Origin of the sequence: Kitasatospora sp. NBC_00070 (assembly GCF_045041205.1) — a bacterium.
Lineage (GTDB): Bacteria > Actinomycetota > Actinomycetes > Streptomycetales > Streptomycetaceae > Kitasatospora.
Window position 1 is genome coordinate 342,366 of the sequence record NZ_CP108247.1, and the last position, 54,700, is coordinate 397,065.

57 protein-coding genes and 3 tRNA genes (2 of these 60 only partly in view) are annotated in these 54,700 nt (G+C 73.0%); 34 read left to right on the plus strand and 26 right to left on the minus strand.

What is annotated here, in order from left to right:
* Positions 1-74 carry the 5' end (the start) of a class II aldolase/adducin family protein gene (locus OHV05_RS01610; protein ID WP_405015938.1) on the minus strand. Its footprint begins 730 nt before the window's first position, so the window shows 74 of its 804 coding nt (coding positions 1-74); its start codon is at positions 72-74; its stop codon lies off the left edge, out of view.
* A 132-nt stretch (positions 75-206) separates the two neighbouring features.
* On the opposite strand from OHV05_RS01610, the gene OHV05_RS01615 reads away from it, so the two are divergent.
* The gene (locus OHV05_RS01615) at positions 207-818 is read left to right on the plus strand and encodes a TetR/AcrR family transcriptional regulator (RefSeq protein ID WP_405015939.1); all 612 of its coding nucleotides are present in this window, start codon (positions 207-209) and stop codon (positions 816-818) included.
* Between the two features lie 107 nt (positions 819-925).
* On the opposite strand, the gene OHV05_RS01620 is transcribed toward OHV05_RS01615, so the two are convergent.
* The gene (locus tag OHV05_RS01620) at positions 926-1,954 is read right to left on the minus strand and encodes a S66 peptidase family protein (protein WP_405015940.1); all 1,029 of its coding nucleotides are present in this window, start codon (positions 1,952-1,954) and stop codon (positions 926-928) included.
* 154 nt (positions 1,955-2,108) lie between these two features.
* On the opposite strand from OHV05_RS01620, the gene OHV05_RS01625 reads away from it, so the two are divergent.
* Entirely contained in the window at positions 2,109-2,465 is a 357-nt protein-coding gene (locus tag OHV05_RS01625; RefSeq protein WP_405015941.1) for a S26 family signal peptidase, read from the plus strand.
* 57 nt (positions 2,466-2,522) lie between these two features.
* On the opposite strand, the gene OHV05_RS01630 is transcribed toward OHV05_RS01625, so the two are convergent.
* Positions 2,523-3,107, minus strand: coding sequence for a TerD family protein (locus OHV05_RS01630; protein ID WP_184923645.1), 585 nt, complete (start codon positions 3,105-3,107; stop codon positions 2,523-2,525).
* 182 nt (positions 3,108-3,289) lie between these two features.
* Here OHV05_RS01630 and OHV05_RS01635 point away from each other — a divergent pair, with 182 nt between their 5' ends.
* Positions 3,290-4,180, plus strand: coding sequence for an NAD(P)-dependent oxidoreductase (locus OHV05_RS01635; RefSeq protein WP_405015942.1), 891 nt, complete (start codon positions 3,290-3,292; stop codon positions 4,178-4,180).
* A gap of 117 nt (positions 4,181-4,297) precedes the next feature.
* A complete protein-coding gene (locus OHV05_RS01640) occupies positions 4,298-5,224 on the plus strand; it encodes a TIGR03619 family F420-dependent LLM class oxidoreductase (RefSeq protein WP_405015943.1) in 927 nt (308 codons plus the stop codon).
* A gap of 5 nt (positions 5,225-5,229) precedes the next feature.
* Here OHV05_RS01640 and OHV05_RS01645 read toward each other — a convergent pair whose 3' ends face one another.
* Positions 5,230-7,422 (minus strand): LPXTG cell wall anchor domain-containing protein, encoded by a 2,193-nt coding sequence (locus tag OHV05_RS01645; protein ID WP_405015944.1) that lies wholly within the window; start codon positions 7,420-7,422, stop codon positions 5,230-5,232.
* A gap of 336 nt (positions 7,423-7,758) precedes the next feature.
* Here OHV05_RS01645 and OHV05_RS01650 point away from each other — a divergent pair, with 336 nt between their 5' ends.
* Both OHV05_RS01650 and OHV05_RS01655 read left to right on the plus strand, forming a co-directional pair.
* Positions 7,759-8,370, plus strand: coding sequence for a hypothetical protein (locus tag OHV05_RS01650; protein WP_405015945.1), 612 nt, complete (start codon positions 7,759-7,761; stop codon positions 8,368-8,370).
* A 105-nt stretch (positions 8,371-8,475) separates the two neighbouring features.
* Positions 8,476-8,907 carry a VOC family protein gene (locus tag OHV05_RS01655; protein WP_405015946.1) on the plus strand — a complete coding sequence of 144 codons (432 nt, stop codon included), beginning with the start codon at positions 8,476-8,478 and terminating at the stop codon, positions 8,905-8,907.
* 16 nt (positions 8,908-8,923) lie between these two features.
* Here OHV05_RS01655 and OHV05_RS01660 read toward each other — a convergent pair whose 3' ends face one another.
* Positions 8,924-9,490, minus strand: coding sequence for an RICIN domain-containing protein (locus OHV05_RS01660; protein ID WP_405015947.1), 567 nt, complete (start codon positions 9,488-9,490; stop codon positions 8,924-8,926).
* Between the two features lie 55 nt (positions 9,491-9,545).
* A complete protein-coding gene (locus OHV05_RS01665) occupies positions 9,546-10,412 on the minus strand; it encodes an oxidoreductase (protein WP_405015948.1) in 867 nt (288 codons plus the stop codon).
* Between the two features lie 131 nt (positions 10,413-10,543).
* Here OHV05_RS01665 and OHV05_RS01670 point away from each other — a divergent pair, with 131 nt between their 5' ends.
* From OHV05_RS01670 to OHV05_RS01685, 4 genes are all read left to right on the plus strand, one after another.
* On the plus strand, positions 10,544-11,470 hold the full coding sequence (locus tag OHV05_RS01670; RefSeq protein ID WP_405021370.1) for a DUF5937 family protein: 927 nt from the start codon (positions 10,544-10,546) through the stop codon (positions 11,468-11,470).
* A 38-nt stretch (positions 11,471-11,508) separates the two neighbouring features.
* Positions 11,509-12,306, plus strand: a complete 798-nt coding sequence (locus OHV05_RS01675; RefSeq protein ID WP_405015949.1) for a hypothetical protein — start codon at positions 11,509-11,511, stop codon at positions 12,304-12,306.
* A gap of 140 nt (positions 12,307-12,446) precedes the next feature.
* The gene (locus tag OHV05_RS01680) at positions 12,447-12,848 is read left to right on the plus strand and encodes a YciI family protein (RefSeq protein WP_405015950.1); all 402 of its coding nucleotides are present in this window, start codon (positions 12,447-12,449) and stop codon (positions 12,846-12,848) included.
* Between the two features lie 4 nt (positions 12,849-12,852).
* Positions 12,853-14,109, plus strand: coding sequence for an RNA polymerase sigma factor (locus OHV05_RS01685; RefSeq protein WP_405021371.1), 1,257 nt, complete (start codon positions 12,853-12,855; stop codon positions 14,107-14,109).
* 7 nt (positions 14,110-14,116) lie between these two features.
* On the opposite strand, the gene OHV05_RS01690 is transcribed toward OHV05_RS01685, so the two are convergent.
* Positions 14,117-15,031, minus strand: a complete 915-nt coding sequence (locus OHV05_RS01690) for a LysR family transcriptional regulator (RefSeq protein WP_405015951.1) — start codon at positions 15,029-15,031, stop codon at positions 14,117-14,119.
* A 121-nt stretch (positions 15,032-15,152) separates the two neighbouring features.
* Here OHV05_RS01690 and OHV05_RS01695 point away from each other — a divergent pair, with 121 nt between their 5' ends.
* Entirely contained in the window at positions 15,153-16,538 is a 1,386-nt protein-coding gene (locus OHV05_RS01695; protein ID WP_405015952.1) for an MFS transporter, read from the plus strand.
* Positions 16,539-16,543: 5 nt separating this feature from the next.
* On the opposite strand, the gene OHV05_RS01700 is transcribed toward OHV05_RS01695, so the two are convergent.
* The 6 genes from OHV05_RS01700 to OHV05_RS01725 form a co-directional block, all read right to left on the minus strand.
* The gene (locus OHV05_RS01700; RefSeq protein WP_405015953.1) at positions 16,544-17,680 is read right to left on the minus strand and encodes a N(5)-(carboxyethyl)ornithine synthase; all 1,137 of its coding nucleotides are present in this window, start codon (positions 17,678-17,680) and stop codon (positions 16,544-16,546) included.
* Positions 17,681-17,813: 133 nt separating this feature from the next.
* Positions 17,814-19,379 (minus strand): DEAD/DEAH box helicase, encoded by a 1,566-nt coding sequence (locus tag OHV05_RS01705; RefSeq protein WP_405015954.1) that lies wholly within the window; start codon positions 19,377-19,379, stop codon positions 17,814-17,816.
* A 278-nt stretch (positions 19,380-19,657) separates the two neighbouring features.
* Positions 19,658-19,861, minus strand: coding sequence for a cold-shock protein (locus OHV05_RS01710; RefSeq protein ID WP_030918248.1), 204 nt, complete (start codon positions 19,859-19,861; stop codon positions 19,658-19,660).
* Positions 19,862-20,139: 278 nt separating this feature from the next.
* A complete protein-coding gene (locus OHV05_RS01715; protein ID WP_405015955.1) occupies positions 20,140-20,808 on the minus strand; it encodes an NUDIX domain-containing protein in 669 nt (222 codons plus the stop codon).
* Complete coding sequence (locus OHV05_RS01720) at positions 20,805-21,182, minus strand: DUF4406 domain-containing protein (RefSeq protein WP_405015956.1); 378 nt, start codon at positions 21,180-21,182, stop codon at positions 20,805-20,807. The genes OHV05_RS01715 and OHV05_RS01720 overlap by 4 nt, the downstream gene beginning before the upstream one ends.
* A 53-nt stretch (positions 21,183-21,235) precedes the next feature.
* On the minus strand, positions 21,236-22,021 hold the full coding sequence (locus OHV05_RS01725) for a DeoR/GlpR family DNA-binding transcription regulator (protein ID WP_405015957.1): 786 nt from the start codon (positions 22,019-22,021) through the stop codon (positions 21,236-21,238).
* Positions 22,022-22,166: 145 nt separating this feature from the next.
* On the opposite strand from OHV05_RS01725, the gene OHV05_RS01730 reads away from it, so the two are divergent.
* Both OHV05_RS01730 and OHV05_RS01735 read left to right on the plus strand, forming a co-directional pair.
* The gene (locus OHV05_RS01730) at positions 22,167-22,619 is read left to right on the plus strand and encodes a hypothetical protein (protein WP_405015958.1); all 453 of its coding nucleotides are present in this window, start codon (positions 22,167-22,169) and stop codon (positions 22,617-22,619) included.
* A gap of 137 nt (positions 22,620-22,756) precedes the next feature.
* Positions 22,757-24,280, plus strand: a complete 1,524-nt coding sequence (locus tag OHV05_RS01735) for an LCP family protein (protein WP_405015959.1) — start codon at positions 22,757-22,759, stop codon at positions 24,278-24,280.
* Between the two features lie 4 nt (positions 24,281-24,284).
* On the opposite strand, the gene OHV05_RS01740 is transcribed toward OHV05_RS01735, so the two are convergent.
* Positions 24,285-25,193, minus strand: a complete 909-nt coding sequence (locus OHV05_RS01740) for a DUF4232 domain-containing protein (RefSeq protein ID WP_405015960.1) — start codon at positions 25,191-25,193, stop codon at positions 24,285-24,287.
* A 203-nt stretch (positions 25,194-25,396) separates the two neighbouring features.
* Between OHV05_RS01740 and OHV05_RS01745 the strand changes: the two genes are divergently transcribed.
* The 3 genes from OHV05_RS01745 to OHV05_RS01755 all read left to right on the plus strand — a co-directional run bounded on the left by OHV05_RS01745 (position 25,397) and on the right by OHV05_RS01755 (position 28,285).
* Positions 25,397-26,287, plus strand: a complete 891-nt coding sequence (locus tag OHV05_RS01745) for an ion transporter (protein ID WP_405015961.1) — start codon at positions 25,397-25,399, stop codon at positions 26,285-26,287.
* Positions 26,288-26,443: 156 nt separating this feature from the next.
* The gene (locus tag OHV05_RS01750; protein ID WP_405015962.1) at positions 26,444-27,865 is read left to right on the plus strand and encodes a NarK family nitrate/nitrite MFS transporter; all 1,422 of its coding nucleotides are present in this window, start codon (positions 26,444-26,446) and stop codon (positions 27,863-27,865) included.
* A 111-nt stretch (positions 27,866-27,976) separates the two neighbouring features.
* The gene (locus OHV05_RS01755; RefSeq protein WP_405015963.1) at positions 27,977-28,285 is read left to right on the plus strand and encodes a putative quinol monooxygenase; all 309 of its coding nucleotides are present in this window, start codon (positions 27,977-27,979) and stop codon (positions 28,283-28,285) included.
* A 5-nt stretch (positions 28,286-28,290) separates the two neighbouring features.
* On the opposite strand, the gene OHV05_RS01760 is transcribed toward OHV05_RS01755, so the two are convergent.
* The gene (locus OHV05_RS01760; protein ID WP_405015964.1) at positions 28,291-28,539 is read right to left on the minus strand and encodes an SCO4226 family nickel-binding protein; all 249 of its coding nucleotides are present in this window, start codon (positions 28,537-28,539) and stop codon (positions 28,291-28,293) included.
* A gap of 223 nt (positions 28,540-28,762) precedes the next feature.
* Between OHV05_RS01760 and OHV05_RS01765 the strand changes: the two genes are divergently transcribed.
* Positions 28,763-29,971, plus strand: a complete 1,209-nt coding sequence (locus OHV05_RS01765) for a serine hydrolase domain-containing protein (protein WP_405015965.1) — start codon at positions 28,763-28,765, stop codon at positions 29,969-29,971.
* Positions 29,972-30,134: 163 nt separating this feature from the next.
* On the opposite strand, the gene OHV05_RS01770 is transcribed toward OHV05_RS01765, so the two are convergent.
* Complete coding sequence (locus tag OHV05_RS01770) at positions 30,135-31,022, minus strand: protein phosphatase 2C domain-containing protein (RefSeq protein ID WP_405015966.1); 888 nt, start codon at positions 31,020-31,022, stop codon at positions 30,135-30,137.
* A 237-nt stretch (positions 31,023-31,259) separates the two neighbouring features.
* Between OHV05_RS01770 and OHV05_RS01775 the strand changes: the two genes are divergently transcribed.
* The 3 genes from OHV05_RS01775 (at position 31,260) to OHV05_RS01785 (ending at position 37,093) form a co-directional block, all read left to right on the plus strand.
* On the plus strand, positions 31,260-33,077 hold the full coding sequence (locus OHV05_RS01775) for a cellulase family glycosylhydrolase (RefSeq protein ID WP_405015967.1): 1,818 nt from the start codon (positions 31,260-31,262) through the stop codon (positions 33,075-33,077).
* Between the two features lie 93 nt (positions 33,078-33,170).
* Positions 33,171-35,639, plus strand: coding sequence for a glycoside hydrolase family 9 protein (locus OHV05_RS01780; protein ID WP_405015968.1), 2,469 nt, complete (start codon positions 33,171-33,173; stop codon positions 35,637-35,639).
* Between the two features lie 35 nt (positions 35,640-35,674).
* Entirely contained in the window at positions 35,675-37,093 is a 1,419-nt protein-coding gene (locus OHV05_RS01785) for an endo-1,4-beta-xylanase (RefSeq protein WP_405015969.1), read from the plus strand.
* A 51-nt stretch (positions 37,094-37,144) separates the two neighbouring features.
* Here the strand turns inward: OHV05_RS01785 and OHV05_RS01790 are convergent, their stop codons facing one another.
* The gene (locus OHV05_RS01790; RefSeq protein ID WP_405015970.1) at positions 37,145-38,074 is read right to left on the minus strand and encodes a hypothetical protein; all 930 of its coding nucleotides are present in this window, start codon (positions 38,072-38,074) and stop codon (positions 37,145-37,147) included.
* 197 nt (positions 38,075-38,271) lie between these two features.
* The gene (locus tag OHV05_RS01795; protein WP_405021372.1) at positions 38,272-39,762 is read right to left on the minus strand and encodes an alpha/beta hydrolase family protein; all 1,491 of its coding nucleotides are present in this window, start codon (positions 39,760-39,762) and stop codon (positions 38,272-38,274) included.
* 234 nt (positions 39,763-39,996) lie between these two features.
* Between OHV05_RS01795 and OHV05_RS01800 the strand changes: the two genes are divergently transcribed.
* The 11 genes from OHV05_RS01800 (at position 39,997) to OHV05_RS01850 (ending at position 46,604) form a co-directional block, all read left to right on the plus strand.
* Positions 39,997-41,217: a sensor histidine kinase gene (locus OHV05_RS01800; RefSeq protein ID WP_405015971.1), complete on the plus strand. Its 1,221-nt coding sequence runs from the start codon at positions 39,997-39,999 to the stop codon at positions 41,215-41,217.
* Entirely contained in the window at positions 41,214-41,882 is a 669-nt protein-coding gene (locus OHV05_RS01805) for a response regulator (RefSeq protein WP_405015972.1), read from the plus strand. The genes OHV05_RS01800 and OHV05_RS01805 overlap by 4 nt, the downstream gene beginning before the upstream one ends.
* A 245-nt stretch (positions 41,883-42,127) precedes the next feature.
* Positions 42,128-42,200: transfer RNA gene (locus OHV05_RS01810), tRNA-Gln, on the plus strand.
* Between the two features lie 4 nt (positions 42,201-42,204).
* Positions 42,205-42,289: transfer RNA gene (locus OHV05_RS01815), tRNA-Ser, on the plus strand.
* 79 nt (positions 42,290-42,368) lie between these two features.
* Positions 42,369-42,448: transfer RNA gene (locus OHV05_RS01820), tRNA-Tyr, on the plus strand.
* Positions 42,449-42,529: 81 nt separating this feature from the next.
* Positions 42,530-43,135 carry a hypothetical protein gene (locus OHV05_RS01825; RefSeq protein WP_405015973.1) on the plus strand — a complete coding sequence of 202 codons (606 nt, stop codon included), beginning with the start codon at positions 42,530-42,532 and terminating at the stop codon, positions 43,133-43,135.
* 236 nt (positions 43,136-43,371) lie between these two features.
* Positions 43,372-43,521 carry a hypothetical protein gene (locus OHV05_RS01830; protein WP_405015974.1) on the plus strand — a complete coding sequence of 50 codons (150 nt, stop codon included), beginning with the start codon at positions 43,372-43,374 and terminating at the stop codon, positions 43,519-43,521.
* Positions 43,522-43,588: 67 nt separating this feature from the next.
* Entirely contained in the window at positions 43,589-43,852 is a 264-nt protein-coding gene (locus OHV05_RS01835; RefSeq protein ID WP_405015975.1) for a hypothetical protein, read from the plus strand.
* Between the two features lie 58 nt (positions 43,853-43,910).
* Complete coding sequence (locus OHV05_RS01840) at positions 43,911-44,939, plus strand: transposase domain-containing protein (protein WP_405015976.1); 1,029 nt, start codon at positions 43,911-43,913, stop codon at positions 44,937-44,939.
* 168 nt (positions 44,940-45,107) lie between these two features.
* A complete protein-coding gene (locus OHV05_RS01845; protein ID WP_405015977.1) occupies positions 45,108-45,512 on the plus strand; it encodes a hypothetical protein in 405 nt (134 codons plus the stop codon).
* 132 nt (positions 45,513-45,644) lie between these two features.
* Positions 45,645-46,604, plus strand: a complete 960-nt coding sequence (locus OHV05_RS01850) for a hypothetical protein (protein ID WP_405015978.1) — start codon at positions 45,645-45,647, stop codon at positions 46,602-46,604.
* 42 nt (positions 46,605-46,646) lie between these two features.
* On the opposite strand, the gene OHV05_RS01855 is transcribed toward OHV05_RS01850, so the two are convergent.
* On the minus strand, positions 46,647-46,943 hold the full coding sequence (locus tag OHV05_RS01855) for a WhiB family transcriptional regulator (protein ID WP_405015979.1): 297 nt from the start codon (positions 46,941-46,943) through the stop codon (positions 46,647-46,649).
* A 249-nt stretch (positions 46,944-47,192) separates the two neighbouring features.
* Between OHV05_RS01855 and OHV05_RS01860 the strand changes: the two genes are divergently transcribed.
* The 3 genes from OHV05_RS01860 to OHV05_RS01870 all read left to right on the plus strand — a co-directional run bounded on the left by OHV05_RS01860 (position 47,193) and on the right by OHV05_RS01870 (position 48,617).
* Complete coding sequence (locus OHV05_RS01860; RefSeq protein WP_405015980.1) at positions 47,193-47,558, plus strand: PRC-barrel domain-containing protein; 366 nt, start codon at positions 47,193-47,195, stop codon at positions 47,556-47,558.
* A 179-nt stretch (positions 47,559-47,737) separates the two neighbouring features.
* Positions 47,738-48,127, plus strand: a complete 390-nt coding sequence (locus tag OHV05_RS01865; RefSeq protein WP_405015981.1) for an STAS domain-containing protein — start codon at positions 47,738-47,740, stop codon at positions 48,125-48,127.
* 4 nt (positions 48,128-48,131) lie between these two features.
* The gene (locus OHV05_RS01870) at positions 48,132-48,617 is read left to right on the plus strand and encodes an ATP-binding protein (protein WP_405015982.1); all 486 of its coding nucleotides are present in this window, start codon (positions 48,132-48,134) and stop codon (positions 48,615-48,617) included.
* A 119-nt stretch (positions 48,618-48,736) separates the two neighbouring features.
* Here OHV05_RS01870 and OHV05_RS01875 read toward each other — a convergent pair whose 3' ends face one another.
* From OHV05_RS01875 to OHV05_RS01905, 7 genes are all read right to left on the minus strand, one after another.
* Positions 48,737-49,579, minus strand: a complete 843-nt coding sequence (locus OHV05_RS01875) for a SigB/SigF/SigG family RNA polymerase sigma factor (RefSeq protein WP_405021373.1) — start codon at positions 49,577-49,579, stop codon at positions 48,737-48,739.
* 203 nt (positions 49,580-49,782) lie between these two features.
* Positions 49,783-50,193 (minus strand): SsgA family sporulation/cell division regulator, encoded by a 411-nt coding sequence (locus tag OHV05_RS01880; RefSeq protein ID WP_403038807.1) that lies wholly within the window; start codon positions 50,191-50,193, stop codon positions 49,783-49,785.
* A gap of 112 nt (positions 50,194-50,305) precedes the next feature.
* A complete protein-coding gene (locus tag OHV05_RS01885) occupies positions 50,306-51,412 on the minus strand; it encodes an LLM class flavin-dependent oxidoreductase (RefSeq protein ID WP_405015983.1) in 1,107 nt (368 codons plus the stop codon).
* Positions 51,409-51,918, minus strand: a complete 510-nt coding sequence (locus tag OHV05_RS01890; protein ID WP_405015984.1) for a flavin reductase family protein — start codon at positions 51,916-51,918, stop codon at positions 51,409-51,411. The genes OHV05_RS01885 and OHV05_RS01890 overlap by 4 nt, the downstream gene beginning before the upstream one ends.
* Entirely contained in the window at positions 51,915-52,649 is a 735-nt protein-coding gene (locus OHV05_RS01895; protein ID WP_405015985.1) for an alpha/beta hydrolase, read from the minus strand. The genes OHV05_RS01890 and OHV05_RS01895 overlap by 4 nt, the downstream gene beginning before the upstream one ends.
* Positions 52,646-53,779, minus strand: coding sequence for an LLM class flavin-dependent oxidoreductase (locus OHV05_RS01900; RefSeq protein WP_405015986.1), 1,134 nt, complete (start codon positions 53,777-53,779; stop codon positions 52,646-52,648). The genes OHV05_RS01895 and OHV05_RS01900 overlap by 4 nt, the downstream gene beginning before the upstream one ends.
* A 3-nt stretch (positions 53,780-53,782) precedes the next feature.
* Positions 53,783-54,700 carry the 3' portion of an acyl-CoA dehydrogenase family protein gene (locus OHV05_RS01905; protein ID WP_405015987.1) on the minus strand. The gene runs 273 nt beyond the window's last position, so the window shows 918 of its 1,191 coding nt (coding positions 274-1,191); its start codon lies beyond the right edge, outside the window; the stop codon is at positions 53,783-53,785.

Genomic DNA, 54,700 nt, shown 5'->3' on the forward strand with positions numbered 1-54,700 from the left:
GTCGGCGGCATCGGCAGGGTGACACCGGCCTGGACCAGGCCGGCCGCGGCCAGGTCGGAGGGCGGGGTGCTCATGGCGGGCTCCAGGGGTCGGCGACGGTGCGGACACCCAAAAGATACGGAGATGTATCGGATACGTCCATGCATCCGATGGGATCCGTCTCCGATCCGGAAGCTAGGGTGAAGGCCGATGATGAAGGAGTCCCGATGCCCAAGGGTGTGACCAAGCGCCGCCCCCGCACCCGCGCCGCCCTGCTGCGGGCCGCGCTGGCGACCTTCGCGGCGCACGGGTTCCACGCCTCCACGATCGAGCAGATCTGCGAGGCGGCCGGCTACACCCGAGGGGCGTTCTACTCCAACTTCGGCAGCAAGGACGAACTGTTCCTGGCGCTCTTCGACGACCACAGCGCACGGATCGTCAGCCGGATCGCCGAGTTGATCGACGCCGCCACCGCCGAGGAGTTCACCCTCCAGGACGTCGCCGACGCGCTCTCCGACATCGAGCCGGCCGAGCGCGACTGGTACCTCGTCAGCACCGAGTTCACCCTGCACGCCATCCGCAACCCCCACGCCGCCCGGGCCCTCGCCGAGCACGACGCCCGGCTGCGCGCCGAGATCGCCCGCGGCCTGCGCGAACAGCTCACCCGGGCCGGCCGCGCCCTCACCGTGGACGCCGACGAACTGGCCCGCCTGCTCATCGCCATCCGCGAGGGCGGCCTGGCCCAGAGCTACGTCGAACCGGACCGACTGCCGCCGGGTCGGCTCGAACGCCGGTTCCTGGTCCCGCTGTTGACAGCGCTGACCACCGATCTCGGCTAGCCCTCGGGACTCCTCGGCACCACCCGACGATCCGTCAGGAAGAGGACCGGGGCCTGACCCACCGTCCACCCGTCGGCCCGCCCCCTGCGCGGGGCGGGCCGTCCCGGTCAGTCCAGCGTCTGGGTGAGCTCGCTGCGGGTCGCGGTGTGCACGACCCGGCCGCGCGCTCCGTTGACGATCGGCAGGAACGGCGGGACGTGCCCGCACTCGACGTCGGCGATGATCGGGACACCCAGCACGCCGAGCGCGTCCAGCACGGCCTGGTGCTGCGTCAGTGACCGGCCGTCGGGCGCGGAGGTCCGGCCGACCAGGATCGCGTTCGCCCGGTCGAAGAAGCCCGCCAGCCTCATGCCGTGCAGGTTCCGGCAGATCGTGTAGGCGTTGTCCTCCCCGGCCTCGACATAGACCAGCAGCCCCTCCGGCGCGTGCTCGCGGGCGAACGCCGTGGTGTCGCCGTAGGGCGTCCCGGCCAGGTTGCACAGCGTCTCGACGCAGCCCCCGATCAGGCGGCCCTCGATCTCCACGTCGCCGTCACCGTCCAGCCTGGTCCACCGGCCGACGGCGTCCAGCGAGAGCTCGCGCACCTCCGGGTCGGCCGCGAAGTCGTCCCAGCCCGAGCTGCGGTGGCGTTCCGGCGGGGTCTGGGTGAACCGGTGCCCGGTCGGCGCCGCGGTGATGTCCAGCCAGGAGGCGAGCCCTTCGGGTACCCGGTAGGGCGTGTCCATCAGGTTGGTGCCGTGCACGGTCGCGATGCCGGTGAGGAGGGTCAGCGGCGTCATGACGGTCGACAGGTCGGAGTAGCCCACCAACCAGGTCGGCTCCGCGTCCCGCAGGCGGTCCCAGTCCAGCAGCGGCAGCAGGTCGATCGCCGTCTCCCCGCCCCACGGCGGCACCACGGCCGCGATGCCGGGATCGGTCAGCATCGCCATCAGCTCGTTCGCGCGATCGGCCGCGGGCGCGCTCACGTGACCGGTCCCGTCCATGCAGCGGCCGACCACCACCTCGTACCCGCGCGCCTCCACCTCACGGATCGCCACGTCGAGCCGCCCGCGCAGCTCCTTCGCCACTCCGCTGGACGGAGAGGTGATGCCGACACGGTCACGGGGGCGCAGGGGGCGCGGGTATCGAACTGACATGGCCCGGAGTCTGGCAGGCGCCACCGCACCCCGGCAACGAATTACCAGCTCAGCCCGGTACGGCGCAGCCGCGCCCAACTGAGCTGACACCACGTCGGCGGCCCTGCCCCGATAATCCGAGCGGCGGGTCACCCGGGTCTGCCAAGATCGGCGGATGGGCATGCTGGACGGGGTGGCAGGCAGGGTGGCGGGCGGGGCGACCGTGGAGTTCCGGCCGACCGGATCCTCGATGGTCCCGCTGATCCGCAGTCGGCAGCAGGTGGTGGTCGCGCCGGTCGACCCGTCGAAGCTGGAGACCGGCGACATCGTCCTCGCCCGGGTCGCCGGGACGGTGTACCTGCATCTGGTGTCCGCCCTGGACCCGGCCAGGCGGCGGGTGCAGATCAGCAACAACCGCGGCCGGGTGAACGGTTGGACCGGTCACGACCGGGTCTTCGGCATCTGCACGTCGGTGGACGGCGTCGCCCGCCCCGGCGCGGCGGGCAAGTCCCCTGCGGCGTCGGGGCGATAGGCCCCGCCCGGCGGGGTGGGCAGCACCCCGCCGGGTCCGACCGGTCGGCCGTCCGGGCTACTTGCTCACCGCGAACCGCATCAGGTCCTTCTCGTCCCCCTGCTTGATCTTGCCGGTCTCGTTGATCACCTGCAGCTTCCAGCTCCCGCCGACCCGCATCGCCTTGGCCACGGCGCAGCCGTTGTCGTTGGTGAGCATGCTGGGCCAGATGTCGGCGACCTGCTGGCTGCTGCCGCCGGTCGCGTCGTACACCTTGAAGCTGATGTTGCGGGCGTTCTGGAACGCGCTGCGCTTCTTGTACGCGGCGGCGATGAACACGATGGAGGTGATGTTCTCCGGGACCCGCGAGAAGTCGACGGTGACCGTCTCGTCGTCGCCGTCACCGTGACCGGTCTGGTTGTCCCCACTGTGTATCAACCCACCGTTGCCCAGCGGGTCCAGGGAGTCCAGCCCGGCCAGCCGGACCGGCTCCGCGCCCTGCATCGCGATGGCGATCAGGTCGAGGTCGGTGCCGGCCTTCTGCCGGAGCTTGCCGATCAGGCCGCCGCTGCTGCCGACCGTCGGGTCCCAGGAGACGCCGATGGACAGGTGGGTCACCCCGTCGAGATCCGCCGGGCCGTCTTCCTTCTTCAAAGTGATCATGCGTGATCCTCTCGGTGGTGATCTGCTTCCCCCGAGTCTGCCTGATCACTCCTCCCTCCCCGCGCCGACCCGCCCCCGTCAACTGCGGCGCAGGTCGGAGCCCGTCCGCGCGTTCGAAACCCTTCCGTGTGACGACCGACACCCGCAGGCATGGACCGGTCGGCAGCGGGCAGGAGCCGATCATGAAAGACAGCCTCACCGTCGGTGTCCTCGGCACCGGGATCATGGGGGCCGCGATGGCCCGCAACCTGCTCCGGTCCGGACACACCGTGCACGCCTGGAACCGCACCCGGGCCAGGGCCGAACCGCTGGCCGCCGACGGCGCCCTGATCGCCGACACCCCCGCCGACGCCGTCCGGGACGCGGACGTCGTGCTCACCATGCTGCTCGACGGCCCCGCCGTGCTCGACGCCCTCCGGGCCGCGGCACCCGCGCTGCGCCCCGGGACGGCCTGGGTGCAGTCGACGACCGTCGGGATCACGGACGTCGGCGAACTGGCCGACCTCGCCCGGCAGTACCGGCTGCGCTTCTTCGACGCACCCGTGCTCGGCACCCGCGAACCGGCCGAGGCCGGGCAGTTGACCGTCCTCGCCGCCGGACCGTCCGAGGCCCGGGCGGCCGTGACACCGGTGCTCGACGCGGTCGGCGCCCGCACCCTGTGGACCGGCGAGGACGGTGCGGACGGCAGCGCCACCCGCCTCAAGCTGGTCGCCAACAGCTGGGTGCTCGCGGCCACCGTCGCGACCGGCGAGCTACTGGCGCTCGCCAAGGGCCTCGGCGTGGACCCGCAGGATTTCTTCGACCTCGTCGCGGGCGGCCCGCTCGACCTGGGCTACCTGCGGGCCAAAGCCGCCCTGGTCCTGGAGGACCGGCTCTCCCCCGCCTCCTTCACGGTCACCACCGCCGCCAAGGACGCCCGCCTGATCGTCGAGGCCGGGCGGGAGCACGGCGTCCGCCTCGACCTGGCCGCCGCCGGCGCCGACCGGTTCGGCCGCGCCGCCGCCCAGGGCCACGGCGAGGAGGACATGGCCGCCGCGTACTTCGCCAGCTTCGACGGCCCCCCGGCGCGCTGACCCGGTCGGTGACCGCCGGCCGCGTCTTCCCGTGTTGAGCGGTTGTTCATCGAACGACGATCGCCCGCTGGGACGGTGGACCGGACGTACCCGCACCGAGAGAAGACCGGTACCACCATGCACCTGGGACTCGCCGTTCCGCAGTACGGCCGTTTCGCCGACCCGAGGCTCTCCGCGCAGGTCTCCGCCGTCGCCGAGGAGATCGGCTACCACAGCCTCTGGGTCGGCGACCGGCTGCTCACCCCGGTCGCCCCGATCACCCCCTACCCGGGTGGTGACGGGACGTTCCCGGCCGAGCACCAGGTCTTCCTGGACCCGCTGACCACGCTGACCGTGGCCGCCGGCGCGACCGAGCGGGTCCGGCTGGGCAGCAGCACGCTGAACGCCTTCTGGCAGCCGCCGGTGGTGCTGGCCCGCGCGCTGACCGCGATCGACCTGGTCAGCGCGGGCCGGCTGGACGTCGGGCTCGGCCTGGGCTGGTCCGCCGACGAGTACCTGGCCGCCGGGGTGCCCTGGCAGGGGCGGGGTGCCCGGCTGGAGGAGACCCTGGACATCCTGGAACGGGTCTGGGCCGACACCGGCACCGTCCGCCACAACGGACCGCTGTGGACCGTGCCGGAGTCCGTGATGCTGCCCAAGCCGGTCCAGCGTCCCCGGCCGCCGCTGCTGCTGGGCGGCTTCGGCGACGCCGCCCTGGCCCGGGTCGGACGGCGCGCCGACGGCTGGCTGGCCGGCCCGCTGCCGGTCCCGCCGGTCGCGCGGATGTGGCGCACCGTCAGGCAGCACGCCGAGGAGGCCGGGCGCGACCCGGACGCCCTGCGCCTGGTCCTCCGGGTGAACCCCGAGATCACCGCGGAACCCGTGCCGGACGACCAGGTGCCCCGGCGCGGCACCCTGGACCAGCTGGTCGACCACCTCACCGTGGCGATCGTGACCACCGGCGCGGAACCGCTGATCGACCTGCACTTCGCGGCCCAGGACGCCGACCACTACGCCGATCTGGCCGACGCCCTGTACCACCTGCTGCACCAGCGCATCGGGTGACGGTGTCAGTGCCGCCGACGGCGCGAGGCGACCACGAACAGGACGCCGAGCCCTAGACCGGCCACCGCGAACAGGGTGCCGAGCAGGGTGGTCGCACCGGTGTCGGGCAGGTGCCCGTCCCGGCCGCCGTCGGGCGTGGCGGTGGGGCTGGGCGAAGGCGTCGGGTCGGTGGTCGGGCTCGGGTCGGGGCTGGGGGCCGGGCTCGGCGTCGGGCTGGGTTCGATCACCGGGACCACCACCACGCAGGCCGGATCGGTGCTGCCCGGGAGGCAGTTGCCGCCGGTCCGGTCCGCCGTGACGGTGTTGCGCAGGTTGTGGTTCCCGGTGCCGCCGGTGTACACGGTGACGCTGTAGGTCACCACCGCCTGCTGCCCGGGAGCCAGGTCCCCGGTCCAGCTGAGGACGGTGGGACGGTAGCCGGCGTGGCCGGTACCGGCGGTCTCGTCGCTGTTGAACGAGGCGTCGTCCAGCAGCCCGACGAGGTCGTCCCTGACCTCCAGTGAACCGATCGGCACCGTACCGGTGTTGGTGATCTCCAGCCGGTAGCCGACCCGGTCGCCGGGCCCGGCCACGGTCCGGTCGGCGGTCTTGACGATCCGGTAGGCCGGGGCGGCGAGCACCGTGTTGCGCACGGTGTTGCTGGTGCGCTGCTGGGTCCGGCCGGTCTGCTGCCCCGCGAAGGACAGCCGGGCGGTGTCGTCCAGCTTGGTCCCGACGGCGGTCGAGGGGTCCACCACGGCCCGGAAGGCGAGGGTGGCCGAGGCCCCGGCGGCCAGGTCGGCGGCCGTACAGGTGACCACCTGGCCGGCCGCCGAGCAGGCCGGGTTGGAGCCCGCCACGAAGGCGGTGCCGGTCGGCAGGGTGTCGGTCAGCGTGACGGCGGTCGCGGTGTCCAGGTCGTTGCTGGTGCCGTCCTTGCGGGCGTTGGTGAGGGTGAAGGTGTAGGTGATCTCGCCGCCCGCCTCGACGTTGCCGGGCGGGTTGTCGTCCGTGCGGCCCGGCGGGGTGTTGGCCTTGACGATCTGCAGGTCCGGCTCGACCGCCTCCAGCGCCAGCCAGACGAACTGCGGGTGCAGGGCGTCGCCCTCGCCGGTGATCCGCAGCACCGCCTGGCTGCTGCCCGCCGGGATCTTGCCGGTGACGTCGATCATGCGGGCGTCGTAGCCGAGGTTGTTCACCGGGCTGGGGTCACGGTCCGTCAGGTTCGTACCGGTGCCGTCGGCGGCGACCCGGTCGATCCGGCCGGTGAACGCGTTGTCGCCGACCACCGTGCCGCTCGGGGTCGGCATCAGCAGCTTCTGCAGCGAGCCGACGTCCGCACCGACCTCCAGCGAGTCGCCCGCGATCGGGGTGTCGCCGTCACCGACGCCGACACCCATGGTGGCGGCGGGCGCCCGCCCGGCGGGGGTACGGATGCCGGTCAGGGTGAGCGTGGCGGTCGGGTTGGGCGGGCGGACCAGCTGGTAGCCGTCCCAGACCTGGAGGTAGCGCAGCGGCTCGGCCGGGTTCTCGTACGCGACCACCAGCGACCAACCGCCCCAGCAGCCGACGTTCTGACCGCCGAAGTCGGCGGTGGAGGAACGTCCCTGGCAGGCCTGGAGGTCGGCGACCGTGTACGAGCCGCCGCCGGCCGCCTGCACCAGCGCGGTGACGTCCTTCACCCCGGCGTGTGCCGTGATCGGCTTGGGCGGGGTGCCGCCGGTCTGCTGGTCGAACCAGTCGTAGGTGTCGGCGGTGAGCCGCTGGTAGCCGCTCGCACCGGGCACCTTCAGCTCGACCTGGTCGGCCTTGCCCGCGTCGCCCGAGGTGGAGGTGACGCTGGTGCCGTCCGGGTTGAGCTGCCAGTACAGCCGGGCGGACCGGACGGTGGAGCCGGCCGGGATGGTGAGGGTGGCGGCGGACGCGGTGTTGCCGGGCGCGGCCGGGTCGCTCTTCACCCACTTGGTGCGGCCGTTGTTGTAGCTGTTGTCGTTGCAGTCGTCACCCTGGCTGTCGTCGCAGGCCAGCACCGAGTTGGACGCCATGGTGAGGTTGCCGTGGGTCAGCACCGTGAAGGCCGGGTCAGGACCGATCGGCCGCTGGGTGCCGGCTCCCCTGACCGCCGACACCCGCTCGGCCGCAGGAGCGGGGGCGGCGGCCAGCAGTGCGGCCACCGCCAGCAGCGAACCGGCGACGGCGGACGCCCGTCTGATCTGCATGGACTGCCTTTCGGGTGCTGACCTGCGCGGACCTGGTGAGGCGCTGCACCGACGGCGCTCATCCGCGCCACGGGCAGGCCGACGCTAACGGCGCGGCGCGGCCGCACCGGTGGGGCGCACCGTGACCATCGAATGCTGATCACACGAACGGAGCAGTGTGACGGTCCGTCAGTACCTGCCGGTGCGGGTCGGAACCACTGGACCGTGGGTCCGGTCGGGTCTGCTGCGCTGTGCGGGTGGACTCCGCCCGTCGGGCCGCACCGCTCCGGCCCGCTGCGGCCCGGCGGGTGATCCGATGGTCGCCACCCCACCAGCCCGACCCGTGGAGCCGCCCGCATGGTCCGACCCTCCGCACTCCTGTTCCCCGCCACCGCACTGGCCGTGGTCCTCGCCAGCGCCGCCGCACCGGCCCGGGCCGAGGACGGCCCGACCCCCCGGCCCGAGCTGTCGATCTCGCTCGACGACGGCCAGGACCGGGCCCATGCCGGAGAGCGGGTCACCTGGACCGTCACCCTGCACAACCACGGCGACCGGCCGGTCACCGGCCTCCGGATCGAACAGGTGCTGCCCGCCGGGGCCCGCCCGGCCGGGGGCTCCTCCGAGACCGTCACCCCGACCGGCGCGGCGATCTGGCGGGACGTCACCCTCGGACCCCGCACCGCCAGGTCGCTGCAGGTCGCGGCGGACCTCGGCGCCACCGGGGACACCGCGCTGCACTCCGCCAGCGTCGTCTGCGCCTACCGGGGCGACGACGCCGCACCGCTGGTCTGCGCCGACGACCTCGGCCTGCTGCCCGCCGGCGAGCGCGCCCTCGCCGCCGAGGACTCGCCCCCGTCGCTGCCGTGGCTGCCCGCCGTCGCCACCGCCGTGCTGGCAGCGGTCGGCGCGGTCCTGATCGCCGTCCGACGCCGGGACCGGGCCGACCCGCCGGAGCCGACCGGGACCTGACGCGATCGCCCCGGCCCGGCCCGGCGTTTCGCCGTGCACGGCCCCGCCGGCTGAGCGACCGTGGACCCGATCCGATCCGCCCGCGCGCTCCGAGGGGAACTCTCCGTGAACTGGACACTCGAAGTCATCCCGGTCCCGGTCACCGACCTGGACCGGGCGAAGGAGTTCTACGCCGACCGGGCCGGCTTCGGGGTCGACCTGGACGACGAGGTCGCGCCGGGCGTGCGCATCATCCAGCTGACCCCGCCCGGCTCCCGCTGTTCGATCGCGATGCTCCAGGGAATGCCCGCCGCCCCGGGTACGAAGGCCATGGCCCCCGGCACCCTCCAGGGCCTCCAGCTCTGCGTCACCGACATCGAGGCCGCCCGCGCGGCCCTGGTGGACCGGGGCGTGGACGTCTCCCCGATCCGCCACATCGGCGCCACCGGCTGGGAGGACGGCAAGGGCGAGACCTGGAACTCCTTCATGACCTTCGAGGACCCGGACGGCAACGGCTGGGTGGTCCAGGAGGCCCCGTCCGAACTCTCCGAACGCTGACCGGCCCGACGCGGCGTCAGTTGTTGATGAGGCCGAACATCTCGTTGCTCACGTACGCGATGTACGGGTAGAGGATGCCCTTGTAGCCCCGGCCGTCGCCGCCGGCCATGTTCAGGGCGAGCGAGTTGGCGCCCTGCCCGGAGTTCCGGTGGTCCTCGAGCACGAATCCCCTGGGGGTCTCGAACAGGTCCCAGGCGCTGTCGGGGTTGGTGGTGCCGCAGTAGTACAGCCGGATGGTGTCGCCACTGCGGTGGTTCCCCTCCCAGTCGTTGAGGCAGAGCCCGGGGCTCTGGGCCGACTGGACCTGGTAGTGGCCACCGAGGTCGCCGGTCCAGACCAGGTTGAACCGCTGCGCGGCGTTGCCGTTGCAGTCCCACTGTTCGAGCTGGGTGCCGACCGAGTAGACGGCACCCGTGATGTCGAGACACAGTCCGTTCGCGAACTGGATCGTCTTGTCGTTGATGCTCCAGGTGTACCTGGTGTCCGCGTGAGCACTGGACGCGCCGAGCAGACTCGCCCCGAGGACGACGGCGCTTGCCACCACCGTGGAGACCGAACGACGGACCGGAAGAGAAATGCGCATATCCCCCACCTTGACATGGACACTCAGAAGTTGACATGGACAATATCATTCACGGTCACCCGCCGCCGATCGCGTCGAGCACACGCAGGGCCGATTCCGGCAGGGTGACGGCGGCGGCCGCGATGTTCTCGTGCAGGTGGGCGATCGAGGAGGTGCCGGGGATCAGCAGGATGCCCGGCGAGCGGTGCAGCAGCCAGGCCAGCGCCACCTGGCGGGCCGTGCTGCCCAGTTCGCGGGCGACCGCGTCCAACGCCTCGGCCTGGACCGGGCGGAGGCCGCCCAGCGGACAGAACGGCACGTAGGCGATGCCCTGTTCGGCGCACCGGTCGACCAGCGCGTCGTCCGCCCGGGAGGCCACGTTGTAGTGGTTCTGCACGGTGCTCACCGGGGCGATCCCCTGGGCCGCCCGGACCTGCTCGGCGCTGACGTTGCTCACCCCCAGGTGCCGGATCAGACCCTGGTCGCGCAGCTCGGCGAGCACCCGGAACGGCCCCGCCAGGTCGGCGGCGGCCCGGGTGCCGGTCATCCGCAGGTTGACCAGGTCCAGCACCGGCAGGTCCAGGCGCTCCAGGTTGTCGTGCACGGCCCGGACCAGCTCCTCCGCCGACACGGCGGCCGGCCAGGCCCGGTCGGCCGTACGGCGGGCGCCGACCTTGGTCACGATCCGCAGCCGCGCCGGATAGGGGTGCAGCGCCTCCCGGATCAACTCGTTGACCACGTACGGGCCGTAGTAGTCGCTGGTGTCGAGGTGGGTGATCCCCGCCGCCACCACGGCCCGCAGGACGGCCAGGGCCCCGTCCCGGTCGGGCGGCGGCCCCCACACCCCCGGGCCCGCCAGTTGCATCGCCCCGTACCCGATCCGGGTCAGCTCCAGATCGCCGGACTTCCAGGTACCCGCTGCGGTGATCGTCTCCAAGGTCATGTCGGCATGCTCACGGACTTGTACGCTGACGGCCATTCATTCACCCCTACCTGAATCCTCGGGAGTGTCACGTGGCGGAGCTGGCGTTCTCGGCGGGCGACCTGGCCCGGGTACGGTTCGCCGTCTCGCCGATGTGGGAGGTCGGCACCAGCTACCGGTCGCTGCGCTCCGGCACCGCGCACCCGGTGCACCGGACCTGGGCCGAACAGGTGCGGCCCCGGCTGGCGACGGCGGGCCTGGACCGGGGCTGGTTGGCCGAGCTGGTCCCGCGCCACGGCTACGTACCCGACTTCCTCAACCCGGCGCCCACCGGCCCCGCCCCCACGCTGGCCCAGGAGTTGACCGCGGTGCTGGCCGCCCCCGCCGCCCGGGTGCGCCGGGACCTCGACCGGCTGCGGGCGGAGCAAGGCGGTCTCGGGCCGCGCTCGCGGAGCCTGTACGCGGATCCCCCGGCCGGCCTGGCCCGGCTCGCGGAGGAGGTCGAGAGCTACTGGGAGCTGGCGCTCGCCCCGTACTGGGCGCGGATCCTGGCCGTCCTCGACGCCGACGTCTTCCACCGCTCCCGGCAGGTGGCCGAGCACGGCACCGGCCGGCTCCTCAACGACCTGCACCCTTCGGTGAGTTGGGACGACAGCGCGCTGCGGCTCGCCTACCGGCGGCGGACCATGCCCCGGAGCACGGCGGGCGCCGGGCTGCTGCTGATCCCCTCCGCGTTCACCGCGCCGGGCCCGCTGACCCGGGTCAGCCTGCCGGAGCCGCCTCAACTGGCCTACCCGGCCCGGGGCGTGGGAGCACTCTGGGAGCGCCGCCCGGCCACCGGGACCGACGCCCTCGGCACCGTCCTCGGCCGCTCGCGGACCCTGCTGCTGACCGAACTCGACATCCCCGCCTCCACCACCGAGCTGGCCGCCCGTACGGGACTCTCCCCCGCCGGGGTCTCCCAGTGCCTCACCGCGCTGCGCGCCGCCGGTCTGGTCAGCGCGCACCGGGCCGGCCGCTCGGTGCTCTACGCCCGGACCTCGGTCGCCGAGGCCCTGCTCGCCGCCGCCCGCCCCTGACCCGGGCGGTGTCCGGCCCCCGTGGCACACTGCGGGCCATGTCTCTCGCCGACCTCAGCCTTGCCCAGTGGCGGTCCCTCGACCTGCCGGCCGCCCGTGCACTCGCCGCCGGAGCCGCCGAGCAGGTGGGCGGCCGGCTCACCGCCGTCGAGACCGTCGAGCACCTCGGCGCCCCGCTGCACCGGGTCCGGATCGAGCGGGACGGGCAGGAGTTCGCCCTGATACCCGGCGGCACGGTGACCCTCGGCTTCGACCTCGACGCCTGGCAGCCGTCCCCGGAGCAGGCGGCCGACTTCACCGAGAGCATGGAGGCGGGCTTCGGCTGCGGTGACGACCTGCGGGCGCACCTGGCCGAGCTGCTCAGCCCGCGCCGGAGCGTCACCCTGGCCACCGTGCTGACGGCCGTTCAGGACGAGGACCTGACCTGCCCGCCCGACGAGCTGCCCGCCGTGCTGGCAGCCCGTGGCCTGCGGCTGCCGACCGCGGACGAGTGGGAGCACGCCTGCGGCGCCGGGGCCGGCACCCTGTTCCGCTGGGGCGACGACTGCCCGCTCGACCGCATCCCCTACGACGACCCCGACGGGCCGCAGCACCGGCCGAACGCCTTCGGCCTGCGGATCGCCTACGACACCTACCGCACCGAGCTGACCGACGACCGCACGGCCGTGCACGGCGGCGACGGCGGCGAGTCGGCCTGCGGCGGCTACGGCGCCCTGCTCGGCTGGCTGCCGCTGGCCACCGCCAACCGGAACCCGTTCACGGCCGAGTTCGTCTACGGGCCGGACGGCGACGACGGCTACGAGACCCTCTCCACCCGGCCGGTGCTGGCGCTCTGACCACCGCCGGGGTCGTGTCGCCGGCCCCGCGAAAAGATTTCTGCGAAATCATCGTGGGCGATGTCGAAATCGTGGCGCGTGCCTCTACCTGTCCGTGCAGGCACCCGGACGAGGGCGCCGCGGAGACCGAGGAGCAGATCATGAAGTACATGCTGTTGATGCAGTTCAGCGCGGCCGCCAGCGACTTCCCGACGGTCGACACCTGGACGCCGGAGGAGCTCCGGGCCCACATCGGCTTCATGGGCGACACCAACCGGAAGCTGATGGCCGACGGCGAGTTCGTCGACGGCCAGGGGCTGGCGATGCCGGACACCGCGAAGATCGTCCGCGCCGGGGCGAACGGCGTCCCGGTGGTCACCGAAGGTCCGTTCGCGGAGACCAAGGAGTGGGTGGCCGGCTGGTGGATCGTCGACTGCGAGGGCCCCGAGCGGGCCGTCGAGATCGCCGCGCACGTCTCGACCGCGCCCGGCCCCGGCGGGCGGCCGCTGAACATGCCGATCGAGGTGCGCCAGGTGATGTCGGCGCCGACCGAGGAGATGTGACCCGCTGAGCACGCTCGACCCCGCCGCCGAGGACCTGCTGCGCGAGCTGGCGCCGCAGGTCCTCGGCGTGCTCACCCGGCGGTTCGGTGACTTCACCGCAGCCGAGGACGCCGTCCAGGAGGCACTGCTCGCCGCCGCCCTCCAGTGGCCGGCCGAGGGTCTGCCCGGCAACCCCCGGGGCTGGCTGATCCAGGTCGCCCAGCGGCGGATGACCGAGGAGGTGCGCAGCGAGCAGGCCCGGCGCCGCCGGGAGGACCGGGTCGCCGGGCAGCAGCCCGCCGAGCACTGGTCGGCGCCGCCCGCCGACGCCGAGGACCTCGGCGGGCGGGACGACACGCTGCTGCTGCTGTTCCTGTGCTGCCACCCCGCGCTGTCCCCGGCCTCCGCGATCGCCCTCACCCTGCGGTCGGTCGGCGGCCTGACCACCGGTCAGATCGCCGACGCCTTCCTGGTGCCGGAGGCGACCATGGGCCAGCGGATCAGCCGGGCCAAGCAGCGGATCAGGAGCTCGGCGGTACCGTTCCGGATGCCGGCGCCCGAGGACCGGCCCGCCCGGCTCGGCTCGGTGCTGCACGTGCTCTACCTGATCTTCAACGAGGGCTACGTCGGCAGTGCCGGGCCCGAGCTCCAGCGGGTCGAACTCTCCCGGGAGGCGATCCGGTTGACCCGCGCCCTGCACACCGCGCTGCCCGAGCACGGCGAGGTCACCGGCCTGCTCGCGCTGATGCTGCTCAACCACGCCCGCAGCCGGGCCCGGACCAGCCCGGCGGGCGAGCTGGTCCCGCTCGCCGAGCAGGACCGCGGCCGGTGGGACGCCGGGGCGATCGCCGAGGGCGTCGCGCTGATCACCGCGGCCCTCCCGCGCGGCCCGGTCGGGCCGTACCAGGTGCAGGCGGCGATCGCCGCCGTGCACGACGAGGCCGCGACCGCCGGGGCGACCGACTGGCCGCAGATCCTGGCGCTGTACGGGGTGTTGGAGCGGCTCGCGCCCAGTCCGGTGGTCGCCCTCAACCGGGTGGTCGCCACCGCGATGGTGCACGGCCCGGCCGCCGGGCTCACCGAGCTGGACGCGCTGGAGTCCACTGGGCAGCTGACGGGCCGGCACCGGCCCGCCGTGGTTCGCGGCCACCTGCTGGAGCTCGCCGGGGACGCGGTCGGCGCGGCCGAGCAGTTCCGGGCCGCCGCCCGCCTGACCGCCAGCCTGCCGGAGTGTCACCACCTGACCGTCCGGGCGGCCCGGCTCGGCCGGCCGACCACCTGACACCCGGTCACCCGGTCGGTGCGGTCATCAGCTCCCGGACCCGCTCCCGCAGCCAGGCGTGGGCCGGGTCGGCGTCGTGCCGGGGGTGCCAGGCCAGGCCGAACGGCAGTGGCGGCAGCTCCAGCGGGATCTCGAACAGGGTCAGGCCCAGCGCGTCGGTCAACGGCCGGGCCCGGAGGTTGGCCAGGCCGACCAGGTCGCTGTCCAGCGACATGAACAGCGCAGCGAGGAAGGTCGGCGTACTGGCCGACACCGTTCGGGTCAGGCCGAGCCCGGCCAGCGCGGTGTCGATCGGACCGTGCATCCGGCCCCGCCGGGAGACGCTCAACTGCGGGGCGGCGGCGAACCGTTCGGGGGTGACGGGCCCCTCGGTCAGCAGCGGGTGCCCGGGGCGCGCCACGCCCAGCATCCGGTCCTCGAAGAGCCGCTCGACCCGTACCTCGGGTGCGGTGCTGTCGATCACCCCGACCTCCAGGTCGGCGCCGCCCTCGCGCAGCGTCGGGGCGTCCAGGTGACTGTCGGCCAGGATCCGCAGCCGGACCCCCGGCGCCTCGGCCGCGGCCCGGGCCAGCAGCGCCGAGCCGTACAGGGCGCCGAACGCGTCGTGGGCCAGCACGGTGAAGGTGCGCGACAGCGTGCTCAGGTCCAGCTGCCCGGTCGGGGTGAACAGCGCCTGGGCCCGCTCCACCACCGCCCGGACCTCCGCGCGCAGCGCCAGCGCGTGCGGGGTCGGCACCATCACGCGCCCGGCCCGGACCAGCACCGGGTCGCCGAGCGCCTTGCGGATCCGGCCCAGGGTGCGGCTCATCGCGGGCTCCGAGAGGTGCATCCGCCGGGCCGCGCCGGAGACGCTGCCCTCCTCCAGCAGCAGGTCGAGGGCGATCAGCAGGTTGAGGTCCAGACCGGATTGCGTCACACGCATTCATTCCTTGCGAAACTTGCACTGGAAGACAGGAGCGGGGCCCCCTACGGTGGCAGACATCCCACCGTTCACGCCAGCTCCAGGGGGAGCCTTGTCCACGTCTGCCCGCACACCCGCCCCGGTGTCCACCGCCGCCCGACCAGGGCGACTGGTGGTGCTCGCCGTCTGCGCCTGCGCCATGGTCGCCCAGAGCATGGTCGCCGCGATCAACCTGATGATCCCGCAACTCGCCTCCTCCGGCCTGGGCCTGAGCAGTGGTCAGCTGGTCTGGGCGGTCGACGCCTACGTCCTGGTGTTCGCCGGCCTGCTGATCCCCGCCGGCGCGCTCGGCGACCGCTACGGCCGACGACGCGTCCTGCTGGCAGGGCTCGGGCTGTTCGCGATCGGCGCGGCGGTCAGCGCGCTGGCCGGCGGTCCGGCCCTGCTGATCGCCGGACGGGCCGTCTCCGGCGCCGGGGCGGCGCTGATCATGCCCGCCACCATGTCGATCATGGTCCAACTGGCCGGCCCCACGGGCCGGGCCGGGGCCCTGGCCACCTGGACCCTCGCGCTGGGCCTCGGCGGCCTGGCCGGCAACGTGGTCGGCGGACTGATCGCCCAGTTCCTGCCCTGGCAGGCGCTGTTCTGGGCGATGCTCCCGCTGGCCGCCGTCCTGGCGGCCGCCGTCGCCCGCACCGTCCCCGACTCGCCCCGGCACCCCGCCGCCACCGACGGGCTCGGCTCACTGCTGCTGATCGGCGGACTGGCCGCCGTGCTGCACGGCATCGTCGAGGGCCCCGAGCAGGGCTGGACCTCCGCCCGGGTGCTGACCGGCTTCGCCGCCGGAGTCCTGCTGCTCGCGCTCTTCACCTGGCACGCCCTGCGGGCCGCCCACCCGCTGGTCGACCCCCGGCTGTTCCGCAACCGACGGCTGCGCGCGGCGGCGCTCGGCTCGGCCGCGAGCTTCTTCGGCCTGTTCGCCCTGTTCTACGTCAACTCCCAGTACCTGCAGTACGTCAAGGGGTACTCGGCCGCGCTCACCGGCCTGGCCATCGTCCCGCTCACGGTCGGCATGGCGCTGGCCCCCAAGGTCGCCGTCCGGCTCCAGGCCCGGTACGGCCCGCGTCCGCTGATCGGCGGCGGCCTGCTGCTGATCGGGCTCGGCCTGCTCTGCGTCTCGACCGCCGACGCGGGCACGCCCTACCCGCTGTACGCCGGGTACCTGCTGGTGCTGTCCTGCGGCATGGGGCTCTCGGCACCCGCCCTGGCCTTCGGGGTGGTCTCCGAACTCCCGCCCGGCCAGGCCGGGTTGGGCGCCGGGCTGAACACCGCCGCCCGCGAGGTGGGGGCCGCCCTCGGTGTCGCGGTGGTCGGCACGGTACTGGCCGCCCACGTCGGCGGACCGGCCACCCGGGCCACCGAGTTCGTCCCGGCGATGGCGCTCGGGCTCCGGCTGGTCGCGGTCCTGGTGCTCGCCGCCACCGCCGCGGCCGCGCTCGGCTACCGGACCGACCGGCCCCGCCCCTGATCCGCTCAGCGGTGCGGGTACTCCGCGGCGCGGTCCTGGAAGGCGAGGATCGCCGGGTTCTGGATCACGCCGTCGCGGATCTCGGTGGCCCGGCGGATGGTCTCGTTGGAGTCCCAGGCGGTGGCACCGGTGAGCACGGCGCCCAGGAACGGCAGCAGTGCCTCGCTGTTCTCCCAGGTGGCCGAGTTCCACAGGTAGGACGGGCTGTGGTCGACGCCGTAGTAGCGCACGTTGTCGCCGACCACGAAGGTCGGGTCGGTGAAGGTGGTGGGGCGGGCCCAGCTGAAGCCCATGCCCTCGTCGCAGGAGACGTCGACGACCAGGGTGCCCGGGGCGAGCAGGGCGAGGTCCTCGTCGGCGAGGAAGACCAGCGGCGCCGCGGTGTCCTGCAGCACGCAGTTGACGATGATGTCGTGCTCGGCCAGGAAGCCCGCGAACGGGACCCGGCCGTCGTCGGTCATGGCGTGGATCGGACGCGGCGCGGCCTCGTCCCGGTCGAACTGGACGATCCGGGCCGAGTGGATCGGTGAGCTGACGGCGGTGACGCCACGCTGGGTCAGCACGTCCACGTCGTGCACGCCGAGGGCGGCCAGCGCGGTGACCGCGCCCCGGGCCGTCGCGCCGAAGCCGATCACGGCCGCGCGCAGCCGGCGGCCGTAGTCCCCGGTCGAGCCGTGGATCTGCATCGCGTGCAGGACCGAGGAGTAGCCGGCCAGTTCGTTGTTCTTGTGGAACACGTGCAGGTTGAACGAGCCGTCGTTGGTCCAGTGGTTCATCGCCTCGAAGGCGATCACCGTCAGTTTCCGGTCGATCGCCAGCTGGGTGAGCTCACGGTCCTGCACGCAGTGCGGCCAGCCCCAGAGCACCTGGCCCTCGCGCAGCTCGGCGAGGTCGGCGGCCAGCGGTTTGGCGAGCAGCATGACGTCGCACTCGGCGATCAGCTCCGCCCGCGTACGGAAGCCGCCGACCAAGGTCTTCAACGACTCGTCGGTGACGCCGAAGCGCTCGCCGTAGCCGTGTTCGAGGAAGATGCCGCCGCGCAGCTCCGGGTCGATCCGCTCGAAGTGCGCGGGGTGGATGGGCCGCCGGAACTCGTTCTCCTTGCGGGACTGCGCCAGTACGCCGAGGCTGAGCTGCTTCATTCGGTTCCCTCTGGTGGTGGTCATCCGGCAGCTCGTCGCTGCTGGGGACGGCACGACCTCCCCGCCCGATGCGGCGGGGAGGTCGTGACGACTCTGGAGAGGGCGTGGTGCTCGTCCGGTGGCGGACCGGGTACTACGCGGCGAGACCGACCCGGGGGCCGGAGCGCGGCGAACGCGCGCCGGAGCCGGTGCGGCTGCCCGAGGAGGAGCCGCCGCCACGGCGGTCACGGGCCCGGCCCCGGCCGCCCGAGGAAGAGGACGAGGGGCTGCGGCGCGGCCGCTCGCGGACCGGGTCGGCCACCACGACGGGCACGCCGGTGGGGACCCGGGCGCCGGTGATCCGGGCCAGCTCCTCGTCGGTGGAGTGCACCTTGACCGAGCCGGGCACCAGCGCGGCGGCGGTCATCATCCGGGTCATCTCACGGCGCTGGTTGGGCAGCACCAGGGTGACCACGGTGCCGGACTCGCCGGCCCGGGCGGTCCGGCCGCCACGGTGCAGGTAGTCCTTGTGGTCGCTCGGCGGGTCGATGTTGACCACCAGGTCGAGACCGTCCACGTGGATGCCGCGGGCCGCCACGTTGGTGGCGATCAGCGCGGTCACCTGGCCGTTGCGGAACTGCTCCAGGGTGCGGGTGCGCTGCGGCTGGGACTTGCCGCCGTGCAGGGCGGCCGCCTTGACGCCGACCGAGAGCAGGTCGAGCACCAGCCGGTCCGCACCGTGCTTGGTGTCGGTGAACATGATGACCCCGCCGTCGCGGGAGGCGATCCGGGCGACCACCGCGTTCTTGTCGTGGCCCTGCACGTGCAGCAGGTGGTGCTCCATCGTGCTGACCGTGGCGGCCGTCGGGTCGACCGAGTGGACCACCGGGTCGCTGAGGAAGCGGCGGACCAGCTTGTCGACGTTGCGGTCCAGCGTGGCGGAGAACAGCATGGTCTGGCCGCCCTCGGCGACCTGCGTCAGCAGCTCGGTGACCTGCGGCATGAAGCCCATGTCGGCCATCTGGTCGGCCTCGTCCAGGACGGTCACGCCGACCTGGTCGAGCACGCAGTCACCGCGCTGGATCAGGTCCTTGAGCCGACCGGGGGTGGCGACCACGACCTCCGCCCCACGGTGCACGGCCATCGCCTGACGGCCGATCGACATACCGCCGACCACCGTCACCATCCGCAGGCGCAGCGCCTGGGCGTACGGCGTGAGCGCCTCGGTGACCTGCTGCGCGAGCTCCCGGGTCGGCACCAGCACCAGGGCCAGCGGGTGGCGCGGCTCGGCCCGGCGGCCGGCCGTCCGGGCCAGCACCGCGAGGCCGAAGGCGAGGGTCTTGCCCGAGCCGGTCCGGCCCCGGCCGAGCACGTCACGGCCGGCCAAAGTGTTCGGCAGGGTGGCCGCCTGGATCGGGAACGGGGCGGTGACGCCCTGCCGGGTCAGCGTGGCCAGCAGCGCCTGCGGCATGTCCAGCTCGGCGAAGGCCTCGACCGCCGGGAGCGGCGGGGTGACGGTGACGGGCAGCGCGAACTCGCCCTGCGGGGCGGAGCGCTGACGGTTCGACGGACCGGAGGAACGCGGACGGCCCTCGGAGCGGAAGCCGCCGCCGGAACCACCGAAGCTGCTGCCCCGGCTCGCACCGCCGGAGCGGGAGCCCTGGGCGGAGCGGGAGTTGGAGTTCTGGTACGACGAACGGCTGGAACGGTTGGTGTTCATGCGGGAAAACCTTCCTCGGCGCGGCGCGTCGCGAGGCTGCCTCCGCGGCACTGGGCAGCACGGAGAGCACACGAACGGGCCGGACACGGCGGTGAAGAACGCGGGGCGTGGACGGAGAAAACCGTGCTGCACGTCACCTGCGAGGGGCTTCGACGAGCCCCCCGGCCGAAACCTCGAACCGTGAACATCCGATTCCGGCAGAAATGCCGAGAGACCCGCACCGTGCATGACGCGCGGTGCGGGCCCCTCCTGCGTGGCAGGTGCCTGCGCAGTAAAAACTACAGCGGACGAATGTTCTCGGCCTGCGGGCCCTTCTGACCCTGCGTGACGTCGAACTCGACCTTCTGGCCCTCGAGCAGCTCGCGGAAGCCGTTGGCGTTGATGTTCGAGTAGTGGGCGAACACGTCCGGGCCGCCACCCTCCTGCTCAATGAAGCCGAAGCCCTTTTCCGCGTTGAACCACTTCACAGTGCCATTAGCCATAAAAATTCTCCTTCAAGGGGCTGACCAGCTCCCGCCCTGTGCGGAGGCCGAGTCGCCGCGAGGATTACCCATCCGGTGCGAGCCGGGAAACAAAAATGCGCCTGCGTTCAAACCAGCAGGCGCACACAAAAGTCATGGGAACCAAAACTGCAACTGGTGTAACCGTAGCAGACTCGCGCCGACCCCGGCGGAATCTCCCCCTACGGATCGTCCGACGTGTCGGCCGACACAGTCGTACTTCATCGGAAAATCCGCTGATGTTTCCCCGCCCGCACCTGCTACCCGGCCCCTCCGGGGCCGAACGGGCCGTCCAGCGCCGCCCACTGCAACAGCATGATCGTCTTGGCATCGGCGATCACTCCGGAGCGGACCAGGTCGAGGGCCTCGGCGAAGGGCAGTTCGAGCACCTCGATGTCCTCCCCCTCCGCGGCCACCCCGCCACCGACACCCGTACGGGTGCCCGGGCCGTACGGCGCCGCGTAGAAGTGCAGGCGCTCGGTCACCGAACCGGGGCTCATGTAGACGTCGAACACGTGCTGCACCGCGCCGATGGTGTGCCCGGTCTCCTCGGCAGCCTCCCGGCGGATCGCGGTCTCCGGGTCGTCCTGGTCCAGCAGCCCGGCGGCCGTTTCGAGCAGCATCCCGTCCGGGTGCCCGTTGACGTAGGCCGGGTAGCGGAACTGACGGGTCAGCAGCACCGTGCCGCGCTCGGTGTCGTACAGCAGCACGGTGGCGCCGTTGCCCCGGTCGTACGTCTCGCGCTGCTCGGTGCTCCAGTGCCCGTCCCGGTGCCGGTAGTCGAAGGTGGTGGTGCGCAGCACGTACCAGTGGCAGGAGAGCAGGGTGACGTCGCGGACCGCGACCCCGGGGTTGCCGGTGAGGTCGCGGCCGGCCCGGTCGAGGCCGGTGCGGCCGCGCCGGTCGGGGGTGTCCAGGCCGGCGGTCACCGGGCGGCCGGGATCTCGTCGAGCCGGTGGAAGACCGGCTTGCCCTGGTCCACGGCCTGCGCGGTCATCAGGTCGGCGCCCTGGGACGGGCCGCCGATCCGCCAGACCGCGTCGCAGCGGGTCAGCAGGCGCTCCGCCACCGGGTGGAAGATCTCGTCGAAGGCCGGGTCGCCGACCTGCGCGGAGCCGGCCGCCCCGATCAGCGGCAGGGCCAGCGCCTCGCCGGTGACCGGCAGGTGCCCGGCCCGGAACAGGGTGAGGGCGGCCCGGTTCATCGCCTCGACGTTCGCGGCCAGCCGGGCCGGGTCGTCACCGGTGCCCGACCGGTACGGGCCGGCGACCAGGATCATCAGCGGGCGGGGTGTCTCGGTCATCGGGGGCCTTTCGTCGGGGTGGCTCCGGGCGGCGCGGGGTGGCTGCGGGCGGGTCAGACCAGCCGGGTGTCGACCCCGGCCTCGCGCAGGGCGGCCAGGGTCTGCGGACCGCTCGGGTGGGTGGCGGGGTCGGCGCCGGTGGCGTCGGTGACGAAGACGTCCACGGCGGACAGCGGGGCGACCCGGCTGAACGCCTGCACCCCGAGCTTGGTGGCGTCCGCCACCGCGACCGTCCGGGCGGCCCGGGCCAGCGCGGTCTGCTTGACCGCGCCGTCGTCCAGCGAGAACTCCGACCAGCCGTGCTCGGCGTGCACGCCGCCGATCGACATCACGAAGCAGTCGAAGGCCAGCGCGTCCACCGCCCGCAGCGCGAGCGGGCCGACCAGCGACTGCTCGTTGGGCCGGGCCTCGCCGCCCAGCACCAGCAGGCGGATGCCCGGCTGGTCGGCCAGCCGGACGGCCGCCTGCAGGCTGAGCACCGCCACGGTCAGCGGGGCCCGGGCCACCAGCTGCGCCGCGACCTGCACGGTGGTGGTGCCGGCGTCCAGCAGCACCGTCTGGCCCGGCTCCACCAACTCGGCCACCGCGGCGCCCAGTCGGCGTTTGGTGGCCGCCTGCCACGGCTCGCGGGCGGCGAACCCGGTCCGCCGCTCCCGCGTCCCGGTGGCCCGGGCGCCGCCGTGCACCCGCTCGACCATCCCCCGGCGCTCCAGCTCGTCCAGATCCCGGCGGACGGTCATCTCGGACACGCCGAGCCGTCGGGCCAGCTCACCGACGCCCATCTGCTCGGCGCCCTGGACCAGGCGCAGGGTGACGTCGAGACGGTTCGCGGTAGCCATGCCGCATTTCTAACACATGGATGTTCGTTCTGGTAGATCCATGTGCGATGTGCTCGGAGGGCGGTCGTATTTCCATTCGATCCACGGGCCCCGGATGCCCTAGTCTCTGGCCGCACACACCGCCGGAACCGACCCGAGGACGACCGTGACCAGCCCCGCCCCCGAGCTCCCCGACACCTCCGACGCCCCGCCGTCCCCCGAGGAGGGCACCGCGACCTCGGCGCCTCGCAGGAGGCGGTTCGGCTCGGGCCTCCTGGCCGGGCTGGTCGTCGTGGTGGGAGTGGCGCTCGCCCTGGCCGCCGCCGCGTACTTCTACCGGGACGACCCGCGGTCCGCCCAGGCCGGCGACTGCGTCCACAACTCCGGTACCGAGGACGCCCCGGACGTGACGATCGTCGACTGCCCGGCGGCGGGCCCCGACGACCTGAAGGTCCTCAAGGTGGTCCACGGCGTCGACGAGACGCAGTGCGACACCGAGCCGGGGGTGATCGCCACCTACACCGAGCAGCGGCGGAGCAGCACCTTCATCCTCTGCCTCGGCACCAGGGCCCCTTCCCCGGCCGGCGACCTCGGCCCGACCGCTCCGGGCACCGCCTGACAACCCAGTTCGTTCGTCAAACCCCTGTTCACTCAAGCGTTCTGATTCTGTAACAGATCACAGACCGGCCCACGATCTCCGCTAGCTTCGTACAGGTGCCCGACGGGCGCCCGACCACGAGAAGCGGGGGACGCGCCATGCCCGACCACCAGCCGAAACCCGCCGGACGGGCGGCCACCCGGCAGGCGGCCCGGCCGCACGGCCGCCGGTCGCCGAAGTCCCGCCCGCGCTGGGTCGTACCGGCCCTGCTCACCACCGGCGGGCTGGTGCTGGCCAGCTGCGGCGGCGCCTTCCTCTACCTGCGGCACCTGGACTCCAACATCCAGTCCGACCGGCTCGGCGCGGGCAACGCCCCGCCGCCGCCCGGCCAGGCCGACGGCAAGGGCCGGGTCGCGATGAACATCCTGGTGATCGGCACCGACAGCCGGAAGGGCCTGGGCGGCGGCTACGGCGACCGGCAGAACGTCGGCCTCGGCAACAACGACGTCAACATCGTGCTGCACGTCTACCCCGACAAACGCGCGGCGGTCGCCCTCGACCTCCCCAGGGACTCGCTGATCGACATCCCGAAGTGCACCACCAAGGACGGCAAGGTCTCCCAGGCGATCAAGCACCGGCCGCTGAACGAGGCGATGGGCCGGGGCGGCCCCGGCTGTGTGCAGGACACCGTCCAGGCACTCACCGGCCTGAAGATCGACTCCTGGATGGTGGTCAACTTCCAGGGCGTCAAGGACCTCACCGACGCCGTCGACGGTGTCGAGGTCAACCTGTGCACCCCGGTCAACGACTCCGGCTCGCACCTCGACATCCCGGCGGGCCCGGTCACGCTGACGGGGGAACAGGGCCTCCAGTTCGTCCGCACCCGGCACGAGGTCCAGGACGGCACCGCGATCGGGCGGTTCTCGATGCAGCGCGCCTACCTCTCCTCGCTGCTGCGCAAGCTCACCGCCAAGGGCACCCTGCTCGACCCGACCAAGGCCTTCCCGGTGATCGAGGCCGCCACCAGGTCGCTCACCGTCTCGGAGAACATCGCCGGCACCACCAAGCTGGTCTCGCTGGCCACCGACCTGAAGAACATCAGGCCCTCCGAGGTCCAGTTCGTCCAACCGCCCACCGCGTTCACCCACGACGACCCGAACCCGGAACTGCAGGAGAAGAACAAGCTGGTCTCGCCCGGGAGCGGCGAGCTGTTCGCCCTGATCCGCTCGGACAAGCCGCTGACCGGCGGCGAGGACCACAGCGGCGGCACCCAGCCGGCCACCCCGACCGCCACCCCGCCGCCCCCGCCGGTGGTGGACCCGGCCACCGTCGGCGTCACCGTCCTCAACAGCACCGCCCAGAAGGGCCTGGCCAGCAGCACCGCCGAGACCCTGGCCAAGCTCAGGTACCGGGCCGAGGCCGGGACGGGCGCACCGAAGAACGTGGTCACCAGCACCGTCCGCTACCCCCGGGCCGACCAGAAGGACGCCGCCCGCGCCATCGCCCAGGCCCTCGGCCTGCCGGAGACCGCCGTCGCGGCGGGCGGCACCGGCAGCAGCGTGGTGGTCACCCTCGGGACCGACTACCGGGTCGCCACCGCGCCCGCACCGGTGCCCACCGCCCTGCCCAACGACGTCACGGTGCACCAGGCGAGCGAGACCGGCTGCACCAAGGTCAAGTAGCCGGTCAGCCGACCCCGTCCGGCTTCCAGGCACTGACGCCCAGTCGGCCGGTGGTGCCCAGGTCGAGTTCCGGGATCACCGTCATGGGGGCCGAGCCCGGCGCCGCCCGCACCCGCAGGTACGGCGCGTTGACCGGGTCGCCCACCCCGGCCTCGACGGTGTTGCGCCACACCACCTCGGCCCGGGCCCGCTGCCCGGGCTGCAGGGCCAGCGGCTCGGGTCCGCCGTCGGCCCCGGTACCGCTCGCGATCGCGCTGCCGCCGTGCAGCACCTGCACGGCGTCCACCGCCTTGTGGTCCTCGTCCAGGACCTCGAGCTCCGGGTAGCCGTTCAGCCGGACCGTCCCGGTGCCGCAGTTCTCCAGGTGCAGGCCCACCACCCGCAGCCCCATCGCGGCGTCGCCCTCGTCGACGGAGATCCGCGTCCCGGACGGCGGGCAGGGCTCGCCCACGACCGACGCCTCGGCGCTCGGCACGCTCCGCACCTTGGTGATCTTCACCCGCCCGGTGCCGTCCGACGGCCGGCCGGCCGTCGTCTCCACCTTGCCCGGCACGGTCCGGCCGGGACCGACCGACGCGACGGCCTGCTGCGGGCTCGCCACCGCCTGCCCCGAGGCCGACAGGAAACTGAAGGAGATCAGGTAGGAGAGCGGCCCGGCCTCGTGGTTGGTCACCTCGAACTCGGCGCAACCACCGCGCACGGCCGTGATCCTGACGCCGCCCACGGCCGCCAGGGCGGGCTGCCCCGACGGCTTCGGCGCACCGCCGGACGCCGGCCCGCAGGAGGGCGCACCCGGCGGCCGTTCCGACGGCGGCACCGCGCCGCTCCCGAGGCCGGCGGCCCGCGAACCACATCCGGTGAGCAGCAGGGCGCCGGCCAGGACGGCGGGGAGGGCGGTGCGGGAGCTGGGCATCCACCGAGTCGATCAGGGCGTGCCCACCCCGGCAATGACGCACGCCACACCTCCGGTCACAGGCCCGTCACAGCACCGCCCGGGCGGCCGCCACGTTCGGGTGAGCTTCGGGACGCCGGCGTGCCCTGACGGACCGTCAGGCGTTGGGCGAGCGGAACGACGATCACCGTCCTGCCCGGCGGTCGGTACAAGGGGAGAGACCGATGACAGAGCTGACCGCGGTACAGGCCGGCCTCGGCCGCCTGGCCGCACGCTGCCGTGCGATGAACGAGGCGCCCGCGTTCGCGTTCACCGTGCTCGGGGTGATCCTGCTGAACGCACTGCTGCTCGGCGTGGAGACCTACCCGGGGCTCACCAGCACGTACAGCCAGGCCCTCGACCAGGCCGAGTTCGGCTGTCTGGTGGTCTTCACCCTGGAGATGCTGGTCCGCCTCGGCGCGCACCTGGACCGGCCCGCCGCCTTCTTCCGGGACCCGTGGAACGTCTTCGACCTGCTGGTGGTCTCCTCCGCGTTCATCCCGTTCCTGCGCGAGAACACCACCCTGCTCCGGCTGCTCCGGCTGGCCCGGGTGCTGCGCACCGCGCGCTTCATGCCGCAGCTGCGGGTACTGCTGATCGCGGTCGGCCGCAGCCTGCCGGGTACGGCGAGCTTCCTGGTGGTCGGCGCGCTGGTGCTCTACGTGTACTCGATGGTCGGCTGGATCTGCTTCGCCCCCTACGACCCGGAGCACTACGGCTCGCTGGGGCGCGCCGCGCTGACGCTCTTTCTGCTGATGACGCTGGACGGACTGGGCGAGTCCGTCCGGGCCGGGCTGGAGATCTCGCCGTTCAGCATCGTGTTCTACGCCTCCTACGTGCTGTTCGGCTCCTTCGTCCTGGTGAACGTGCTGATCGGGGTGGTGCTGAACGCCCTCGACGAGGCCCGCGAGATCGAGGCCGCCGCCGCCCGTCCGGTGGTGGAGGTGCCCGATCCGGCCGACGAGCTGCGGCTGCGCATCACCGCCGTCCGGCAGGCACTGGACGAGATGGAGACCCAGCTCCGCACTCCCCTCTGGGCACCTCGGCAGGAGCAGTCCCACGCCCACTCCGGCTGAGGCAGGGCGATCCGCAGGCGGGACCTTGGACCGGCCGGAAGGTGGCGTTGGACTCTCGGTAGGGCCGGAACAGAGGAGCACCGTGGAAGCATCCGGACCTGCCCGGCGGCCTCCGCCCGGTAGGACCTGCATCGTCTCAACAGCAGGGGAAGCAGCATGAGTTCCACGCTCCAACGCGCCTCGCAGCCACCGGCCGGCAGCTCCGGCCCCGATCCGGAGGACTACCGGCCGGGCCGCACGGTCACCGTGTGGGAACCGGAGGACGAGGTCTTCTGGAAGTCCGTCGGCAAGCGCGTCGCCACCCGGAACCTGTGGATCGCGGTCCCCGCGCTGCTGGTCGCCTTCGTGGTCTGGCAGGTCTGGTCGGTCACCGCGACCAACCTCAAGGACGTCGGCTTCGACATCTCCACCTCCCAGCTGTTCTGGCTGACCGCCATCCCGGGCCTGACCGGCGGCACGGCCCGGATCTTCTACACCTTCCTCGGCCCCCGGATCGGCCAGCGCCGCTTCACCGCGCTCTCCACCGTGGTGCTGATCGCCCCGCTGCTCTGGCTCGGCATCGCCATCCAGGACACCTCGACCCCGTTCGGCGTACTGGCCCTGATCGCCGCGCTCTGCGGCTTCGGCGGGGCCAACTTCTCCTCCTCGCTGGCGAACATCGGCTTCTTCTTCCCGAAGGAGAAGAAGGGCAACGCGACCGGTATCAACGGCGGTCTGGGCAACCTCGGTGTCTCGGTGGTCCAGCTGCTCACCCCGGTGCTGATCACCTCCTCGATGCTCGCCATCGGCTCGGCCCAGCACAAGGCCGACGGCACCCCGGTCTACCTGCAGAACGCCGCGTTCGTCTGGATCCCGGTGCTGATCGTCCTGGCCCTGGTCAGCTGGCTCGGCCAGAACGACCTCAAGGTCGCCTCCACCCCCTTCAGCCGGCAGCGGGTCATCTTCCGGCGCAAGCACACCTGGCTGATGACCTGGCTCTACGTCGGGACCTTCGGCTCCTTCATCGGCTTCGCCGCCGCCCTGCCGCTGCTGATCAAGACCACCTTCCCCGCCTACTCCGTCGCCACCTACGCCTGGATGGGCCCCGCGCTCGGCGCGCTCGCCCGCTGGGCCGGCGGCTGGGTCGCCGACAGGTTCGGCGGGGCCAGGGTCACCGTGCTCTCCTTCGTGGGCATGGCCGGGTCCATCGTCGGAGTCATCAACTTCCTGCCCGCCGGCGGCAACGAGGGCTCCTTCTACGGCTTCTTCGTCTGCTTCCTGGCCGCGTTCTTCTTCTCCGGCATCGGCAACGGCTCGACCTTCCGGCAGATCCCGGTGATCTTCCGGGCCCAGGCCCTGAAGGGCCTCACCGAGGGGACGCCCGCCCACGACCAGGCGCTCAAGCAGGCCGAGATGGAGTCCGGCGCGGTCACCGGCTTCACCGCCGCGATCGCCGCCTACGGGTTCTTCTTCATCCCCGCCATGTTCGCCAACTTCGCGGTCACCAGCGCGATGTGGGGCTTCGTCGCCTTCTACCTCAGCTGCATCGTGGTCACCTGGTGGTACTACGCCCGCCGGGGCGCCGAGTCCCCCAGTTAAGACCGACCCACCGGCGGAGCCCGGGCCGGCCGGCCCGGGCTCCGCGACGTTCGCGTTCCACCATCCGGTCGGGTCCGACCCTCATGATCGGCCGACCGCTAGGTTCGCCGGATGTCGAACGCCACCCCGCTGAAGGTCCTCGTCCACCTCACCACCCGGCCCGGCCTCGGGGCCGAGCAGATCGCCGCCTTCACCGCGCTGGCCCCCACGGTGCGCGCCGAGCCCGGCTGCCTTCGGTACGACCTGCACACCGTCGCCGACGACCCGGACCGCTTCGTCCTGATCGAGGAGTGGGCATCGGCGGAGGCGCTCCGGCTGCACGACGGGTCGGCCCACATGGTCGCGGCCGACGCCGCCAACAAGGCGTTCCGCGCCGGCCCGGCCGAGGTCGTCCTGATCAGCCCCGAGCCCGTGGCCTGACCGCCTCAGACCATCAGCGGCACCGGGTGGATCTCGTCCGCCTGGTGCCCGGCCCGCTCGTGGATCCGCTGGACCGCTTCCTTGGACGGTGCCTCGGACAGGCAGTACACGACGCCCGCCTCCGGATCCGCCCAGGCCTGCTCGAAGTGCACCCCCTCGTCGGCCTCGATGGCCAGGTCGGCCAGGTGGGCCGCCCGGAGCTCCTCCGCCGTGATGCCCGTCATGTTCCGGTGCACATCCATGAACTTCGCCATGGCCGAACACCTCCCGCGTCCGTGTGCCGCGCCCGGCCTCGGCCGGGCCTTGCCTCCTTCCAGGGTGCTCCGGGCGGGGCCGGGCCGCTCGGTGCGACGGGCGCAGGCGGTCGGGGTCCGTACGGGTGGACTCGCCGGGCGGTCGACGAGCGCTCCCGGCCAGCCGCCGGGAGCAGGTGGTGACGTTGCCTGGCAAGGTCCCCCACCGGAAGAGGCCCCGCCCATGCGCCGTGTTTCCCCCCGTCGGCTCACCACCGCCCTGCTCGCCCTGGCCACCCTGACCCCGCTCGCCCTGACCTCACCGGCCGCCCAGGCCCTCCCGCCGACGGCCGCCGTCGTCCGGGCCGCCCACCCGGCCGGGGCTCCGCACCAGGAGCTCGACCCCGCCCTGGTCGCCCAGCTCGACGAGGCGATCGCCCGGGTCCGCCAGGAAGCCGACGTCCCCGGCGTGACCGTCGGCCTGTGGTTCCCCGGCCGGGGCAGCTACGTACGGTCGACCGGGGTCGCCGACACCGCGACCGGCCAACCGATGACGCCCGACCTCAACTCGCGGATCGGCAGCGAGACCAAGACCTTCACCATCTCCGCCCTGCTGGAGCTGGTCGACGACTGTCTGATCGGGCTGGACGACCCGATCTCCAAGTACCTGGACGGCGTCCCCGACGGCGACCACATCACGATCCGTCAGATGGCCGAGATGCGCAGCGGCCTGTTCTCCTACACCGCCGACGAGGACTTCGCCCACGACCTGCTCAGCGACCCCACCCGCCCGTTCACCCCGCCGGAGCTGCTGGCCTACGCCTTCCGCCACGACAACGTCTTCGCGCCGGGCTCGGCCTTCCAGTACTCCAACACCAACACCGTGCTGCTCGGCCTGGTGGTGGAGAAGCTGACCGGGATGCCGCTCGCCGAGGTCATCCGGGAGCGGGTGACCGGCCCGGCCGGCCTGCACCACACCTTCCTCCCGGAGGGCGCCGAGTTCCCCGAGCCGCACCCGCACGGGTACACCCGGCAGACGCTCTCCGGCGAGCTCACCGACGCCACCGACTGGAACCCGAGCTGGGGTTGGGCCGCCGGCGCGATGATCTCCGACCTGCACGACCTGCACCGCTGGGCCAAGGTGGTCGCCACCGGCACCCTGCTCTCCCCCGCCACCCAGGCGCAGCGGGAGAAGTTCGTCCCGGTCCCGAACTTCGACGGCGCCGGGTACGGCCTCGGCCTGTTCCGCACCCACGGCTGGGTCGGCCACAACGGTTCGCTCCCCGGCTACCAGAGCGTGACGATGTACCTGCCCGAGCAGGACGCCACCATGGTGATCCTGCTGAACACCGACGTCGCCCACGACGGTTCCGAGCCGAGCACCCTCGTCGCCAACGCGATCACCAAGATCGTCACCCCGGACAACGTCTACCAACTCCCGGCCGAGAAGTGACCGACCGGGCAGCGTAGCCCCGCCGCACCGTGGGCCGCCCCGGACAACGGGGGCGGTCCACGCGTCGGCCGCCTCGGCCGGTCGTCCTCGTCGAGCAGTTCAGAGACCGCGGATCGCCTCGGCCAGGTCGGGTCCGTAGGAGGCCCAGCAGACCACCGAGCCGTCACCGTCCAACTCGCCCATGTACCACTCGCTGCCCGGGCGGGGCGTCGAGGGTGATGTGGGCCAGGGCCTTGTCGTCGTGGACCTTGCCGCGTGGCCACTTCACCGCGCCCTGGTCCCCCGCCTCCGCCTCGTGGACCGCGTCCACCAGCCACTGCGGGCCCGACCGGCGGCAGTCCTCCACCAGGGTGCACCAGTCGGCGAGCCGGTAGTCGTCCACCAGGGAGCTGACCCCGTCGGTGGCCAGCACCACGTCGGTGAGCTCGGCGAGCGGCCAGGACGCGGTCCGGGCCCGCAGGCCGGCCTCCGGTTCGGCTTCGGCGATCCAGTAACCGCCCTCGCGGTTGATCACGGTGTACTGGAACTCCCGCAGCTCCCGCATCAGTTCGCGGTGCCGCTGGTCGTACCCGGACCCGGCGGCCAGTCGGTCCCGGTACTCGGCGAGCTGCGGCCGGGGCGCGACCAGGTCGGCCAGCCGGTCGTCCCGCAGCTCGTGCACCGTGCCGTCCCGGCCGAACGCCACCACGGGACTGTCGCCGAGCACCAGCGCGTCCAGCCGGTCGCCGGTGCGGCGCAGCACCGCCACGGTCGCGGCCGGGCTCCGGCCCGGCAGCAGCCGGTGCTCGGCGGCCACCGCCCGGATCGCCTCCGACAGCACCGCCCGCAGGTCGGCGGCCGCGCCGCCACCGAGCCCGTCGGCGAGCCGCTCGCCGAGCGTACGGGCGTACCAGCCGCCCAGCGGCTCGTCCCCGGTCACCGTGGAGACGCCGTCCAGGACGACCACCGCGTCCGGCAGCACCACGATGTGATCCTCGGTCAACCGCCCTGCGGTGCCGGGCCGTTCACCGGTGCGCACCACCCAGCCCGCGCCGTCCTGCCGCCCGTCCACCCTGCACTCCCGCCCGCCGGTACCGTTCCGCGTTCAACTGCCGAATACTGAACGGCCCCTTGACGCCCTGACACTCCATGGATTCACTGGACCCGCCGCACTCGGCACGCCCGCCCCCACCCTACGGGCCCCGTCCCCCACCCCGGCAGAACCGCACGGCGTCCAGCTCTCCGGTCAAGTGGGAGCGCTCCCATCGGACGGCCGATCCCGCCGGACCGACCAGAGAGGACCAGCGACGTGCTCCACCCCGTACGCCGCCTGCGCGATGCGCTGCTGACCATCGCCCTCGCGTCGACCGCACTCATCGCCCCCGCCACCACCACCCACGCGACCCAGCCGGCCCAGGCCACCCGGCCCGCCACCAGCGCCGCGGCCACCGAACCGGGCTCCGGCTACTGGCACACCAGCGGCCGCCAACTGCTGGACGAGGCCAACCGCCCGGTCCGGATCGCCGGCCTCAACTGGTTCGGCTTCGAGACCGCCAACTACGTCCCGCACGGGCTCTGGTCCCGGGACTACAAGAGCATGATCGACCAGATCAAGTCGCTCGGCTACAACACCATCCGGCTGCCCTACAGCGACGATCTCTTCAAGGGCACCTCACCGGTCAGCCTGAACACCTCGGGCGGGATGAACGCGGATCTTCAAGGTCTGAACTCACTCCAGGTGATGGACAAGATCGTCGACCAGGCCGGCGCGACCGGCCTCAAGGTGATCCTGGACCGTCACCGTCCGGACTCCACCGGGCAGTCGGCGCTCTGGTACACCGCCGCCGTGCCCGAGTCCAGCTGGATCAGCCACCTCGGCAGTCTCGCCGCCCGGTACGCCGGCAAGCCCGCAGTGATCGGCATCGACCTGCACAACGAGCCGCACGACCCGGCCTGTTGGGGCTGCGGCGACCCCGCCCTCGACTGGCGGCTGGCCGCCGAGCGGGCCGGCAACGCGGTGCTCGCCGCCAACCCCCGGCTGCTGGTCTTCGTCGAGGGCAACCAGACCTTCAACGGCAGTTCGTACTGGTGGGGCGGCAACCTCCAGGGCGCCGCCCAGTACCCCGTCCGGCTGAACGTGGCCGACCGGCTGGTGTACTCCGTGCACGACTACGCGACCAGCGTGGCGCAGCAGAGCTGGTTCACCGACCCCTCCTACCCGGCCAACCTGCCCGGCGTCTGGGACCGCAACTGGGGCTACCTGTTCCAGCAGAACATCGCGCCGGTCTGGGTCGGCGAGTTCGGCACCACCCTGCAGTCCACCGTCGACCAGCAGTGGCTCAAGGCACTGGTGCAGTACCTGCGGCCGACGGCCCGGTACGGGGCGGACAGCATCGGCTGGACGTTCTGGTCCTGGAATCCCAACTCCGGTGACACCGGCGGGATCCTGAACGACGACTGGACCACCGTCAACACCACCAAGGACGCCTACCTGGCGGACGTCAAGGCGCCCGGCTTCGGCGCACCCGGTACACCCGGCGGCGGCGACGTGCAGGCACCCTCCACTCCCACCGGGCTCACCGTCACCGGCAGCACCGCGAGCAGCGTCTCGCTCTTCTGGGCCGCCGCCACCGACAACGTCGGCGTCAGCGGGTACGACGTCTACCGGGGCGCAACCCTGGCCGGGACCGCCACCGGCACCTCCTACACCGACACCGGGCTGACCGCCGCCACGGGCTATGCCTACACGGTGCGGGCCAGGGACGCGGCCGGCAACGTCTCGGCGGCCTCCGCCGCCGTGACCGCCACCACCTCGGGCACCGACGCCGGCGCGGGCTGCAGCGCGGGGTGGCACCCGGACAACCAGTGGAACCCGGGATTCACCGCCACCGTCACGGTGACGGCCACCGCCGCCACCAAGTCCTGGTCGGTGCAGTGGACCTGGCCGAACGGCCAGCAGCTCACCGGCGCCTGGAACGCCACCGCCCAGCAGACGGCGGGCGCGGTCACTGCGACCAGCCTGGCGTACAACGGCACACTGGCGCCCGGTGGTTCCACCACCTTCGGCCTGCAGGGGACCTGGACGGGCGGCAACGCGGCCCCGACGCTCACCTGCACGGCTGCCTGACCCTCCGCACCCCCGGTGGTGGGGCAACTCCCGCCCCACCACCGCCTCCCACCGCCGCGCGTCTCCGGCGCGCCCAGCCGAAAGGCCCCACCCGTGCCTTCCGTCCTCACCTCCGCACCCAGCTCCCCACGGCGCCGATCGGCCGCCGTGCTGCTCGCCGCCGCCCTGCTGACCGGGGCGTTCGTCGGCTCCCCCGGCACCGCCACCCCGGCGGTGGCCGCCGCCGGCTCGACCGTCCGGGTCAACCAGGTGGGTTACCTTCCGGACGGCCCCAAGCGCGCCACCGTGGTCAGCTCCGCCACGGCCCCGCTCGGCTGGCAGCTGCGCAGTGCGGCCGGGGCCGTGCTGGCCTCCGGCAGCACCGTCGTCCGGGGAGCCGACGCGGCCTCCGGTGACGCCACCCACCTGCTGAACTTCTCCGCCTACGGCGGCACGGGAACGGGCCTCACCCTCGTCGTGGACGGGCAGAGCAGCTACCCCTTCGACATCTCCGCGTCGCTCTACGACGGCCTGCGCTCGGACAGCCTCTCGTTCTTCTACCAGCAGCGCAGCGGGATCGCCATCGACGCCGCACTGGCCGGCGCCGGCTACGGCCGCCCGGCCGGGCACCTGGGTGTCGCCCCCAACCTGGGCGACGTCAACGTGCCCTGCCAGGCCGGGGTCTGCGACTACACCAGGGACGTCCGCGGCGGCTGGTACGACGCGGGCGACCAGGGCAAGTACGTGGTGAACGGCGGCATCGCGGCCTGGCAGCTGGTCAACTCCTTCGAGCGGGCCAAGCGGGCGGGCACCGAGGCAGCCCTCGGCGACTCGACCCTGCCGGTGCCCGAGCGCGGCAACTCCGTACCGGACGTGCTCGACGAGGCGCGCTGGGAGCTGGACTTCCTGCTGCGGATGCAGGTCCCGGCCGACAAACCGCTGGCGGGCATGGCCTTCCACAAGGTGCACGACTCCGCCTGGACCGCGCTGCCGACCCGCCCCGACCAGGACGCCCAGCAGCGTGAACTGCACCGCCCGTCCACCGCCGCGACCCTCAACCTGGCGGCCTCAGCCGCACAGTGCGCCCGGGTCTACGCCCCGTACGACGCGGCCTTCGCCGCCCGCTGCCTGGACGCCGCCCGGCGGGCCTGGACGGCGGCCAAGGCGAACCCGGCCCTGTTCGCCTCGGCCACCGACACCACCGGTGGCGGCGGGTACGAAGACGCCGAGGTGGGCGACGAGTTCTACTGGGCGGCCGCCGAGCTGTTCGCGACCACCGGCGAGAGCCAGTACCGCGACGCGGTCACCGGCTCGTCCTTCCACAACGCCCCCGTCGACACCCCCTGGTGGGGCGGCACCGCGACGCTGGGCCGGATCACGCTCGCCACCGTGCCCGGGGTCGGGCTGCCCGCCGACGACCTGGCCCGGCTCCGCGCCTCGCTCGTCACGGCCGCCGACGGCCACCTCGCCACCATCGCCGGTCAGGGCTACGGCGTGCCGCTGGCCGCCGACGGCTACAACTGGGGCTCGAACAGCGCGGTCGCCAACAACGCGATGGTGCTCGGCGTCGCCTACGAGCTGACCCGCCAACAGCGGTACCGGGCGGGAGCGTTGGAGTCGCTGGACTACCTGCTCGGCCGCAACGCGCTGAACCGGTCGTACGTCACCGGCTACGGCGAGCTGGCCTCGGAGAACCAGCACCACCGGTTCTGGGCGCACCAGAGCGACCCCTCGCTGCCGCACCCGCCGGCCGGCTCCTTCGCCGGTGGCCCCAACGCCGGCCTCCAGGACCCGGTGGCGGTCGAGCGGCTGACCGGCTGCAAGCCCGCCAAGTGCTACGTCGACGACATCGGCTCGTACTCCACCAACGAGGTGGCGGTCAACTGGAACGCCCCGCTGGCCTGGCTCGCCGCCTTCGCCGCCGACCGGACGAACCCTCCGGTCACCCCGCAGGTCCTGGTGGCTCCCACGGCGGTTGCCGTACCGGAGGGCGGCAGCGCGCTCGCCCGGGTCAGGCTCTCGGCGGCCCCGGCCCAGAACGTCACGGTCACGGTGTCCCGCAGCTCCGGTGACCAGGACCTCACGGCGGGCAGCGGGAGCACGCTGGTGTTCACCCCCGCCAACTGGTCCACCGAGCAGGCCGTGACGCTCACCGCCGCCCAGGACACCGACAGCACCAACGGCACCGCGGCCTTCGCCCTCACCGGCCCCGGGGTCACCGGCGCCACCCTCACCGCGACCGAGGCCGACGACGACACCCCCGCCTCGGCAGCCTGCTCGGTCGCCTACCGGGTCGACAGCGCGTGGTCGGGCGGCTTCACCGCCACGGTGACCCTCAAGAACACCGGCACCGCCCCTCTCCAGGGCTGGTCGCTGGCCTGGTCCTTCCCGGGCGACCAGCGGATCGGCAACGCCTGGAACGCCACCGTCGTACAGAGCGGAGCGGCGGTCAGCGCCAAGGACGTCGGCTGGAACGGCTCCGTCGCACCGGGCGCCACCGCCCAGTTCGGCTTCCAGGCCACCTTCTCCGGCAGCAACCCGGCCCCCGCCCGGTTCACCGTGAACGGGTCGGTCTGCGCCTGAGCCCGCGCCCGTCCCCCTGAGGAAAGGACGAAGCCATGCCCCACCCGCTCGGACCGTCCACCCACCGGCCCACCCGGTTCCGCCGGGCCGTGCTGGCCTTCACCGTCTGCGCCGCGACCCTGCTCGGCGCCGCGTTGCTGCCCTCCACCGCCCGGGCCGCCGACCCACCGCTGCGCGAACTCGCCGCCGCCAAGGGCATCTACCTCGGCAACGCGGTGGCCGGCGGCGCACTCGGCGGCAACGCCGCGTACGCCGCCCTCGCCGGTGCGCAGTTCGGCTCGCTCACCCCCGAGAACGCCATGAAGTGGGGTTCGGTGGAGCCCACCAGAGGCAGCTACAACTGGGCCGAGGCCGACCAGATCGTCGCCTTCGCCCAGGCGCACGGCCAGCAGGTGCGCGGGCACACCCTGGTCTGGCACAGCCAGAACCCGGGCTGGCTGGCCAACGGCGGCTTCGGCGCAGCCGAGTTGCGCGGCATCCTGCAGCAGCACATCGCCACCGAGGTCGGCCGCTACCAGGGGCGGGTCCGCGCCTGGGACGTGCTCAACGAGCTCTTCGACGAGGACGGCAGCTACCGCTCCTCGCTGTGGACCGACACCCTCGGCACCGGTTTCGTGGCCGACGCCCTGACCTGGGCCCACCAGGCCGACCCGGCAGCCGAGTTGTACCTCAACGACTACAACGTGGAGGGGCTCGGCGCGAAGAGCGACGCGCTGTACGCGCTGGTGCGCTCGCTCAAGGCGCAGGGGGCGCCGATCCACGGGGTGGGCTTCCAGGCGCACTTCGTCCTCGGTCAGGTCCCGGCCACGCTGCAGGCCAACCTCCAACGGTTCGCCGATCTGGGCGTCGACGTCGCCGTCACCGAGCTCGACGTCCGGCTGCAGACCCCGGCCACCGAGGCCAAGCTGTCCCAACAGGCCGCCGACTACGGCACGGTGGTGAAGTCCTGCCTCGCGGTCAGCCGCTGCCGGGGTGTCACCGCCTGGGACATCTCCGACGCCGACTCCTGGGTGCCGAGCGTCTTCCCCGGCTACGGCGCGGCCACCCTGTACGACGCCGGCTACCAACCCAAGCCCGCCCACCACGCGGTCGCGGTCGCCCTCGGCGCCGGTACTCACACCTCGACTCCTTCGCCGTCGGCAAGCAGCTCACCGGCACCGGGTTGCACGGCCGCCTACACGGTGCCCAACCAGTGGAACACCGGCTTCACGGGCGGCGTCACGGTGAGCTGCCCGCCCGGCTCCTCGCTCGGCAGCTGGCGCGTGGGCTGGGACTTCACCGCCGGCCAGCAGCTCTCCCAGAGCTGGAACGCCACCTGTACCCAGACCGGCACCCGGGTCACCTGCGCCAACGCGGCCTGGAACGGCGGCGTCACCGCCGGTGGTTCGGTCGCCTTCGGCTTCAACGGCACCTGGAGCGGCAGCAATCCCGTCCCGGTGGTGGCCCTGAACTGACGATTCTGCGGCGGTGGAGCGGCCGGCCGCTCCACCGCGGCTCCCCGGGTGTCAGATCCACCCGAGCTTCGAGGCGTTCAGCCCGGCCTGGAAGCGGCTGGAGGCGTTCAGACGGGCCATCAGGCCGGCCATCATCCGGCGGACGGTGCGGAGCGAGAGCCCGAGCTTCCGGGCCGCGACGTCGTCGGTGTGGCCGGCACTGATGATCTCCAGCAGGGCCTGTTCCAGCGGGGTGCAGCCGTTCCGGTCGGTCGGGGCGACCTCGCCGAACGACGATGCTACGGACCAGAGTTGGTCGAAGAGCGCGCAGACTGCGGTGATCATCCCGGGGCTGTCCACCTCCAACGCGCCCTCGCGCGGGTCGCTCGGGTCGAGCGGCAGGATGGCGAGCCTGCGGTCGATGATGACCAGCGGCATCGGCACGGTGGGTACGGTCCGCATCTGGCCGCCCAGCCCGGTCAGCCAGCGGGCGTAGCTGTACGCGTCGGCGTCGTTGCGGACGCTGTCCCGGCAGATCGCCCGGATCGCCACCCCGCGCTCCAGCGCCTGCTGGTTGAGCGGTCCGGCGGCGGCCCGTGCGTCGGGCCGGTGGGCGCCGCCGGGGTTCAGCGAGAGGCACTCCGACTCAGTGCGGTGCTGGAGTTCCTCCAGTCTGCCCCGGACCGCGTCCAGCCCGATCAGCCGGCGGGTGGCGTCCCCGTCACCGTCCCAACGCCGGTCGTGCTCGGCCGAGATCATCGCGATCGCCGCCCTGGTGGCCACCAGCTGGGCCTGCTTGGCCGCCGCGTCGGCCTCGGCCGCAGCGAGCAGGGTGGCGAGCCCCACGTCCGGACTGACCGGCCGCAGCCGGCCGTCGGAGTCCGCCGAAGGCTTCAGCAGAGCCAGGTCCGCCAACTCGTTCAGTGCCGCCCGTACCGCCACGATCGGCAGACCCGTCCCCTCGACCAGGTCGGCCACGCCGTGGTCGGGACACGCCAGCATGGCGCGGTAAACCGCCTCAGCCTGACTGTTCAAGCCCAATGTTTCGAGCACGATCGCCCCCCGCGATTGTTACCTGGCACACAGTGTCAGCGATCCCGTCACCCGGATCAATAGCCACACCGGAGCGGGGGTGGGACCACGAACTTCGCTCCAGCCAGCGGAACTTGTCGTTCCGTCAGCTGCCCGGGCACACCGGATCAGCGACCGCCGCCCGGGTGGTGGACGCTGAGCTCGCCGTAGGCCGACAGAGCGCCGGCCAGGTCACCGGGCCTGTCCCGCAGGGTGGCGTCCAGGAAGGCGAGCGTGGTGGCGGCGACGACGTGCGGGCTCTCGGCGCGGCCCAGGGAGCCGACGATCGAGGGCACGGGCGGCAGGTAGAGGGGTCCGTCCATGAAGGTGAGGTGCCCGGCGCCGGGGATGGTGAGCCGGTAACTCGTCGCGGTGCTCAGCTCCAGGGCCTCGGTGAGGCGGGGTAGGTAGCGCGGGTCGGTGTCGGGGGTGACGGCCTGGGTGAGCGCGAGCGTCGGCCGGCCGAGGGCGGGGGAGGTCGGGCCGTGCGGGTAGCCGTCCAGATCGATGACGGCGCCGAACCGGCCGTCCTGCCGGGCAGCCTGCAGAGCGGCGGCGCCACCGATCGAGTGCCCGGTGACCGCGACCCGACTGGTGTCCAGGCGTCCGGCCAACGGGTCCCCGGTCTCACCCCGGTCCAGCCGGTCCAACTGGGTGCGGACGAAGCCGAGGTCGGCGGCCCGGACAGCCGTCCAGCCGACCGCCAGCTCCTCGTCCTTGTCCCGGTCCCCGCTGGAGGAGGTCTCGCTGCTGACCGTACGGCCGTCGTCGAGGACGACGGCGGCGGAGTCGTACGGGTGGTCGAGGGCGGCGACCAGATAGCCGTGGCTGGCCAACTCCTCCGCCCAGGCGGTGTTCTGGGTCCGCACGCCGCCCGACCCGGGCGAGAACAGCACGATCGGGAACCGTTCGCCCGCACCGGCCACCGGGGCGTCGAAGACCGACCGGCTGCGGGCCCGCGGAACACCGTCGACCAGGAAGCCCGGCAGGCCCACCGCGCCGGCCAGGGCTGCGGAAACGGTCCGCGCCTCCTGCTCCGTGCGCCCGAGGTACTGGGCCCGCTGCGTGCCTGCGGGGCTCTTCTGCGCGGGGTACCAGAGCTGGACCACGACCGTGCGCCGATCGTCCGGATCGGCGGTGAAGCTCTCCGGACGGAGCGGATCGGTCCACTGCACCACCCGGGTACCGACCGCGAACTCGCCGGACGGTTCGGGGAATTCGGGCACCGGAAAGGCCCAGGCGCCCACCGGGCCGGTGGCGATCAGGCCGACGCAGGCCAGCGATCCCGGCAGCGCCAGCCACCAGCGGGCCCGCCACGCCGTCCGGCCGCCACGGCGGCGCAGCAGGGGCGAGAGGGCGAACGGCAACACCAGGGCAGCGCCTGCCAGGACCGGCAGCAGCTGCCAGCGGATCCCCGCCACGCTCAGCACGATCGCGGACGGCACCAGAACCGCCGCCGCCGCGATCGTGACGCGGGGTCGGAGGACGGAGGGAAGCCAGCGGGCCGTCACCAGCGCGACGGCACCCAGCAGGGAGAGGATTTCCAGGGGGGACATGTACAGCCCCGTGATGATCTCGGTCACCCGGCCATCGTCGGCGCCGGGCCGCCACTGCCGCATCGCTCCCGGGTCGCAGTCCGGGGCAGGCACCGGTGCGACCGGAGTGGCAGGCGAGCACGCCGGATCGGCGACCGCCTTGCGACCACGGTGGGTACGGGGTCTCCTCCTCCGGTCGTACCCCGGTGCGGTTCCGTCCGCCGGTGGGCTCATGTGCTCCACGTGCCGACCGCCTACCGTGACAGGGCCGCGGTACGTGCCGGGTGCACCATGCTGCCGAATCGACAGGGACGTGTGATGACCGCAGACCCCGGCACTGCCCACCGGGACCGGGTGCGGCCGGCCCCCGTACGAGCGGCGAGAGCGGCTCGGCGTCGGGCCCGCCGGCTGCCGCCCGTGGTGCGGGACGCGCTGGTGCCGGCGCTGCTCCTGCTCAACATCCTGACCACCGGCGCACCGCAGGATCTTCCGGTGGCCGTGGCCCTCACCGCTGCCCTCGCGCTGCCGCTGCTGTGGCGGCGCCGCGCCCCACGCACGGTGTTCGGCGCCGTGGCGGCCGCAGCCGCCGTCCAGTGGCTGATGGACATCCAACTGCCGGCGGACCTCGCCTTGTTGGTGGCCCTCTACACGGTGGCCTCGACCTCGGACCGGCGCGGCACGCTGATCGCGGGTGCCGTCGTGGAGATCGGCGCGCTGCTGGCCTGCCTGCGCTGGACGACGGAGGGCGCCTTCCTGACCCCCTTCGTCGCGGTGACCGCGCTGGTCGTCGCCGCCGCCGTACTGGGTGTGAACGTGCGGACCACCCGCGCCTACCTCGCGGCCCTGGAGGAACGGGCCGCCCGTCTGGAGCAGCAGCAGGACCAGCAGGCGCGGTTGGCCGTCGCCGAGGAGCGGACGCGGATCACCCGCGAGATGCACGACGTCGTCACCCACAACCTGTCCGTCATGGTCGCGCTCACCGACGCCGCCGTCTACGCGCAGCACCGGTCGCCCGACAAGGCCACCACCGCGATGCTCCGGATCTCCGAGACGGGCCGTCAGGCCCTGACCGACATGCGGCGCTCCCTGGGCATCCTGCGGACCGACGAACCCGACGCGGAACGCCACCCGTTGCCCGGCATCGCCCAACTGGAGACCCTCGCCGGTCAGATGTGCGCCGCCGGGCTGCCGACCCGCGTCGAGGTCGAGGGCGGCCACACCCACCTCCCCGCCACCGCACAACTCACCGTCTACCGCCTGGTCCAGGAGGCCCTGACCAACGCCCTCAAGCACACACCCGCCGGCACCGAGGCGACGGTCCGGATCCGGTGCTCGACCGAGACGGTCACCGTGGACGTCACCGACACCGGCCCCCGCCCGCCGCGTCCCGGCCCCGCACCCTCCGGTCACGGCATCCCCGGCATGCGCGAGCGCTCGGCCGCCTACGGGGGGACGTTGCAGGCCGGGCCGCTGCCGGGCGGCGGCTGGCGGGTCCGCACCCGTCTCGTCCTCGGCAGCAGCGGCCCGGCGTCCGTATGACGATCCGCGTCCTGATCGCCGACGACGAGGCGCTGCTCCGGATGGCCTTCGGCATGGTCCTGGAGGCTCAGCCCGACCTGGCGCCGGTCGGCGAAGCCGCAGACGGCGCCCAAGCCGTTGACCTCGCAAGGGAGTTGCGCCCCGATGTGGTCCTGATGGACGTCCGGATGCCCGGGATCGACGGGATCGAGGCGACCCGGCAGGTCGTCCGGGTCTCCCCGCGGAGCCGAGTGCTGATCCTCACCACCTTCGACCTGGACGAATACGCCTTCGCCGGACTCGGCGCCGGTGCCTCGGGCTTCCTCCTCAAGAACACCAGGCCCGAGGAACTGCTCGCCGCGATCCGCAACGTGGCCGCCGGGGACGCGGTGGTCTCCCCCCGGATCACCCGCCGCCTGCTGGAGTCCTTCCGCCCGCACCTCCCCGACGGCAGCAGCGCCACCCGCGACCGCGACGAGCGGCTGAACCGGCTCAGCGTCCGTGAGCGCGAGGTGCTCGTCCAGGTGGGCTGCGGCCTGTCCAACGCCGAGATCGCGGCCACCCTCCACCTCGCGGAGGCGACCGTGAAGTCCCACCTGGGCCGCATCCTGCACAAGCTCGACCTCCGCGACCGGGTGCAGGCCGTGATCTTCGCCTACGAGAGCCGCCTCATCCACCCGGCCTGACGGAACACCTCGAAGGCGCCGCCGATTAATCGGTTGCCCCCTCAAGCTGCCGTGGCGCAGAGTTGGCACCTCAGCCCGCACCACCCGGAGAGAGGAACGCACGCCATGAGCAGTAGCCGGTCGTATCAGCGTTCCTCAAGTTCCCAGCAGAGCCAGGGACTTCCCACCGGACGGTAGAACGGCGTCGACGCCGGGCCGCCCACGGGACTTCCCGTCCGGGCGGCCTTTCTCGTGCCGCCCCGCAGTGCCGGATGGTGCAACTGGCAGCACGCCTGATTCTGGATCAGGAGACTCGGGGTTCGAATCCTCGTCCGGCAGCTCTGGAGAGTTGGCCGAGTGGTAAGGCAGCGGCTTGCTGAGCCGTGGTCGGGTGAAAGCCCGCGCGCGTTCGATCCGCGCACTCTCCGCGCAGGACAACACAGTTCATGGAGGACCGTCGGGGTGCGCGAGCACCCGTGTGGGTTCGACCCCCACGTCCTCCGCCAAGGGCGAGCTGGGCACTGGAGAGCCCAAGGGTCTGTAACACCCCCGCTTCGGCTGTGCCGGTCCGACTCCGGCCTCGCCCACCCGAACGGCAACCGTCGGCACTGCAGGTGGTCACCGAACCGCGTGGTCCGGCGGCAGCGGTCTGTGGCAGAGTCCGGCGTGTGAGTCACGCGACCGCTTATCCCATCCTGAGGACCACGGATCTGACCGAGGCCCTGACCGAGGCCCGCAGAGTGCTGCGGATCGCCGACCTGAGCGAGACCGAGGTCTTCGCCCACGCGAAGCTGGCCACCGTCGAAGAGCTACTGCCCCTGCGGGCGGCCTTCCCCGGGGCCTGGTACAGCGCGAAGTGCGGCAGGGTCGGGGCCGACGGTGCGCCCTTCCACGGGCTCCCGGACGAGGACCTGCCCGGCGACGCCGACAGTCTGGCGCGACTGCTGCCGCTGGAGTTCTCGCAGGAGGAGCAGCCGCTCGGCGCCCTTCCCGACGGCTACGAGGAAGCGTTCCTGTCCGCCGTGGGAGCCGGACCCGCCTCCCTGGAGTGGTGGTGGACACGGTGGCCCGCCGTACCGGAACTCGACCTGCCACCGGGGGCGAAGCACGCCGACGTACAGATCGCCGTCCACAGTGCCGACCTGTTCCGGGAGGTCCCGGCCGACGCCCACACCCTCTACGTCCACGTCGGACCGCACGAGGCCATCCGCGCCGACTGGATCGCCGCACAGGTCGGCCTGCACGTCGTCGGCCCGGGGCTGTGGGTCGGCTAGGCAGCCGTCCTCCTGCGGCGGTCGTGGATCGTTGAGCACCGTCTGCTCTTCGGCGGTGACGGGGCTGGCGGGCTGACGCGAAGATGCCAGTCATGTTCGTGCCGCAGTGCGGCCGATGACAGGAGCGGCCCGGTCGGCCAGGGTTGGCACCAACGACGGAGCACCCGGGGAGCACCAAGTCCCCCGAGGGAGCGCCCGCTTCCACCCCACCTCCATCTCTGCTGCCGGAGCCTGCCATGAAGAAGATCGCCGCTGTCGTCCTCACCGTCCTGGCCCTGCTCGGCGTCGGCGCCGCGCACGCCGATGCGGCCCGGCCCACCGCTGACACCACCGTCTCGCTCGCGGACGGCTACGGCTGGGGCGGCATCGTGACGCCGGCCCCCTGACCCGCCCGCTGCATCACCGCACCGGGGCACCACCCATGGCCGCCGAGCCCTCCCTACCGAGAGCGCCATGCATCTGATCACCCTTCATCTGACCGGCCCCACCCGCGCGTTGCTGGACCCGGACCTGCTCGCCGAGCTGATCGACTCCCACAGTGAGGCGGCCGACCGGGTCGAGCACCTCCGCGCCCGCTGCTCACCCGGCCGGATCGACCTCGCGTTCTTCCTGCTGGCCGAGGACCGGCTCGCGGCCGACCGGGCCGCCCATGCGGTGTGCCACCGCGCGCTCCGGCGCACCCACTGGCTCTCCGGCTGGCGCCTCCAGGTCGGCTGATCCGCCCGTATCCGCCGCCATCCGCCCGTGAGCACCCTTGTCCCCCCGAGGAGTTGATTTGTCAGAGTCTGCCGCCAAAGCCGGGTTCCCACTGCTGCTGAGCGTCTATCCGCCCGCCCTCGTGGACAGCGCGGTGGCCGCCTGCGGCCGTACCGAGAAGCGCCGCCGGCTGCTCTCCGCCCGGACCATGGTCTACTTCGTGCTCGCCATGGACCTCTTCTCACCGGCGCCCTACCAGGAGGTCATGGACCGGCTGACCACCGACCTGCGGGCGGCCGAGCTGTGGGCCGAGGAGACGCTGCCGAGCCGGGCCGGCATCTTCCAGGCCCGTGAACGCCTCGGCCCGGAACCGCTGTTCACCCTGCAGCGGTCGGTCTCCCGACCGATCGCACGGCTCGGCACCCCGGGCGCGCACTGGCGTGGCCTACGGCTGATGCACCTCGAACAGCACACCGTCGACCTGCCCGAACGGGCCTCGCCGGCCCCCCGGTTGCACGCCCTCGCGGTGGTCGAGAGCAGCACCCGGACGGTCATCGACGCGACCGTCGGCGAGCGCCGGACGGACACCGCCCTGCTCCGTTCGCTCGGCCCGGGCACCCTGCTGACCGTCCCCGGGCGGCCGTTCGACCTCGACCACTGGGACGCGATCACCGGCGCCGGGGCCGGGCTGCTCTGGCAGCTGGCGCTCGGGCAGCGACCACGCCCCACGCCCGAACGCCTCTGCCCCGACGGCTCGTTCCTCACCAGACTGGGCGGACGGCGGGCCCGGGTGCTCGCCCCCGGGGTGTTCACCAACCTGTTGGACGCACAGCGGGCACCCGCCGCCGAGCTGCTCGGCGTCCTCGCCCGTACCGAGGCAGGTGGCGGCGCGCTGCGCGAGGCGCTGCTGGGCGCGGGACGGGAGAAGGGCCCACTGACCAGTCGCACCTCCGACGGGATCCAGCAGGAGGTCTGCGGACGGCTGCTCGTGCACTACGCGATCCGCCGCTCGGACCGGACCGGACCGACCCATTTCCCCCGGACGTTTCCGGAGCAGCAGGGCCGGTCGCGCCTTAACCAAACAGCGTTGCCCATCCTCCAGCACTGACACAGAATTCCTCTTGTGACCGGCAAGCACGGCCGGCCGGAAATACCGGCTCGCGGAGACGCATTCTCCACTGAAATCCTGAATGCGACCCCACGAGATATTCGGTGACGATTCGTCACCCAGTGGACCCGAAGGCGAGAAACTCGCCGACGACGAGAGGGAATTCCTGTGAGTATCCGAACGAAGATCGCCGCCGCCGCAGTGTCCGTCGCCGCCCTCGGCGTGATCGCCGCAGGCGTCACCCCGGCCTCGGCGAGCCCCGGCGGGTGCGTCTGGGGCGTGGACGCCTGCCTGTACTACCACTCCAACTTCAGCGGCGCCTTCAACGGCGACGGCGGCAACGACACCTACTTCTCCGCCTGGTACTTCTCCGGCTGCGCCAACGGCAACTGCGACGGCTCCGGCCAGCTGGTGAAGAACAACACCGCCAGCGTCTACAACATGAACCCGCGCACCGTCCGGATCTACGTCAACTCCTACCAGCAGGGCCCCTACCAGGACATCCCGGGTTACACCGCGACCAACCTGAACGGGACGCTCTACAACAACAACGCCTCGCAGCGTTTCCTGTAAGGAATACACCGGCCGGGAATCGCACCGTCCCGGACTGCCGAATCCAGTGGCCGGCCACGAGAATTCGCGTGGCCGGCCACTCGCACGTCCCGACTCCACGTCCTGTCCCGATCACCCGAGGATGTCCTGGGCATGACTCACCTTCGTTCCACCCCACGCCTGTTGGCCGCCGCACTGCTCGCGGCGGCGGGCCTGCTCACGGCCGGCTGCTCGGCACACCCATCCGCGCCCGGGACCGCCACCGCACCCGGAGCCGCCCCGTCCGCCACACTGCCCCCGCTGCCCCGTCCCGCGATCCACGAGATCCCGGTGGCCGACAGCACGGCCGACAAGTCCATGCCGGTCGAGGCGTACCTGTTCAGCTCGGAGCAGCGGCACCAGGTGGACACCGCCAGAGGCACGTTGACCGCGCAGTGCATGCGGCGGTTCGGCCTGGCCTACACCCCCGAGGCACCGCCCGCGGCCTCCTCGCGCGGTCAGGCCACCCACCGGTACGACGTGGCCGCGCCCGCGAACGGCTACCGCCCGGCCGAGCCGCCGGCGCCACGGCCCGCACCGCCGCAGCTCTCCCCCGAGGTGGTCGGCGTGCTGGCGGGCAGCCTCCCGGGCGGCGCCAAGCCGAGCACGAGCTACCACGGGACGCCGATCCCCCCGGGCGGCTGCCTCGGCGAGGCCGACGCGCGGCTGACCGCCCAGGGCGGCAGCATGCTGGACTCCCAACTGGCCGTCGGCATCAACTTCGACAACTACCGGCGGTCCATGACCGACGACCGGCTCACCGCCGTCTTCCGGGCCTGGTCGGACTGCATGCGGGCCGAGGGCCACGGCTACCCGACGCCCGACGACGCGATGAAGGACCCGCGGTGGAAGACCGGCACCGGCCCGGCCTCACCCGAGGAGGTCGCGGTCGCGACCGCCGACGCGCGCTGCCGGCAGCGGACCAACGTCATCGGCACCTGGTTCACCGTCGAGTCCGCGTACGAGGCCGAGGCCATCGCGGGCAACCTCGCGGAGCTGACCGGGGTCCGCCAGGGCATCGCCGCCGTGGTGCGGAATGCCGCCACCGTCAACTCCGGCGGCGGTGACCGCTAGGCAAGAGGTGACCGCTGGGCAGAGAGCGAGAGCGACGGCACGTCAGGCAACCCGGCCGCTGCGCCGGTTCCGGCGCAGGAGCGCCGCACGTTCGTCCTCGGTGAGCCCGCCCCACACGCCGTACGGCTCGCGGACCGCCAGCGCGTAGGCGAGGCACGCGGAACGGACCGGGCAGCCGACGCAGACCCGCTTCGCCGCCTCGTCCCGGTCGTCGTGGGCCTGGCCGCGCTCCCCCGCCGGGTGGAAGAACAGGGCGGCGTCCTGGCGGCGGCAGGCGGCCCGCTGCTGCCAGTCCCAGTGCTGGTCGAGGGCGCCGGGCAGGCGCGAGATGTCGGTCATCGGTTCCCTCCTCCGGGTGGAGTCCGGCGGAGTCCGGTCGTTCCCCGGCCCCACCGGGTCGGCGGCGCGGCCGGGCGCCGCACGCGCGTTCCGGTCTTCCGTCTCACCCCGTCCCGGCCGGCCAAACCCCCGGGTTCCGCGACCACCACCGGAGCGGGTTGCATGAAGTCCTGGGACGGGGGCAGCCGAAGGTGCAGGACGCGCCCGGCGGGACAGGCCCGCAACGGCGCACGAGGAGAGGAAGCCCGCATGAGCGGCGTCGAGATCTGGAAGTTCCGCTCCACCTCCGGCCACGTCTCCGGTCACGACCTGATCGGCTACCACGTCGAGGCCACCGACGGCCGGATCGGCAAGGTCGACAAGCACTCGGACGAGACCGACTCCGCCTATCTCGTGGTCGACACCGGCCCCTGGATCTTCGGCAAGCACGTCCTGCTCCCGGCCGGCACCGTCCTCCGCGTCGACGAGGCCGAACAGGTGGTCCACGTCGACCGCAGCAAGGACGAGATCAAGAACGGCCCCGAGTTCGACCCGTACCAGCACGAGGTCGACCTGGGCTACCGGGAGACCTACGGCGCCTACTACGGCCCGTTCTACCGCGGCCCGTTCGCCTGACCGGAGGTCAGGTCCCGGACGTCGGGTCCCGAAGGTAGGGGGCTGGTGCGCCCGGTGCGCCGGGTGGGTACCGCGACTGCGGGCTACCACCCGGCGGGCCGCCAGCCTAAGGTCGTGGCGGGAAGCACTGCTCCCCCACAGCTGTTGTGCACCGCACGGACCCGGAAGGCTTGACCGCATTGAGTACCGACAGAACCGGCCCGCAGGCCGGTGCCCTCACCCTGACGTCCCGGACCGAACCGGACGGGTCGATCGTCTGCCGGCTGAGCGGCGAGCTGGACCTCGATTCGCTGTCCGCCGCCAAGGTGGTCTTCGCACAGCATCTCGAAGCCCGGCCCGCACGGCTCCTGGTGGACCTGGAGGAACTGACCTTCTGTGACTCCTCCGGGCTGAACCTGCTGATCAAGACCCGGCAGGCGGCCCAGGAGGCGGGCGTCGACCTGCGGCTCGGAACGCTCTCCGCCCAGGTCGAACGGCTGCTGGCGATCACCGGAGCGGGCGAGGTCTTCACCGTCCTCCCCACCGGCGCCGGGGCCCCGCCCACCACCCTCGATGAGACCTTGGACTGACCCGATGACCACTGACGGGGCACCGCCGCCCATCAGCACACCCATCCGGCCCCAGCTGCCGGCCGCGGGCCAGCGCAGACGTCTGGTACTCAAGGGCATGCGCCGACAGGTGGCGGCCGGACGCGACTTCGGGCGGCAGGCACTCCTCGACTGGTACGCCGTCACCGGCGGCGACGGCCAGGAGGACACTCCGGCGGACGACGTGCTGCTGCTGGTCAGCGAGCTGCTGGCGAACGCGGTGATGCACGCCGGCGGCGCGCACCACATCCTGCTGCACGGCACCGCCGAGACCCTGCGGGTCGAGGTGGCCGACGGCGACCCGGCCATGCCCCGCCCCCGGGCGTACCAGCCGGGCACCCCGGGCGGGCACGGGCTGCACATCGTCGGTCGGCTCGCGGACCGTTGGGGCGTGGACCTGCTGGCGGACGGGAAGGCGGTCTGGCTCGAGGTCCGGGCCGAGCGGCTGACCTCGGGTCAGCGAACGACCTGACCGACCCGGCCGCTCGGGTCAGCGGTCGACCTGACCGACCCGGGCGGCCGGTGCCCGGACCGCCGCGTCTCCCCGGTCGGGTCGACCGGGGAGACGCGGACCGCAGGTGTCGGGCGGTGTCAGTCCTCGTGGGTGAGCTCCGCGCGCAGCCTGGCCAGGGTGCGGCTGAGCAGGCGCGAGACGTGCATCTGCGAGACACCGAGCCGCTCACCGATCTCGGACTGCGTCAGCTCGCCGACGAAACGCAGCGAGAGCACCAGCCGGTCGCGCTCCGGCAGGGCGGCGATCAGCGGCTTGAGCGACTCGAGGTCGTCGACCCGGCTGATCCGGGTGTCCTCGTAGCCCAGCCGCGCGGCGAGCGTGCTGTCCGGCGAGTCGTCCGCCAGGCGCATCTCCAGCGAGCCGGCGGTGTGGGCGTTGGTGGCGGTCATGCTCTCCACCACGTCCTCCGGGCTCACCTCCATCCGCTCCGCCAGCTCGGCCACCGTCGCCGACCGGTCCAGCCGCTGTTCGAGCTCCTCCTGCGCCTTCACCAGCGACAGCCGGAGCTCCTGCATCCGCCGGGGCACGTGCACCGCCCAGGTGGTGTCCCGGAAGTGACGCTTGATCTCCCCGATGATCGTGGGCAGTGCGAAGGTCGAGAACTCCAGGCCGCGCTCCGGGTCGAACCGGTCGATGGCCTTGATCAGGCCCACCGTCCCGACCTGCATGATGTCGTCCATCGGCTCGGATCCGCTGCGGAACCGCTGCGCCGCGTACCGCACCAGCGACAGGTTCAGCTCGACCAGCGTCCCGCGCACGTACGAGTACGCCGCCGTACCCTCCTCCAGGTCCGCCAGCCGGGCCAGCAGCGTCCGCGCCAGCTCCTTGGCGTCGCGCGGCGCGACGGCCGACGGGTCCTCGATCACCGGAAGACCGGCGAGCTCGGGCAGCCGGGTCGTGCCGGTCACCGTCGTACACATGGGGGTCAGCGAAACCTCACTGGGCACTGCCATGACACACCTTCCGTCGTCCGGACACCTTGTTCATGGCCGCCTACCCCGCTTCATGGCCGCCATGCGGAATCCCTCGAAAGTGGTACCCTATGTCCCCTTATGACCCTTTTATTGTCGACTGTCCAGAGTCTGCCGCCGGGTCGGCCGGGAGCACCGGGTCGTACCCGAACTCAGAACTGACCCCCGGTCAGCCTGGCCAGCACCTCGTCCCACGCGATCCGCCGCCACTCCGATCCCGGCGGAACCGCCCGGTACGTCGCGGTCAGGAACGAGCGGATGTCCTCGGTCCGGACCAGGAGCACGGCGCAGCCGCCGTCCACCCGGAGCTCGATCACCGTCTGCTCCGGGTCGTACGGGCGGACCCGGACGTCCCCCAGCCCCGCCGAGGCCGCGATCCCGTCGGTCAGCAGCTGCCGGGCGAAGACCCAGGCCACGGCGCTGCTCCCGAGCGCGCACTCCGCCCCGAAGACCATGCTCACCGCGTAGGGGTCGTCGGCCCGGTACTCCAGGCAGGCTTCGACCTCGGGCGGCTCGGGGGCGACCAGTGCGGCCGGGAGACCGTGGGTGATGACCTCTTGCATGAGCGGACTCCTCCGTTGGCGCGGGCCGGCATGGGGCGCGCCTACCCGCAGCCGTCCGACTCATGTCCCCACGGAGGTAGGACACCGAGGCGGCGGGCCCGCCGACCGGCCGTCAGGCGGCCTCGGGCGGCCGCCAGAGTCCCCGGGCCGCCAGCAGCGGCAGCACGCCCTCGCCGACGGCGTACGCCTCCTCCAGGTGCGGGGCGCCGGAGAGGACGAACTCGTCGATGCCGAGCGCGTGGTACTCGGCGATCCGGTCGGCCACCTCCCGGTGACTGCCCACCAGCGCGGTCCCGGCGCCGCCGCGGACCAGGCCGACCCCCGCCCACAGGTTGGGGTAGACCTCCAGCCGCCCGGTCTCGCCGCCGTGCAGTTCGCGCATCCGTCGCTGGCCGTCGGACTCGCTGCGGGCCAGCGCCTCCTGGGTCCGGCGGATCCGCTCCGGGTCCATCCCCGCCAGCAACCGGTCGGCCTCGGCCCAGGCCTGCGCGGCGGTGTCCCGGCTGATGGTGTGCAGCCGGATGCCGAACCGGGGGCTGCGCCCGTACGCGGCGGCCGCCGTCCGGATCCCGGCGATCTTCTCGGCGACCTGCGGCGGCGGCTCGCCCCAGGTCAGGTAGACGTCCGCGTGCCGGGCCGCGACGCGTTCGGCGGCGGGCGAGGAGCCGCCGAAGTACACCTCCGGCACCGGCTCCGGCAGCCGGGTCAACTCGGCGCCCTCGACCCGCAGGTGGGCACCCTCGTGGTCGACCCGCTCGCCCCGCCAGAGCCGGCCGGTGATCTCCAGGAACTCGTCCGTCCTGGCGTACCGGCCCTCCTTGTCGAGGAAGTCGCCGAAGGCGCGCTGTTCCGCGGACTCCCCTCCGGTGACCACGTTCAGCAGCAGCCGCCCCTGCGACTGGTTCTGGTAGGAGGCGGCCATCTGGGCGGCCAGGGTCGGGCTGAGCAGGCCGGGCCGGAAGGCCACCAGGAACTTCAGCCGCTCGGTGACCTGGGTCAGCATCGCGGTGGTGAGCCAGGCGTCCTCGCACCACGCACCGGTCGGGGTGAGCGCCCCGGCGAAGCCCAACTGCTCGGCCGCGCGGGCGATCTGACCGAGGTACCCGACCGTCGGCGGCCGGTCACCGCCCGCCGAGCCCGGGGTCGAACCGTGCCCTCCGCCGACGATCTGCCGGCTGTCGCCGGTGGTGGGCAGGAACCAGTGCGCGGTGAGCGTCATCCCCGGCCCGCCCCGGCCGCCAGGAAACCGCCGAAGCCGCCGTCGTGGTACACCAGCGGATCGCCCTCCCCGGCCTCCGCCGCGACCACCTCGCCGACCACCAGCAGGTGGTCGCCGACCGGCTGCACCAGCACCGGACGGGCCGTCAGCCACCCGGCCACGCCCGCCAGCAGCGGGACGCCGAGCTCCCCCGGCCGCCAGTCCGTCCCGGCGAACCGGTCCACCCCGCTGCGGGCGAACCGGCTCGCCAGCTCCTCCTGGTCCCGGGCCAGCAGGTGCACGGCGAACGCCTCGGCGGCCCGTACCGCCGGGGCCGAGGAGGCGGTGGCGGAGACGTAGAAGGAGACCAGCGCGGGCTCCAGGCTGACCGAGGTGAACGAGGTCGCGGTGAAGCCGACCGGGCCCGGGACGGTGATCACGGCGACCCCGCCGGCGTGCCGGCGCAGGGTGCGGCGCAGCAGTTCGGCGGGCGGCGCGGTGGTGGGGCGGTCGTCGACGGCGGTCACGGTCGGGTTCCTTCCTGGGCGGCGGGTACCTCGGTGAGCAGCGGCGGCAGGCCGGTGCCGAGCCGCAGGCGCTCCAGCCACTGGACGATCCGCGCGGCCACGGTGCGGTGCGGGGCGTCGTTCAGCACGTCGTGCAACCCGTCGGTGACCAGCACCAGTTCGGCACCGGGCAGCCGGGCGGCCAGCGCCCGGGCGCCGTCGGCCGGGGCGACCGGGTCGGCGGCGCCGTGCAGCAGCAGCACCGGCACGGTCGGGGTGGCCGCCGCGGCGGCGGCGGCCAGGTCGGCGGGGACGGCCCGGGCCAGGTCGCCGGCCCGGAAGGCCGGGTCCTCGGCGAGCTGTCCACGGTGCGTCGGGCACGCGGTGCGGACCGCCAGCTCGTCGGTCCAGTCGCCCGCCTCGCCCGGGACGCCGACCAGCAACAGGGCGTCGGGGCCGGCGAGTTCGGCCTCCGCCAGGGCGGCCAGCGCCCCGGTGTCGGAGCCCGCCAGCACCACGGGGGCGTTCAGCTCCCGGGCCTCGGCCACCAGCGCTGCCAGCCCCTCGGGGCCCGCCAACGCCCGGACCACGTACCCGTCGAAGGCCAGTCGGCGGCCGAACCTGGCGTAGACGCCGGGGTGTTCGCCCCGGCCGGGCAGGAGCAGCACGGTGCCGCGCGGGGTGATCTCCGGGACCGGGTTCCACGTCAGCGCGGTGTCGGGCACGGTGGTGTCGGGCACGGTGGTGGTCATCGGCCGGCTCCCACGGTCTCGGCGGTACGGGCGGCAGCGGCGGCGTCGCGGCGGGCGACCTCCTGGCGGACCAGCGGCAGCAGCTCGCGGCCGTAGTCGACCGCGTCGTCCAGCGGGTCGTAGCCGCGGATCAGCAGGGTGGTGACCCCGAGGTCGACGTAGTCCAGCAGGGCCTGGGCGACGGTCTCCGGGGTGCCGACCAGCGCGGTGGAGTTGCCGGCCGCGCCGGTGGCGGCGGCGGGGGCGGTCCACAGCGCGCGGTCGTGCCGGTCGCTCTTGGCGGCGGCGGCCAGCAGGCGCTGGGAGCCGACGTTCTGCGGGGTGGCGCCGGGGCCGACCGGGAGGATCTGGCGGCGACCGCCGAACGCGTCGCCCCGGCTCCTGATGGTCTCCAGGATGCGGTGCGCCCGTTCCCACGCCTCGGCCTCGGTGCGGCCCAGGATCGGGCGGAACGAGACGCTGATGCCGGGCACGTCGGTCCGGCCCGCGGCCTCGGCGGCGGCCCGGACGGAGGCGATCTGCTGGGCGGTCTCGGCCAGCGGCTCGCCCCACAGCGCGAAGGTGTCGGCGTGCTTGCCGCCGACCCGGTAGGCGGCCTCCGAGGAGCCGCCGAAGAAGACCGGGATCCGGTCGACGGGACGGACCTCGGACTGGAAGTCGGCGAACGTGTAGTACGGGCCCTCGTGCGAGAACGGCGCGTCGGCGGTCCAGGCCCGGCGGACCACGGTGAGGTAGTCGTCCGAGCGGGCGTAGCGCTCGTCCTTGGCCAGGTAGTCGCCGTCCCGGCGCTGCTCGGCGTCGTGGCCGCCCGTGATGATGTGCACGGCGACCCGGCCCTCGGAGAGCTGGTCGAGGGTGGCCAGGGTGCGGGCGGCCAGGGTCGGCGCGATGAAGCCGGGGCGGTGCGCGATCAGCAGGCCGAGCCGCTCGGTGTGCGCGGCGGCGAACGCGGCGACCTGGAGCGGGTCGGGGCTGGCGGAGGAGTGCGCGACCAGGATCCGGTCGAAGCCTGCCTCCTCGTGCGCCTGGGCGAAACGGCGGGTGTAGTCGCGGTCGACGACCGGGCCGGCGGCGGGGCGGGTCTCCGAGACGTCCTGGGTGGAGATCATTCCGATGAATTCGACGGGCATGGGTCAGATTCCTTTCGGGGCGAGGGCGTTGGTCGTGGTGCGGTGCAGTGCGGCGCGCCCGTGGGCGAGCAGCAGGGTGTCGTCCTGCGGGGTGTGCACCCGGCTGCAGAGCACGTCCCTGAGGTGGCGCTGGAGCGGGTGACGGCGGGTCAGACCGTGGTTGCCGACCAGGGCGACGGCCTGCTGGACGGCGTCGATGGCGGCCCGGGTGCCGATCAGCTTGGCGCCGGCCGACTCCTCGGCGGCGCCGGGCTCCCCGGCGTCCACGGCGGCGGCCAGCGCGCCGACCATGCGTTCGGCACCGCTCAGCGCGATGTCGATCCCGCCCACGGCGCTCTGGAACCGGGGCAAGGTGGCCAGCGGTGCGCCGAGCGCGGTCGGCACCCGCTCGTGCAGGAAGCCGGTCAGCCAGTGCTGGGCGGCCCGGGCCACGCCCAGGTAGAGGGCGGTCAGGCCGAGCGAGTTCCAGGCGCCGGCCGTCGCGTCCCGGCCGCCGTCGGCGCCGGGTGCGGCGAGCAGCGCGGTGTGCTCGTACGGGACCCGGACGGCGTCCAGCAGCACGTCGTCGCTGCGGCTGGCCCGCAGGCCCAGGTGGTCCCAGGTCGGTTCGATCGTGAGGCCCGGCCGGTCGGCGCGGACCAGGAAGAAGCCGACCCGGGGTTCGGGCTCGTCGGTGCGGGCCCAGACCAGCATCCAGCGCAGCGCTACCGCACCGGTGGAGAAGATCTTACGTCCGGTCAACTCCCATTGTCCATCGCGGAGTTGGGCAATCGTGGCGGGCAGGCCGCCGCGCACGGGGCTGCCCAGCTCCGGCTCCACCCGGAGCGCGTTGAGCAGCACCGGACGCCCGGCCGACTCGGCCAGCAGCTCGGCCATCGGCTCCTCGGGCCAGTGCGGCGCCCGGGCCTGGGCGGCATGGGT

Bases quoted from the DNA above. Each gene is read 5' to 3' on its own strand.
- OHV05_RS01615 (WP_405015939.1), top strand. From the start codon at position 207: ATGCCCAAGGGTGTGACCAAGCGCCGCCCCCGCACCCGCGCCGCCCTG.
- OHV05_RS01620 (WP_405015940.1), bottom strand. From the start codon at position 1,954: ATGTCAGTTCGATACCCGCGCCCCCTGCGCCCCCGTGACCGTGTCGGC.
- OHV05_RS01625 (WP_405015941.1), top strand. From the start codon at position 2,109: ATGGGCATGCTGGACGGGGTGGCAGGCAGGGTGGCGGGCGGGGCGACC.
- OHV05_RS01630 (WP_184923645.1), bottom strand. From the start codon at position 3,107: ATGATCACTTTGAAGAAGGAAGACGGCCCGGCGGATCTCGACGGGGTG.
- OHV05_RS01635 (WP_405015942.1), top strand. From the start codon at position 3,290: ATGAAAGACAGCCTCACCGTCGGTGTCCTCGGCACCGGGATCATGGGG.
- OHV05_RS01640 (WP_405015943.1), top strand. From the start codon at position 4,298: ATGCACCTGGGACTCGCCGTTCCGCAGTACGGCCGTTTCGCCGACCCG.
- OHV05_RS01645 (WP_405015944.1), bottom strand. From the start codon at position 7,422: ATGCAGATCAGACGGGCGTCCGCCGTCGCCGGTTCGCTGCTGGCGGTG.
- OHV05_RS01650 (WP_405015945.1), top strand. From the start codon at position 7,759: ATGGTCCGACCCTCCGCACTCCTGTTCCCCGCCACCGCACTGGCCGTG.
- OHV05_RS01660 (WP_405015947.1), bottom strand. From the start codon at position 9,490: ATGCGCATTTCTCTTCCGGTCCGTCGTTCGGTCTCCACGGTGGTGGCA.
- OHV05_RS01665 (WP_405015948.1), bottom strand. From the start codon at position 10,412: ATGACCTTGGAGACGATCACCGCAGCGGGTACCTGGAAGTCCGGCGAT.
- OHV05_RS01670 (WP_405021370.1), top strand. From the start codon at position 10,544: ATGTGGGAGGTCGGCACCAGCTACCGGTCGCTGCGCTCCGGCACCGCG.
- OHV05_RS01675 (WP_405015949.1), top strand. From the start codon at position 11,509: ATGTCTCTCGCCGACCTCAGCCTTGCCCAGTGGCGGTCCCTCGACCTG.
- OHV05_RS01680 (WP_405015950.1), top strand. From the start codon at position 12,447: ATGAAGTACATGCTGTTGATGCAGTTCAGCGCGGCCGCCAGCGACTTC.
- OHV05_RS01690 (WP_405015951.1), bottom strand. From the start codon at position 15,031: ATGCGTGTGACGCAATCCGGTCTGGACCTCAACCTGCTGATCGCCCTC.
- OHV05_RS01700 (WP_405015953.1), bottom strand. From the start codon at position 17,680: ATGAAGCAGCTCAGCCTCGGCGTACTGGCGCAGTCCCGCAAGGAGAAC.
- OHV05_RS01705 (WP_405015954.1), bottom strand. From the start codon at position 19,379: ATGAACACCAACCGTTCCAGCCGTTCGTCGTACCAGAACTCCAACTCC.
- OHV05_RS01710 (WP_030918248.1), bottom strand. From the start codon at position 19,861: ATGGCTAATGGCACTGTGAAGTGGTTCAACGCGGAAAAGGGCTTCGGC.
- OHV05_RS01720 (WP_405015956.1), bottom strand. From the start codon at position 21,182: ATGACCGAGACACCCCGCCCGCTGATGATCCTGGTCGCCGGCCCGTAC.
- OHV05_RS01725 (WP_405015957.1), bottom strand. From the start codon at position 22,021: ATGGCTACCGCGAACCGTCTCGACGTCACCCTGCGCCTGGTCCAGGGC.
- OHV05_RS01735 (WP_405015959.1), top strand. From the start codon at position 22,757: ATGCCCGACCACCAGCCGAAACCCGCCGGACGGGCGGCCACCCGGCAG.
- OHV05_RS01740 (WP_405015960.1), bottom strand. From the start codon at position 25,193: ATGCCCAGCTCCCGCACCGCCCTCCCCGCCGTCCTGGCCGGCGCCCTG.
- OHV05_RS01745 (WP_405015961.1), top strand. From the start codon at position 25,397: ATGACAGAGCTGACCGCGGTACAGGCCGGCCTCGGCCGCCTGGCCGCA.
- OHV05_RS01750 (WP_405015962.1), top strand. From the start codon at position 26,444: ATGAGTTCCACGCTCCAACGCGCCTCGCAGCCACCGGCCGGCAGCTCC.
- OHV05_RS01755 (WP_405015963.1), top strand. From the start codon at position 27,977: ATGTCGAACGCCACCCCGCTGAAGGTCCTCGTCCACCTCACCACCCGG.
- OHV05_RS01760 (WP_405015964.1), bottom strand. From the start codon at position 28,539: ATGGCGAAGTTCATGGATGTGCACCGGAACATGACGGGCATCACGGCG.
- OHV05_RS01765 (WP_405015965.1), top strand. From the start codon at position 28,763: ATGCGCCGTGTTTCCCCCCGTCGGCTCACCACCGCCCTGCTCGCCCTG.
- OHV05_RS01785 (WP_405015969.1), top strand. From the start codon at position 35,675: ATGCCCCACCCGCTCGGACCGTCCACCCACCGGCCCACCCGGTTCCGC.
- OHV05_RS01790 (WP_405015970.1), bottom strand. From the start codon at position 38,074: ATGCTGGCGTGTCCCGACCACGGCGTGGCCGACCTGGTCGAGGGGACG.
- OHV05_RS01795 (WP_405021372.1), bottom strand. From the start codon at position 39,762: ATGCGGCAGTGGCGGCCCGGCGCCGACGATGGCCGGGTGACCGAGATC.
- OHV05_RS01800 (WP_405015971.1), top strand. From the start codon at position 39,997: ATGACCGCAGACCCCGGCACTGCCCACCGGGACCGGGTGCGGCCGGCC.
- OHV05_RS01805 (WP_405015972.1), top strand. From the start codon at position 41,214: ATGACGATCCGCGTCCTGATCGCCGACGACGAGGCGCTGCTCCGGATG.
- OHV05_RS01830 (WP_405015974.1), top strand. From the start codon at position 43,372: ATGAAGAAGATCGCCGCTGTCGTCCTCACCGTCCTGGCCCTGCTCGGC.
- OHV05_RS01835 (WP_405015975.1), top strand. From the start codon at position 43,589: ATGCATCTGATCACCCTTCATCTGACCGGCCCCACCCGCGCGTTGCTG.
- OHV05_RS01850 (WP_405015978.1), top strand. From the start codon at position 45,645: ATGACTCACCTTCGTTCCACCCCACGCCTGTTGGCCGCCGCACTGCTC.
- OHV05_RS01855 (WP_405015979.1), bottom strand. From the start codon at position 46,943: ATGACCGACATCTCGCGCCTGCCCGGCGCCCTCGACCAGCACTGGGAC.
- OHV05_RS01860 (WP_405015980.1), top strand. From the start codon at position 47,193: ATGAGCGGCGTCGAGATCTGGAAGTTCCGCTCCACCTCCGGCCACGTC.
- OHV05_RS01870 (WP_405015982.1), top strand. From the start codon at position 48,132: ATGACCACTGACGGGGCACCGCCGCCCATCAGCACACCCATCCGGCCC.
- OHV05_RS01875 (WP_405021373.1), bottom strand. From the start codon at position 49,579: ATGTGTACGACGGTGACCGGCACGACCCGGCTGCCCGAGCTCGCCGGT.
- OHV05_RS01880 (WP_403038807.1), bottom strand. From the start codon at position 50,193: ATGCAAGAGGTCATCACCCACGGTCTCCCGGCCGCACTGGTCGCCCCC.
- OHV05_RS01885 (WP_405015983.1), bottom strand. From the start codon at position 51,412: ATGACGCTCACCGCGCACTGGTTCCTGCCCACCACCGGCGACAGCCGG.
- OHV05_RS01895 (WP_405015985.1), bottom strand. From the start codon at position 52,649: ATGACCACCACCGTGCCCGACACCACCGTGCCCGACACCGCGCTGACG.
- OHV05_RS01900 (WP_405015986.1), bottom strand. From the start codon at position 53,779: ATGCCCGTCGAATTCATCGGAATGATCTCCACCCAGGACGTCTCGGAG.